The organism is Sporocytophaga sp. (genome assembly GCF_017745095.1).
GTDB lineage: Bacteria > Bacteroidota > Bacteroidia > Cytophagales > Cytophagaceae > Sporocytophaga.
Genome location: NZ_JAGHZZ010000031.1, coordinates 1 through 43,485, shown reverse-complemented (window position 1 = coordinate 43,485; position 43,485 = coordinate 1). Strand labels below are relative to the sequence as shown.

At 35.6% G+C, this 43,485-nt stretch carries 37 protein-coding genes; 22 read left to right on the top strand and 15 right to left on the bottom strand.

Annotated elements, in window-relative coordinates:
* Nucleotides 1–329: 329 nt before the first annotated feature.
* A complete protein-coding gene (locus J7604_RS24780) occupies nt 330–1,034 on the bottom strand; it encodes a hypothetical protein (RefSeq protein WP_293902494.1) in 705 nt (234 codons plus the stop codon).
* A gap of 159 nt (nt 1,035–1,193) precedes the next feature.
* Nucleotides 1,194–2,057 carry a HEPN domain-containing protein gene (locus J7604_RS24775; RefSeq protein ID WP_293902491.1) on the bottom strand — a complete coding sequence of 288 codons (864 nt, stop codon included), beginning with the start codon at nt 2,055–2,057 and terminating at the stop codon, nt 1,194–1,196.
* Between the two features lie 467 nt (nt 2,058–2,524).
* Between J7604_RS24775 and J7604_RS24770 the strand changes: the two genes are divergently transcribed.
* Entirely contained in the window at nt 2,525–2,659 is a 135-nt protein-coding gene (locus J7604_RS24770; RefSeq protein WP_293902488.1) for a hypothetical protein, read from the top strand.
* A gap of 90 nt (nt 2,660–2,749) precedes the next feature.
* Here J7604_RS24770 and arr read toward each other — a convergent pair whose 3' ends face one another.
* From arr to recQ, 7 genes are all read right to left on the bottom strand, one after another.
* Nucleotides 2,750–3,154 (bottom strand): NAD(+)--rifampin ADP-ribosyltransferase, encoded by a 405-nt coding sequence (gene arr / locus J7604_RS27125; RefSeq protein ID WP_367113609.1) that lies wholly within the window; start codon nt 3,152–3,154, stop codon nt 2,750–2,752.
* 525 nt (nt 3,155–3,679) lie between these two features.
* Nucleotides 3,680–4,039 (bottom strand): hypothetical protein, encoded by a 360-nt coding sequence (locus tag J7604_RS24760; protein ID WP_293902482.1) that lies wholly within the window; start codon nt 4,037–4,039, stop codon nt 3,680–3,682.
* Nucleotides 4,040–4,396: 357 nt separating this feature from the next.
* The gene (locus J7604_RS24755) at nt 4,397–5,095 is read right to left on the bottom strand and encodes a LytTR family DNA-binding domain-containing protein (protein ID WP_293902479.1); all 699 of its coding nucleotides are present in this window, start codon (nt 5,093–5,095) and stop codon (nt 4,397–4,399) included.
* Nucleotides 5,092–6,174: a sensor histidine kinase gene (locus J7604_RS24750; protein ID WP_293902475.1), complete on the bottom strand. Its 1,083-nt coding sequence runs from the start codon at nt 6,172–6,174 to the stop codon at nt 5,092–5,094. The genes J7604_RS24755 and J7604_RS24750 overlap by 4 nt, the downstream gene beginning before the upstream one ends.
* Nucleotides 6,175–6,265: 91 nt before the next feature.
* Nucleotides 6,266–6,478 (bottom strand): hypothetical protein, encoded by a 213-nt coding sequence (locus J7604_RS24745; RefSeq protein ID WP_028980564.1) that lies wholly within the window; start codon nt 6,476–6,478, stop codon nt 6,266–6,268.
* A 111-nt stretch (nt 6,479–6,589) separates the two neighbouring features.
* Nucleotides 6,590–7,099 carry a hypothetical protein gene (locus tag J7604_RS24740; RefSeq protein WP_293902470.1) on the bottom strand — a complete coding sequence of 170 codons (510 nt, stop codon included), beginning with the start codon at nt 7,097–7,099 and terminating at the stop codon, nt 6,590–6,592.
* Nucleotides 7,100–7,194: 95 nt separating this feature from the next.
* Complete coding sequence (gene recQ, locus J7604_RS24735; protein ID WP_293902467.1) at nt 7,195–9,327, bottom strand: DNA helicase RecQ; 2,133 nt, start codon at nt 9,325–9,327, stop codon at nt 7,195–7,197.
* Between the two features lie 70 nt (nt 9,328–9,397).
* Between recQ and J7604_RS24730 the strand changes: the two genes are divergently transcribed.
* Nucleotides 9,398–10,888: a deoxyguanosinetriphosphate triphosphohydrolase gene (locus tag J7604_RS24730; protein ID WP_293902464.1), complete on the top strand. Its 1,491-nt coding sequence runs from the start codon at nt 9,398–9,400 to the stop codon at nt 10,886–10,888.
* A gap of 147 nt (nt 10,889–11,035) precedes the next feature.
* Here J7604_RS24730 and J7604_RS24725 read toward each other — a convergent pair whose 3' ends face one another.
* Entirely contained in the window at nt 11,036–11,512 is a 477-nt protein-coding gene (locus tag J7604_RS24725) for a nucleoside deaminase (protein WP_293902461.1), read from the bottom strand.
* A 179-nt stretch (nt 11,513–11,691) separates the two neighbouring features.
* On the opposite strand from J7604_RS24725, the gene J7604_RS24720 reads away from it, so the two are divergent.
* Together J7604_RS24720 and J7604_RS24715 are read left to right on the top strand one after the other, a co-directional pair.
* Nucleotides 11,692–12,255 carry a Crp/Fnr family transcriptional regulator gene (locus J7604_RS24720; protein ID WP_293902458.1) on the top strand — a complete coding sequence of 188 codons (564 nt, stop codon included), beginning with the start codon at nt 11,692–11,694 and terminating at the stop codon, nt 12,253–12,255.
* A gap of 93 nt (nt 12,256–12,348) precedes the next feature.
* Nucleotides 12,349–13,152, top strand: coding sequence for a type 1 glutamine amidotransferase domain-containing protein (locus tag J7604_RS24715; protein ID WP_293902455.1), 804 nt, complete (start codon nt 12,349–12,351; stop codon nt 13,150–13,152).
* 55 nt (nt 13,153–13,207) lie between these two features.
* On the opposite strand, the gene J7604_RS24710 is transcribed toward J7604_RS24715, so the two are convergent.
* Nucleotides 13,208–13,537 (bottom strand): hypothetical protein, encoded by a 330-nt coding sequence (locus tag J7604_RS24710; protein WP_293902452.1) that lies wholly within the window; start codon nt 13,535–13,537, stop codon nt 13,208–13,210.
* A gap of 277 nt (nt 13,538–13,814) precedes the next feature.
* Between J7604_RS24710 and J7604_RS24705 the strand changes: the two genes are divergently transcribed.
* Complete coding sequence (locus tag J7604_RS24705; RefSeq protein ID WP_293902449.1) at nt 13,815–14,396, top strand: hypothetical protein; 582 nt, start codon at nt 13,815–13,817, stop codon at nt 14,394–14,396.
* 103 nt (nt 14,397–14,499) lie between these two features.
* Here the strand turns inward: J7604_RS24705 and J7604_RS24700 are convergent, their stop codons facing one another.
* From J7604_RS24700 to J7604_RS24685, 4 genes are all read right to left on the bottom strand, one after another.
* Entirely contained in the window at nt 14,500–18,438 is a 3,939-nt protein-coding gene (locus tag J7604_RS24700) for a choice-of-anchor I family protein (RefSeq protein ID WP_293902446.1), read from the bottom strand.
* 522 nt (nt 18,439–18,960) lie between these two features.
* Nucleotides 18,961–20,148, bottom strand: coding sequence for a PepSY domain-containing protein (locus J7604_RS24695; RefSeq protein ID WP_293902444.1), 1,188 nt, complete (start codon nt 20,146–20,148; stop codon nt 18,961–18,963).
* 85 nt (nt 20,149–20,233) lie between these two features.
* Nucleotides 20,234–21,427, bottom strand: coding sequence for a hypothetical protein (locus J7604_RS24690; RefSeq protein WP_293902442.1), 1,194 nt, complete (start codon nt 21,425–21,427; stop codon nt 20,234–20,236).
* A 26-nt stretch (nt 21,428–21,453) separates the two neighbouring features.
* The gene (locus J7604_RS24685) at nt 21,454–23,865 is read right to left on the bottom strand and encodes a TonB-dependent receptor (RefSeq protein WP_293902439.1); all 2,412 of its coding nucleotides are present in this window, start codon (nt 23,863–23,865) and stop codon (nt 21,454–21,456) included.
* Between the two features lie 123 nt (nt 23,866–23,988).
* Between J7604_RS24685 and J7604_RS24680 the strand changes: the two genes are divergently transcribed.
* The 17 genes from J7604_RS24680 (at nt 23,989) to J7604_RS24600 (ending at nt 43,388) form a co-directional block, all read left to right on the top strand.
* Nucleotides 23,989–24,981: an AraC family transcriptional regulator gene (locus J7604_RS24680; RefSeq protein WP_293902436.1), complete on the top strand. Its 993-nt coding sequence runs from the start codon at nt 23,989–23,991 to the stop codon at nt 24,979–24,981.
* A 171-nt stretch (nt 24,982–25,152) separates the two neighbouring features.
* On the top strand, nt 25,153–25,719 hold the full coding sequence (locus J7604_RS24675; RefSeq protein WP_293902433.1) for a cyclic nucleotide-binding domain-containing protein: 567 nt from the start codon (nt 25,153–25,155) through the stop codon (nt 25,717–25,719).
* A gap of 55 nt (nt 25,720–25,774) precedes the next feature.
* Complete coding sequence (locus tag J7604_RS24670; RefSeq protein WP_293902430.1) at nt 25,775–26,227, top strand: hypothetical protein; 453 nt, start codon at nt 25,775–25,777, stop codon at nt 26,225–26,227.
* A 126-nt stretch (nt 26,228–26,353) separates the two neighbouring features.
* The gene (locus J7604_RS24665) at nt 26,354–26,791 is read left to right on the top strand and encodes an SRPBCC domain-containing protein (RefSeq protein ID WP_293902427.1); all 438 of its coding nucleotides are present in this window, start codon (nt 26,354–26,356) and stop codon (nt 26,789–26,791) included.
* Entirely contained in the window at nt 26,788–27,120 is a 333-nt protein-coding gene (locus J7604_RS24660; RefSeq protein WP_293902424.1) for a helix-turn-helix transcriptional regulator, read from the top strand. Before J7604_RS24665 ends, J7604_RS24660 begins: the two co-directional genes overlap by 4 nt.
* Nucleotides 27,098–27,511, top strand: coding sequence for a VOC family protein (locus J7604_RS24655; RefSeq protein WP_293902421.1), 414 nt, complete (start codon nt 27,098–27,100; stop codon nt 27,509–27,511). Before J7604_RS24660 ends, J7604_RS24655 begins: the two co-directional genes overlap by 23 nt.
* Nucleotides 27,501–27,761, top strand: coding sequence for a hypothetical protein (locus tag J7604_RS24650; protein ID WP_293902418.1), 261 nt, complete (start codon nt 27,501–27,503; stop codon nt 27,759–27,761). The genes J7604_RS24655 and J7604_RS24650 overlap by 11 nt, the downstream gene beginning before the upstream one ends.
* Before the next feature lie 163 nt (nt 27,762–27,924).
* Nucleotides 27,925–30,135 carry an ATP-binding protein gene (locus J7604_RS24645; RefSeq protein ID WP_293902415.1) on the top strand — a complete coding sequence of 737 codons (2,211 nt, stop codon included), beginning with the start codon at nt 27,925–27,927 and terminating at the stop codon, nt 30,133–30,135.
* A 21-nt stretch (nt 30,136–30,156) separates the two neighbouring features.
* Nucleotides 30,157–30,675, top strand: a complete 519-nt coding sequence (locus tag J7604_RS24640; RefSeq protein WP_293902412.1) for a response regulator — start codon at nt 30,157–30,159, stop codon at nt 30,673–30,675.
* Between the two features lie 162 nt (nt 30,676–30,837).
* On the top strand, nt 30,838–31,776 hold the full coding sequence (locus tag J7604_RS24635) for an MBL fold metallo-hydrolase (RefSeq protein WP_293902409.1): 939 nt from the start codon (nt 30,838–30,840) through the stop codon (nt 31,774–31,776).
* Between the two features lie 160 nt (nt 31,777–31,936).
* Nucleotides 31,937–32,536 (top strand): DUF4494 domain-containing protein, encoded by a 600-nt coding sequence (locus J7604_RS24630; RefSeq protein ID WP_293902406.1) that lies wholly within the window; start codon nt 31,937–31,939, stop codon nt 32,534–32,536.
* Between the two features lie 369 nt (nt 32,537–32,905).
* Nucleotides 32,906–34,843: a PAS domain-containing sensor histidine kinase gene (locus tag J7604_RS24625; RefSeq protein WP_293902403.1), complete on the top strand. Its 1,938-nt coding sequence runs from the start codon at nt 32,906–32,908 to the stop codon at nt 34,841–34,843.
* Between the two features lie 225 nt (nt 34,844–35,068).
* A complete protein-coding gene (locus J7604_RS24620; protein WP_293902400.1) occupies nt 35,069–36,988 on the top strand; it encodes a PAS domain-containing sensor histidine kinase in 1,920 nt (639 codons plus the stop codon).
* Nucleotides 36,989–37,228: 240 nt separating this feature from the next.
* Nucleotides 37,229–38,770, top strand: coding sequence for an exosortase O (gene xrtO / locus J7604_RS24615; RefSeq protein ID WP_293902397.1), 1,542 nt, complete (start codon nt 37,229–37,231; stop codon nt 38,768–38,770).
* Nucleotides 38,748–41,507: a TIGR02921 family PEP-CTERM protein gene (locus J7604_RS24610; RefSeq protein WP_293902394.1), complete on the top strand. Its 2,760-nt coding sequence runs from the start codon at nt 38,748–38,750 to the stop codon at nt 41,505–41,507. Before xrtO ends, J7604_RS24610 begins: the two co-directional genes overlap by 23 nt.
* Before the next feature lie 135 nt (nt 41,508–41,642).
* On the top strand, nt 41,643–42,215 hold the full coding sequence (locus tag J7604_RS24605; protein ID WP_293902391.1) for a dihydrofolate reductase family protein: 573 nt from the start codon (nt 41,643–41,645) through the stop codon (nt 42,213–42,215).
* Nucleotides 42,216–42,665: 450 nt separating this feature from the next.
* A complete protein-coding gene (locus J7604_RS24600; protein WP_293902388.1) occupies nt 42,666–43,388 on the top strand; it encodes a hypothetical protein in 723 nt (240 codons plus the stop codon).
* The last annotated feature ends 97 nt before the right edge of the window (nt 43,389–43,485 follow it).

Genomic DNA, 43,485 nt, shown 5'->3' with positions numbered 1-43,485 from the left:
GCTAATTATAACCTTTATAGCAATTCAGATGAATATCGAAATAATGAAGATTTATCAATTAGCTTTTCAGGTAATTCCTACAGTGATAGATCTTAATACTCCATATTTATTAGGAATGAAATAAAGAAACTATTTGCTGTTCATTAAAATTTCTCAATACAACAAACAGGAAAAATGCAGTAAGCATAGCTCAAACTGTCTATTAAGAAAAGAGTCTTAGGCTTTCCTGTTAAATAATGTATAATGTCATTTTTCTTTTTAATCATTCATTATAGTGTGGCGTCTGGTCTTTTTATCAGAAGTAGTTTAAAGATTGTTCAAATGCATATTTACCTGTCATCTGTTTTAATAAATTTCCCATTATCATACTTATAAATCCCCTGCTTATTATCAGGCTGAATACACTCACAATATTGAGGATATTTGGTATCTCTATCGGGTGATTCTTTTAAATAGCTGCTCTCGGTAATTTTAAAGCTAGTTTTAAGGCCGCTTATTATTATTTCTGCTTTATCAGTGATTCTAAAATCATAATGATAGGAATAATCTGTTTCTGAATGGTCTGATGACATAAGTTCTATATCCTCAGGAGAAAAGTAGTGACTTAGATCAGCATAGTAATGATAATCATTCATTGCAATAAAAATTCTTTCTTTTAAGTCAATATTCCAGATTTCAGTTACAGTTTTGTTAATTACATAAGCGCCCGCTTCTCCATAATTATTATCTTCTCTAAATTTTAAAGTAAGAACTACAACACGATTTTTATTATTAAGATTAATGCTCCTTAGGTCAAATGAATCTAATCTGCAATTTTTATACTCGCAATTGTAAAGCTCAACGGTGTTTTTGGTTTTATTATTTACTAGTATAATCCTCTCAAACTTCTTAGATTCTCTATATTGGATTGAATTATCAATAGCTAAAGAAACAGATTTGTCCTCAAGTGTGGCTATAGTATAATTTTTTTTACGATCCTGTCCAGTTACAGATAAATTCAAAAGAATAAAAAATAAAGCTAAAAGATATTTCATAGTATAATGATAAGTAACAGTAAGGTTGCCGGATATTAGAGCGTTTCATTATCAGCCGAAATTTTGCCAGCACGCCCTTATAAAAATAAACAAAAAAGTACGGGAGTTAAAGTGCACATTCAAAAAAAAGCACATCTACCGTGCCCCATAAAGTTCAGGTTATCCATTCAACCTCCCTCCACAAATCTTCTCCACCAATTCTCTCAGCACAGCAACACGTTCATTCAGGTACTCCAGATCCTCATTGCCTATTGAGTAATTCTTCTTATATCTCGAATCAATATAAGCCTTCTTAAGAAGTTTAAAGCGTTCATCTTTTTCAGGTGTATCACGAGGGAATACTTTTTTGAATTCTTCATTAATTGTTTCAGCCTGGCTGCCCAGTTCTTCGATGTCATGAATCTTTGCTTTATAACCAGTAAAGACGAGTAGGAGAGCAGTGTAATATCTTTCTACAGCCTGATGTAGTTCAAAAGCAGCTTTATTGTATCTGCCTTTTTCGAAATTGCCTAAATAATCATCTACAAAGTATCCAGCACTCTCAAACCAACGATCATATTCCTCTTTCGCTCTTTGTTTCACCTTTTCAGGATCAATAGAAGTTGGAAGCACCAAAGGAGTAAGGCCGTTTCTGCCACTGTCAAAGAGAAGAATACCTTCCTTTACAACATCAGTAAAAAAATAGCTTCCGTAGGAGAGTTCGTTTTTCACATAACCGTAACTATGATGAATAAGGTTAACAGAAGCAGAAGTAGACATTTCCTTTACGAGCCTTTCTGTCTCTCGCCATTTATCGGATAGCTCTTGGTTCAGTTTGGTTTCGGTAAGAACAAGAATATCGTAGTCGCTTTTGTATTCGTATGTGATGCCGTCTTCTGCATAGCGATCCTCAACCCAATTACCACGGGCATAAGAGCCAAACAGAATGACAAAATCAGGAAGCATCTTTTTAACAATAAGATCACTAATGATTTTTAACTCTTCCTTTTTAAGTTCTGGCAAATGTTCCAGGCTGGTCTTCAATCTATTAATACATTTATATGAAAACTCAATTTACCTAAAAGGAAAAACAATTGCAATAAACCAGTATTATTGAGAACAACCGAGGAGTATTAAAATACTAATTAATTTAAGTTGGTTTTACTCTGCCGCAACACAATGCTGGAAGGAGAACTTTCAGCGTAATGGCTATGCTGGTGAATCTTTGCTATGAAAAGAGAGTTTTTGGGAAATGTGATTTTAGGAAGTTTTTTTAAAACGGTCATAAATTCATACATAGTAGTCTTTTATTTGAAGGTCGTAAAATATATTTTTACCATATAATGCATTATGAAAAATTTACTCCTGTTCACCTTTTTTTTGATTAACTTTCTTTTGTTCGGTAGGAATATATAGGACCTGATTTTTAGTGTGAAAGTAATTTGACAAGCTGGCTGATTGGTGCTCAATCAGGCGATTGGCGCAGGTTGCACATAAGAAACAAATTAATAATGAAGTTTTTGTCATTCCGTTTTACCTGTAATGGAGTCTGGCCTTTTGACCAGACTAAGTTTAACGGTTATCATATGCAGATTTATTGTGGCGTCGGGACTATTTTGTTTATTGTGGTGTCAAATCTTTCTTGAGGGCAGTTAAGCGTTACCAGAAGCATATCAATTTCTATTCTATTGAACTCAATGTCGGATCGAAAAATCCAACACCACAGGGCATAGAGACTAATTAATTATTTCTCCTTTATTGGTCGCCAATTTTTCACGAAATTTTTGAAGTTCGTCTGGTGATTGTCTAACCCATTCTGTTATTTCACCAATAATTTTCAATGGTGCTTGTGAACGATATGAACGAGTTGGATTGCCTGGGAATTTTTTATCTGTAAGATTCGGGTCATTCTCGTAACTCCCGGTAGGTTCCACGATATATACACGTTCACGGCCATCACCCTTTGCTAATGCAGCAGCAAGTCCGGCCCCATTAACTAGTGCTGTGAAATAAATATGATTCATTTTTATTTCAGATTGGTAATTTGAATTGCCTCCTGGTGTCAACAAATCGTTAACCTGCAAATCTGCTTTCGTCCCATGATAAAAGGGCCCTTTGTCAGAAGGATTTTCAGTAAACAAGGATCCTAAATCACTATTCTTTTTTGCGCTCTCAAGGTCGCCTAAGTCATGATAACATTTGGCAATTTTAAAATATAGGGAAGGAAATGCTGTTTTTACAGAGTCATTATTTGTTTTTAATGCAAACTGCAAAGCAATTTCGAGCCATTTTAAATTGTCTGAAACATTTTCTTGATTTCGGGCTATGTAAAAAGCTGAAAGGAATTTTTCAAAGTCATTTGTAGCCTCGTTCCAGCCTTGCAAAAACAATTTAAGAGCTTCTTGTGGTATGCCTTTTTGTTCCATGTCCATACCTTGAAGGCAAAGTTTAACGACATTGTTGAAAGGGGAGAATTCCATATTCCAATATTTTTGGCTATATACTATTTTAAATTAATTTTTTCTTAGATAGCTTATCGTGGTGTTAGGTCTTTCGACCTGACGCAGTTTAGAATTACCAGAAGCATATCAAATTTCTATTCTATTGAATTCAGTATCGGATCGAAAGATCCGATACCACAGGAACCTTGTATTGACTTCTGAAACTTATTCATACTTTTTAAATTTCAGAAATTCAGCACGCTTATTTAGTTTATTAGTCATTTCTATTTCTGTCGGATTGTTTTGTAGTAATATCCATGCCATATTTCCTATATCACTGCTTTGCATAACGATCGTATCTCCAGATTCAGTCCAACCAATTGCCCATTTATTAAAGTCTCCAGCTCCAGAATTGATTTCAGTCAATTCTACATTGGTTTTGTCGTATAAATGAATAATAACCTTAGCATAATTATCCGAATTTTCGTCAATTCGATTAACAGTTGCTTTAATTTCAAAATTCCCGGTTGGAGATTTGATTCTTTCACTTTCATAATTGCTAAAAAAACAACTAGTAAAAGTCATTGTAAATAATATAAAAGGCAGATTACGTTTTATTTTTTCAGCTTGCGGACAACTAAATACATGCTCACCATTGCATATATTTCTCACTTATTCCTACTAAAATATCCATTTCTGGAGTAATAATCAAAGAAGATCATATTCCGACTGAGGAAATTGACCCAAAAGCTCCGTCTTATAACTTCAAAATTATAATCTCCTCTTCCGTCCGAGCTTCATATCTAGGGGGATTGTGGCAAAAAGCTTCGAAGCTGCAGCTTTTTGCTCGGAAGCTGACTCTAAAACCTCCAAGGAGTACCAAAAGAAAAGGCTGCCTTTTTTACGAAGGCAGCCTTTCAGGTTTAGCTTCTTTTAGTTCTCTCAACTATTCTCATTAATAATCTTAAATAACTGTTCTTTATATATTTCTCCTACAGGCAGCTCTATTCCTGCAATTTTCACCATGTTCTTTTGAACAGCTTCAATCTTTTTTAACGATATTATATAGGATTTGTGTATCCTTAGAAAGTCATTTGTAAGCTTACTTTCTATCGACTTCATATTCTGATGGGCAAATATAGGTTTCACTCCCGCGAATATTTTAACATAATCCTTCAAGCCTTCTATGTATATGATATCGTCCAGATTGATTTTTACCATCTGATAATCTGACTTTACAAATATGAAGTCTTTTAATGGGTTCTGGTCAGCTGTGCTTTTTTGCAGTGATAGTAAATCTTTTACTTTGTTTACTGCCTTTAAAAATCTTTCAAAGGGAATTGGTTTTAAAAGATAATCTACGACATCTAACTCATAGCCTTCTAAAGCATACTTTTGGTAAGCTGTAGTAAATATTACGATAGGAGGGTTAGGTAAGGCTTTCAAAAGCTGAATTCCTGAAAGCTCAGACATTTGTATATCTAAAAATAGCAGATCAATAGTATTCTTATTCAACACTTCCAGTGCTTCCAGAGGATTGGTATAACGACCTTCCAGTTGGAGTTCGGGAAGCTTAGATATATAATTTTCAATGATGTCCAATGCCAGAGGCTCGTCATCTATTGCAATACAGCGAATCATGAGCGTAAGTTAATTTTTAATTCAACAACAAAGATATCATTCTGACCATTCAGCTTTAAGGTATATCTCAGTGGATATAGCAAATCAAGTCTTCTCTGGATATTAACAAGGCCAATACCGGAGGAACTATCTTTTTCTTTATTCTTGTCAAATGGATTCTCAACCTTTAAAAATAATTCCTGATCCTTTAGTTCAATCAGAATTTTGATTATAGATTTTTTTGAATAGCTGATGCCATGCTTGAATGCATTTTCAATAAAGGGAATCAGTAACATAGGAGCGATCTCTTTGGTATGAAAGTCGCCATTTGTATGGTACTCTATAGTGACTTCATTGCTGAATCGCATCTTTTGAAGCTCAATATAATCATTGATATAATCAATCTCCTTGTCAAGGTTAACAGAGGTTTCATTGGTTTCATAGAGCATATACCTGAGCAGGTGAGATAACTTTAATATAGCTTCAGATGCCTTTGGTGTATTGCTGAGCGATAAGGAATAAATATTGTTAAGTGTGTTAAACAAGAAATGCGGACTTACCTGTGACTTCAGGAAAGAAAGCTCCGAAACCAGGGTTTGATTTTCAAGTTCATTTCTTTTGCGTTCACTTGTAAAATAGTCATAGAGCAAACGATAACTGGTACTCAGTGCCAGTATAAATAATGCAGAGAAGAATGGTCTTGCAGCCTTTCTTATCGGGTTATCCGGAGTGCGATGATGATGTTGGAAGGAGGGTTTGCCAGATCGGGTAGATTTTAATTTTGACACTTCATGCACATTAAAATGCCTTGAGGTAAAAATATCTGCAGAGACAATAATGCTGATCATAAAAAACACAGAAGACAGATATAATACGATACGTCCTTTTGTTAGAATCTTCGGGATAAGAAAGTCGCTGTTCAGATAGAAGAATAAAATCAGAAGAGATGTATTAAAAAGGATTTTTAATACAATATTTTCCTGTACTGGTATTCCAATGAAAAAGGGATAAAGGATAAATATTGTCCACCAAACGATATGGAGAAAAATCTTAAAATAATTTCTCCTGAAAATAACCTCTTTTATGGATATAGAATTCATTATCCAAATTTATAAAGGTTTTCTGACAACCGGCGGATTAATATACAAGATTGAAATTTTCGTATACCAATTGATTTAGAAATCAGGATTTTTACACTTCAAATCTTCCCGGCTCAATTCCTGTAATGTCTCCAAAAGGCACGTCTACGTAGGTGGTATTAGGGAGTAAAATAAACAGATGAGAAAATTCCTGAGAATCCGGTTTGTTCTTAAAACCCACAAGCTGCCCCTGATAGTGATGATTGTCTTTCGTAATAACAATAACCTCTTTCCCTCGGTAATTATTTATTTCTCCAGAGTCCATAAGATTATTTTTTGATACAGATTCTAAACATTTTTTTGATAAAATTGTTCCACAATTAACCGGAATAATTTGATGGTATTAGGAATGTGTTGATAAACAGTAGATTTAAAGTTATTGAGGCGCATACATCAAATTCAGATTAATCTCTTCAATTCCTGAGCTTACAGTAAAAGGATTTAACCCACCTGTCCAATCAGAACCGGAAGCATACAATTTCCCTTTTTCTTCAATAAAAATAGAATATTGAGAAGGTTGAAGTTGAAATTGGAAAAATCCTTCATCATCCGTATAGCCAGTTGCAATCAGCTTTGTATTTACTTTTTTGTAAAATGGGTACGACCCTTCCGCATCTTTTTCTTGTGTATATTCATATATCCTAACCTTTCGTTTTACCGGATATGCTATGCAGCTAGTATTTTTGCCACCAATCGCAGGCATACAATTTCCTTCTGTTAGTGTTAATGTCCCATAAATACCTTTAGTAATAGTCACTTTGCCTTGATTATGAATTTTAAGTTCTTCTATTTTATTAGTCCACAAACTGTATATGGAAGGATCTTTTTTGCATGATACTATTGAAATAAGTACCAATGAAAATATAATGATGTTTAATGCTTTCATAAAAATAAATAATGTTAATACAATTTAATTAATGTCAGTGAAAAAGTAAAGGACTGGTGTTAACATACCTCATAGAGGTGCCATGCATAGCATCTCTACGAGGTATGTTCTTTTGTCATAATTGCAGCAGCAAGTCTTATTTTATGATATTCATATTTGCCGTTTAAATGCTCAAATATTGGTTTTACTTGGTTTTTATCTATCCCAACAACATTAATTGCTTTAATAATTTCAGCCAATTCAACATCTGTAATGTATTTTCTTAAATCAATATCATATCCTTTTTCATAAAGATAAGCAAGGTGAGAAAAAATGGTTACCTGATTTAAGTTGCGTCTGACTGAAATTTCTTCTATACTGAGATTTTGTTTCAACATTTCAAACGTTAGAACATACGTACTTCCTTTTATTTTAGGACCTTGTCCGGCCTCTTCCTGAACAAAGGAAATGATCTCATTTAAAAACTCATGACCATACCTTCTGAACTTCTCTTCTCCGATCCCCTGAATACCTTTGAGCTCAAGTGGACTTACCGGTTTTCTTGCAACCAGTTCTGATAGGGTGGCATCATTAAAGATGATATATGCCGGAACAGCCAAGGCATCAGCAAGACTCTTACGAAGCTTTTTAAGTCTTTCAAATAAGCGTTCGTCTCTTAGTTCCTTGTCAGATTTCTCATTAGTTTTCTCATTCATTTCAGCCATCTTTTCTGCCATAGGTCTGAATTTCACAAGTGACACTGGTTTTTCTCCTCTGAGCACAGACTTGCTTTTTTCATTAAGTTTAAATGAATGGCCATCATCATAAGCGATATCAATCACACCCATGTTCAGCATTTGCATAATGTATTCGCTCCACTCTTCATATCTAAGCTCTTTTCCGACTCCAAATGTCTTGAGCTGCTGATAGCCTTTCTCCAGAACGTTTTTATTCATTGAGCCTCTCAGAATGTCAATGAGCATTCCCAATGCAATTTTCTCATTTGATCTGGCAATGGCTGACAGGGCCTTTTGTGCAAATACAGTTCCTTCAAATCTTGATGGAGGATTTTTACAGACATCACAGTTGCCGCAGTCCTTTTCTGTGTTTTCGTTAAAGTAGCTTAGCAAAATTCTCCTTCTGCAAATATCAGCTTCTGCATACTGCTTCATTCTTTCAAGTTTGGCAGCCTGAAGTTCTTTTCTTTCTCCTGTTTTTTCCTGAAGCAAGTCCAGTTGCCAGGTATAATCTCTGAAGCTGTAAAATAAAATGGTATCTGAAGCCAATCCGTCTCTGCCAGCCCTTCCTATCTCCTGATAAAAGTTTTCCATATTCTTGGGCAGGCTATAATGAATCACCCAACGAACGTTTGGCTTGTCAATACCCATACCAAAGGCAATGGTGGCACAGATGATCTGAATTTCATCTTTTATGAAATCTTCCTGTACTTTGGATCTGGCATCGGCATCCATTCCAGCATGGTAGTATTCGGCATTAAATCCATTTTCACGAAGCTTGCCCGCAAGTTTTTCACATTCCTTTCTGCTCAGGCAATAGACAATACCAGCTTGTGTTCCTCTTTTTGAAATAAAATTGGAAATGTATTTATATCGATCTCTGCCCGGTAATACTTTCAGGCTCAGATTAGGTCTGTCAAAGCTGGAAATGAAGGTTTCAGCCTCTTCCATTCCGAGTTGGTTCAGGATATCTTTTCTTGTTACTTTATCTGCAGTAGCAGTAAGAGCAATGAAAGGAACATTGGGGAAAAATTCTTTCAATCTTTTTAGCTGTGCATATTCAGGTCTGAAGTCATGGCCCCAGAATGATACGCAATGAGCCTCATCTATTGCAATCAGATTGATTTTTAAACTTTCCAGAAAATGAATGAAGCCTGTGTTTACAACTTTTTCAGGAGATACATACAGTAACTTTACTTTTCCATCAAGACAGCTTCTTTCAATGGACATCAGGTATTCGGAGGGAAGGCTACTGTTATAATATTCTGCAGCAATACCATTGGCTTTAAGTGCTTCCACCTGATCCTTCATTAGTGAAATAAGAGGAGAGACCACAATTGCCATGCCTTCCTTCATGATAGCAGGTAACTGGTAGCAAAGAGATTTACCTCCGCCTGTTGGCATAATGACCATTACATCTTTTTTCTGCAGAACCAGGTCTACTATTGTTTCCTGGTGAGGGCGAAAGGTATCGTAGCCCCAGTATTGTTTAAGGTATTTTTTCTTGTCCATTTTTATTTAGCTGGTTGAATCGGTTCCAAATATAAATAAAAGGATGGAAATATCTTAGACGTAACAGAGATTGAAATCCAACTTTAAAGTATTACAAATTAGAACGTTGGGAGAATGTTGTGTAAAGCAATTATTTAATTATAAATTTACAGGACGAACTGCGGTAAATATGCTTGATTGGAAAACATTATACAGCCCCAAAAGACTAGGGCAGGAACATAAATATACAGAAGGTCAGGACTCTGTGAGAAATCCTTATCAAATAGATTATGACAGACTGATATTTTCTTCGCCTTTCAGAAGATTGCAGAATAAGACTCAAGTATTTCCTTTGCCGGGAAGTATTTTTGTTCATAACAGGTTAACCCACAGTCTTGAAGTGGCTTGTGTTGGCCGGTCGCTTGGGAGTATTATAGGACAGAGAATTGCTGAAAATCATGAACCCAATAATCAAAACTTTCAGAGGTTCTATAACTATGAGCTTGGTTCTGTTATCTCAGCTGCATGCTTGGCCCACGATATTGGAAATCCGCCATTTGGCCATTCAGGTGAAAAGGCTATTTCTGCATATTTTCTGAATCTGCCTGATAAGGAAAAATCTTATATCCGGGAAAACCTCACAGCCAATCAATATAAAGACCTCACCAATTTTGAAGGTAATGCGAATGGTCTTAGACTAATGACGCATCATTTCAATGAAAATACTCCTGGTGGTATGAGGTTGACTTATACTACTCTTGCATCTATGATCAAATATCCATGCGAATCTGGTGCGGGAATGAGCAAGCAGGTTTTAAGTCGTAAGAAGTATGGTTTCTTTGATTCTGAAAGAGAAACATTTTTAAAGATAGCTAAGGAGTTTGGGCTTATCTCAAACTCAAGCAGTAGTGAATTGATTTATGCACGCCATCCATTCGTATTTCTGGTAGAGGCAGCGGATGATATCTGCTATCAGCTGATTGATTGGGAAGATGCATACAGATTAAAGATCATTACCCTGAAAAAAGCAATTGAAGTGCTTCTGGAATTCTTTCAGGAAAATGCTGATAGGGACAGTAGGGGGAAGATCAAATCAATTGTTGATGCCATTGTAGATGATAAGCAAAAAATCGCATTCCTGAGAGCTAAAATTATTTCAATTTTAATTGAAAGGTGCTCTGATATATTCTGGGAAAACAGGGAAGCTATTCTTTCCGGAAAATATGAAAAGAGTCTTACAGACGATCTTGGAGGGCATATCAGCAAACCATTTCAGGAGCTGAAACAAATCTCTAATGAAGAAATTTACAACTACCGCTCAGCAATAGAGATCGAGCTTGCCGGATATAAGATATTAGGAGGGATACTGGAAGAATTTATACCAGCAATTACTCAGCCTGATAAAGCTACGTCACCAAAACTGATGCGTCTGCTTCCTGATCAGTTTAAGTACAAGGGGGAAGATGATAACCTTTATTCCAGGTTACAATCGGTCGTAGATTTTGTATCAGGTATGACAGATATTTATGCTGTGGATCTTTATCGTAAGATTAAAGGTATTTCATTGCCTGAGCTTAAGTAATCTCAGCAACAGTTGGAGCAACAGCAACAATATACACCCAAGTGTTCTTGCTGTTACTCAAACTGTTGCTATTTTCTTTAATTAAGAAGATAACGATTACTTTCACAGCCATGTCCTTCAGGTGAATCGTGAGGGATGGGGGGGCAACTAATATTCGGTTTTATCTCCTTTAGCTTTCCATTCATGAAATGCTATAATGGCATGTTCTTGTCCGATCTGCATAATAGGAATTTTTCTTTCAAGTATTAGCTTTTTCATTTCGTCATAAATCATTGAATCGTCAAAGCCGATTGCAGCCGCATCCTCACGTGAATTGCCAAAGTAAATTTTATCCGGTCTGGCCCAATATATAGCTCCAAGGCACATTGGGCAAGGTTCGCAACTGGTAAATATCTCGCACCCTGTAAGCTGAAAAGTGCTAAGATTCTTACAGGCATCTCTGATAGCAACAATTTCTGCGTGTGCTGTAGGGTCATTAGAAGATGTAACCTGATTATACCCTCTGCCAACTACTTCATCACCCTTAACTACTATAGCACCAAACGGACCGCCTTTGTTATTTCTATGTCCCAAATGTGAAAGCTCAATGGCCATCTTCATAAATTTTAATGCTCTCTCTTCCATTTCAGTAGTAAAAATTTTACTTTATTAAAGTACGTAAATTCATTGGAAAAAATATTTTTTTATTTAGAAGTAAAAATACTAGCATATTAAAATGACCTACCAATTTGGGGCTAGTAATTAATTGCCTAAATTCATAATTCAGAAATATCAGGATTTTATTAAGTCGTATTTGAAACCAGATGTATAAAGAATTAAGACAACATTTTGAGAAAATTATATCTCTGACAGATTCTGAATTTGAATTTTTACTTTCTCATTTTTCGGTTAAAAAACTTAAAAAGCATCAGTTCCTTGTTCAGGAGGGTGACCTCGTTAACTATGATTATTTTGTTATAAAAGGTCTTTTGAAAGCCTACCATACTGATAGTGAAGGCAGGGAATCTATCATGCAGTTTGCTATGGAAGACTGGTGGATTACTGATTATCAGGCTTATTTCAGTCAGTCCAAGGCTATATTTAATATTGATTGTATTGAAGATGTAGAAGTGCTTTCTCTTTCTTTACAAAACAGAGATAAAATATGTGCTGAGATGCACAAGGTAGAGCATTTTTTCAGAAAAAAGTCCAACATGGGATATATTGCCTTGCAAAGGAGAATTCTGTCTTTGCTCAATAGCAATGCTAAAGAGCGATATGATCAGTTTGTGGATTTATATCCTTCCCTTATTAAGCGACTTCCTAAAACTCTTATAGCCTCTTACCTGGGAGTTTCCAGGGAAACGTTGAGCCGTCTTTCTTCGTGATGTGACCTATGTCACATTTTTTCAGTGATTTTTGTCCTTTTGGATGGTAGGTAATTTGTTCAGTTTTGTCTGCATAGATTAAAACAGACGAAAATGAAAAACAAAGTACAAGGAATTATAGCAGGAGTTCTAATGATCATCCTGTTTTTTTCGAATCATCAAACAAAAGCTCAAGTTAACAATTCTGGAAAAATGAAGACAAAAATTTTATTTGTGGTAACTAGCCATGACAAAAAAGGAAATACTGGCAAACCTACTGGGTTCTATCTTAGCGAAGTCGCACACCCTTGGGAAATATTGCATGATGCCGGTTATGAAATTGATTTTGTAAGTCCCAAAGGAGGAAAGCCTCCTGTAGATGGCTTTGATCTTGAGGATCCGATTAATAAAAAATTCTGGGAAAACACAGAGTACAAGAATAAGCTAGAACATACAATGAAGCCCTCAGAGGTGGATCCCGAGAAATACCTCGCTATATTCTATGCCGGAGGTCATGGAGCAATGTGGGATTTCGCAGATAACACTGAGCTGGCTAAAATTGCTGCTAATATTTATGAGCACAATGGAGTGGTGAGTGCTGTATGCCATGGACCTGCTGGTCTTGTAAATATTAAACTTAGCAATGGTAAATATCTTGTAGATGGAAAGAAAATTAATGCATTTACTAATGAGGAGGAAAATGCCGTTGGATTAAGTGAAGTAGTTCCGTTTCTCCTTGAAAAAAAATTAATAGAAAGAGGAGCCAAGTTTGAAAAATCAGGACTTTGGCAAGTACATGTAGTCACAGATCAAAGGGTAGTGACAGGTCAGAACCCTGCCTCAGCAACAGAAGTAGGGAAGGCAATTTTAGGAGAAATACAAAAGCTAAAAGTATTGCAGGCAACTGAAAGTAAGTGAAAATAAAAATCATGTGGTAGACCCAATAGCGGGAGCTGCCACATGATTTCAATAATTATTTGGTAGAAAGATATTTTTCAAATTGTTCAGGAGTAACGATTGTCTTTAATTGTCCTTCCCATTCATCCATTACCAATTTGTTTGCAGCCTGAATTCTTACTTTATCAGACCCATACTTTTTATGGTTTGCGGTAATTTTATTCACTCTGTCTACTGTAATGGTTTTTACTTTTGTAGCTTGCTCGTCTGTCAGGGTGATTTCAGTTTTCAGTTTTGTTACGGTTTCGTCAGCTTTTTGCTCAGGTGTAAGCATCTGCATTTTTGCCTGTTGACCGTAAGAGTATCCTGAGAGAAGAAGAAATAGAGCCAAAATGATTTTTTTCATTGATGTATCGATTTTAGAGTTGAATTTTTAATTAATCTTCTCTACGAATCCGAACAAGTTTTAGTTGAATGGCTGGTTCTTTTGTATCAAATTGAATTTTTATTAGAATTTTTTCAGCATTTCAGTAAAATTCAAGCTAAGTTTGCATAATTCAGGAAATTTTACGTTTATTTTGTAATTTCCACATTTGGTATAACTATTATAAGAAATAATTGCATTGTTTCTTTCTTAAGTTGTTAAATTCTATTTATTTTCCGTCTTAAATTTCGTGAAAGGTATGAAAAAGTATGTGTTATATGCGTTGATGATTATTTTAACCCATTCTGTGTCAGGGCAAACTCTTGATCAAAGGTGGGAAAAAGTAATACAAGGAGCTGAAAATTATCAGAATTATAAAGTAATTAAAAAAACAGAGTTGAATGATTTATGGAAGATAATCTCTGACTCTCTTGCTAAATCCAAGTCAGACCTCGCGGGTGAAAAATCACTAGTTCTGAATCAGGGCAACGAAATTTCTCAACTTCAAAAGGAAACAGGAGAATTAAAGTCTAACCTGGATATTGCAATTGCTGCAAAAGATGGGATTTCATTTTTAGGTATGCCAATCAATAAATATACCTACGCGACTATCCTTTGGTGTCTGTTTGCCATAGCTTGCGGCGCTTGTGGGTTTTTATATTTCCAGTTTCACAATTCAAATAAGGTGACTGTTCAGAAGATAGGAGAATATGATGAGTTATTTAACAGTTTTGAAGAGTATAAAAAGAATGCTATCGAAAAGGAAAGGAAGCTGAAAAGAGATCTTCAAACGTATATGAATACTATAGAAGATATGAAGAAAACCCGTACTTCGAGATAATATAGAAGACTAAAGAAATACCATATATAAGAAGCGGTAATATCTGAAAAAGATATTACCGCTTTGTTTTTTTGAAGTCCTTTATTGACTAGGATTAGAATGATTATTCTACTACAATTTTTCTGATTTGTCCCTCAGAAGTTTTTAATATGTAGAAGCCTTTACCTAAACTGCTGATGTCAATTGAATTGACACTTTCTGCTTTCAGTAATGTCTGACCGTTCAAGGATTCTATTTCAAAAGATGAGATTTTATTCAGATTCAAAGTGTTACGGGCAGGGTTTGGATAAACAACCAGACTGCTCTCTTTGGGCATTGGAGCTTCAACTTCTGCAACTCCCGAAACTTCAAGTTTGAAGACAGTAATAGTTCCGCTTATTTCATTGGAAACTAAAATATAATGCTGACCATCAGGGCTGTTCTCCGGACTTACATACACAACATATTCCGGACCGTGATCTCCTGCGTATGAAGTGAAGCTACGGGTGTTTTGGTAATCTACAAAAACAGGATTTTCAGGATCAGAAATATTGTATGCCATTACACCACCAATTCTTTCCAGACCTACGAAGGCATATGTTTTAGTGCCTATGGTCGCTACAGCAAGAGCTTCAGGTTCGCAACCTTTTGTATGACTTCTTCCTTTTAGTTTATTGCTTTCATGATCTGAATTAAACAAGCTGCCATAAATTGCGTGTCTTGAAGTAATATAATCAAAATCATCCCCACTATCATAGACAAGCTCTTTTGTATCAGCGTTAAAAATTGAGAAAGAACGTGAGCCTCCGGCATATAGCTCATCATAATCTCCATCTTTATCAGTATCTCCGTTAAGGTTGGTAATTCTGAAATTCCCAAGGTTATAGCTCTTTTTTAATACCGCAGCATGAGGGAATTTCTCTGGGTCTAATACTACAGAGTTGTTACCAACTGTGGTACGCTCGTTAAGTCCTGCATATTCTCTTTCATCACCTTCGTTCGCAGTCACGACATAGTTAGTGCCATTTAATTCAAAGCTTCCAACAGCATCTGGCATATGCAATCCTTTAACCGGCCAGTTTGCAATTAATACTTCTCCATTGTTGTTGCTCATATCTGCGCCATTTCCATACTGAATATATTCTTTAGTGCCAAGTCCCCAGATAGAAGTGATTTGATTGTTTTCAAGATCAAGTTCAGCAATTGAATTGTTTTCTTGCAAAGTTACCCATGCCTTCTTCGAGTCTGAAGAAACTGTGATATATTCAGGCTCCAGGTCCTGAGACAGGGTGCTTTTAACAGATCCTTTACGAATACCTGCTGCAATAAGTGCTCCTTCATTTTCATTGAATTTGGTGAAATCCAAAGTAGTTACATTGGTTTGGCTGATGCTGTTCAGTCCTTTTGATACGTCGATCACACTCACTGAACCTTCAGGGTCGATTGAGTAACTGTTGTTTGGCTGTCCTTCGTTTGCTATAAGTACTTTATTTCCGTCCGGAGTGAAACAAACCATATCAGGAAGTGTACCTACCGTAACTTGTGTGGCAAAATCACCATCTGCGTTAAAGAAAACTATAGAACCATTATCTATATCTACATTAGCAGGAGCTCCTACAGCAACAATACCTTTATTAACTGCAATACCTGTTATTCCACTTCCATAAGCACTCATTGAAACCGAGCGAATAGTCTGGGGCGCAGCAGGATTTGAGAAGTCTATGATGTCAAATCTGTTTTGAATTGCGCTGGTCGCATATATTCTGTGAGTTGTAGCATCATATGCAATAGCTTCAGTCGTGCTCCCTTCTGTAGAAGGGTCAAAGCTTGCAATGTGATTTAAAATTATTTCACCGTTGGAAGACGGAACCGACTTATCATTGTCTTTAATGTAAACTGTTGCATAAGGAAAACCGCTAACACTGATGCCTGATGTATTTTCAATACCTAAAACAAAATATTCGTCATTTTCTGCATCGGTATCATTCACAACAGGAATATCTAGTTTAATGATATTTCCTTCTTCACCTGTTACATGTATTGTCTTACTTTCGAAGGTAATATCAGATGTAGCCGCAGTGCTCCATGGTTGTGGCTTTAATGTTAGGTCAAAGGAAGCGTTTGTAGGGTTTTCTATTTTTAAATTAATAGAAAGCGTTCCTGCATCTTCTTTTATAGTATAGAACTCTTTTTCAAAAGCAATACTGCTATTGTATGTGAAGCTGAACTCGTACGTTCCTTCCATACTGTTGCCTTCTGCATCAAGAATATTTGAAACAATAAGTTTATAAGTATTCCCTGAGGTAAAGGCAGTTTCAAAAGAAAGAACAATAGTATCGGACAAGCTTCCGTTGGAAGTGACAGTCGCTGAAGCTATTCCTTCGATACCTGCGAAGTTTCCTAAAGAAGTTGCTGAAGCAGTATTAAGATTTCTGTCAAATACAAGTCTTATGGTTGATGCATTCAACACCTCTGATTTTACAACTGAAGGAGTTACGGTTAAGAAGCTGAACTGAGGCCATGTCTGAGCCGGAGTACCTTTAGTGATTGATGTCCAGTTTGCAGGGTTTAAAATAGAAGCTTTAAGAGCTTCAGTTTCCATAATATTTTGTGGACCTGAGTAATAAGCGTTAACAGAAAGTCCATCGATATTACCAAGAGCAGAGCTTAGGTTAATAGAGCTTTGTCCGTCTGTCAGTGTGTTTGGTAGTTTTGATGTACTTCCACCTGAGCATGAAGGTTTATCATTTACCCATGCATTGGAGCTCAGAGCTGTGATGTATGATGGACTTTCAGTAGTACCAGTGTAAATCATGATCTGATCTCCGTCAGAACTTAATCCGAATGAAGAGCCAGTCACAGAGCCTTTGTCCGCTGAAGCAGGACTATCATTCCCAATAACAACTACTTCACCTTTCTTTATACCTGTTTCAGGTGCCATCCAGATGAGTCCTCCTGGGCATTGAACTCCTTCGTTGGTAAATTTTCCATCAGTGAAGTTAATTAGTGTACCCGGAAGTATATCTTTTAATGCAACGAAAGCGAATTCATCAGCTCTGTCTGAACTGTTCATTCTATATGCTATAATAAGCAAGTCGCCTGGGTTTAAAACAGATTGAGTTGCAATGGTTTTAAAAGTAATACCTAAAGCTTCAGTGAGCACATTACCTGATAAATCCTGAACCGCATCAGCTTTAATGGCCATATAATAATTTTGCCCGTTAATTAAATTTTCAGAAGGAGTAATGGAAACTTGTCTGCCATCAATGGTAGCAGAAAATTCTATACTTTCTCCGTCTTTATTGTTCAGTTTTAGTTCAATGGCTTGAGCAATATTTTCATTGGTAATAGTAACTCCTCCGGCTAATTTTATATCTTCATTGAATGTAGCAAGCAATGAGGCATTCATAGGGATGTTCACAGAACCGTTGGCTGGACTAAAAGAAACACCAGGTGCATTAACATCTCCGGAAACAGAAGTAGCATCAAGAGCAAAATTGTCAAATCTGTTATTTCCAGCGCCATTACCGGCAACCTGAACAAATTCTACTTTTATTTTAAAATCTTTGTTGTTATCTGTTTCTGCTATATCGCTGAAGTCAAGAGTAATAAGACTTGGAATTTCTATAATTTCCAGACTGTCAAATCTTATATAGTTTGTGCCATCTATTGTATAAGAGATTATCTGCGCTCTTGCGGACTGTGTTGATCTTCTTGTTACATATGTTATGATAGGATTAGCATAACCAGTGGTGGGAAGGGAAAATATAAGTTGACCACCAACAGGGTTGTTGAATCGAAGATGTGATAAAGCTTCTTCACCCTGGCGTGCATTAAGAGTGCTAAAATCCTGACCAGTATTAGAAGTGAATTCAACTGTACTTGAGGATATCCCGGGAACATGAAGGATAGATGCTCCCGATACTTTACTAATAGTAGGAGTGAGGAGTTCTGCTTGAGATGCCGTCTGGTTAAAATTCCAGTATTGGACAAGATCCTGAGCCATAGCCAAGTTCCCTGCCAGGAGGCATACCATTAATTTTAATACGTGTTTGTTTGTCATCAGTAGTTTACTGTTAGTTTGTTTGTGATGACAAATATCCCTTTGTAAGGTTAACTTGGTGTTAATTTAAGTGGTGCCAATTGTTAAGAGTGGAGTGTTTAAGATCATTAAATTGTTAAGGAGAAAGGTGGTGAATGGATGTTTACAATGCCTGACAACTAAGCATGGAGGGACTTGTAGGTGATCATTAAGATGGATTGTTTCTATTTATCCCAATTTATCAGGATAAACAAATTCTATCTTATTGAGTAGAGTACAGGATATCAAAAGTCAAAAATAAAAGAGAGTAGATTCAATAGTAAAAGAAACTGCTCTCTTAAATAGGATTACCTCAAAGAAATAAAACTTTAAATAGATTTTTTTCTGAATGCGATCCAAAGATAGTAAGCCATTGTGCTTAGAGGAATGAATAATGCAATCCACGATATAACTTCCCAAATCCCACTCCCTAATAGAGCTGACAATAAACCAAATATTGATAGTATAGCAAGAACTATCGGCAATCCCCAAACGTGTAAGAAATTATTTTTCATAGACTACTTCTCCTTTCTCCGTAATAGCTTCCAATGCAACAGACTCCATGTTTTCCAGTCTGGCAATCTGAGCTTTCATTGCTTTTCTTCTCGCAATCCAAAGGTATAGACCGCTTATCAATACCACAATTGTGGCAATGTCAAATATTGTCCAGATGATTTTGAGTGGTAAACCTCCATAATCCCCAAAGTGCAAAGGCTGAGAGATAAATAGGGTATTGACAAACCACGGCATTGGACGCAAATCGGTTAGCTTGCCTGTTTGAGCATCAATAAGAGCAGGCAAGATAAGTTTAGATGTCAGAGGCGTATTTCCCCTCATAAACACAGCATAATGATGTTTACTGGAGAAGAGTGTCCCAGGATAAGCAAGAACAGACGGTGTCATATGAGGAGCTGCTTTTTTCGCAGTTTGTACTGCATCTTCTAGAGAACTAAATTTACTCGTTATAGCAGGCTTGTCCTTATATGGAGCGACCATTTCTGCGAGTTGTCCGAATCTCCATGCTGCTATTACTGTTTCAGACATCGTATTGATAACACCAGTAAGTCCAACAACCGTTGCCCATGCTAGCGTTACAATTCCAAGGAGGTTATGCATATCCAGCCATTTCAAACGGGAAGATTTTTCAGTACGAACCATTCCGAAATCAAATTTACGCATAATAGGTCCGTACAACATGATACCTGATATAATTGCTGTAATAAACAATAGTCCCATAAGACCCAGAAACAATTTACCCGGAATTCCTGCAAACATATCTACGTGAAGTTTATACATGATGTACATAAAACCTTCCTGGTTCTCAGGCTCATCAAGGACTTTTGCTGTACGTTCATCCAAAACTACAAGATTGCTTACTTCCGGAGCTGCATTCATTGAATCGGCCATGCTAAGCATTACAAGGTTTGGATGCTCATCACTCCAGAAGACATAGCGAACCACTTCACCAGGTCTTTGAAGATAACCTTGTTCTATAATTTTATCAAGACTGGCTTTGGGTGTGTTCGCTGGCATTTCAGGAGCTGCAGGTTCCTTGCCCAATAAATGATCAATTTCTTCATGAAAGATCAAAGGCAGACCAGTGAGACATAACAGTAGAAGGAAGATCGTACAAATAAGACTAGTCCATTTGTGAACTTGAAACCATCCTTTGACACTTTTAACTGAAGTCATAGTTTATAGTTGTTTTAAAGTATTCAAACCTGCAAAGATTAAATTTCTTTACAGGTTTGAAATATTTGTAATAAGTGAAAGAGGATTATTCCTCTAGTTTTACAAAGCCCCAAATGAATCCACCATCAGTTACATTGAATGCTTTGATACCTTTATCACCGTCTAGAACATAGTAACCTTTTGAAGTTGGAGTTTGTGCCCAGAAGTAAATTTTTCCATCGATTTCAGTAATAGCCTGCTCATTAGCCCATGCATAGTGGCAAGTAGGAATTCCTTCAATTTTAGCACCTGCTTTTGTATTAATGTCGATAGCGTAGTAATCAAATGAGTAAGCACCAAGTTTTGAAAAGTCGCTGATTGGAGTAGCAGAAACCTGTGTATAAAGTTTACCACCTTTGACAAGTGCAGTTGCAAAAGTAGATTGAGTTGCATAGTCAGATGCCCTGATAATCCATGTTTTGTCAAAGTCTGTTTCACCAGCTTTAATTCTTATGATGGAAGAGTTTTGGATACCAGAACTGAAACCAGAGCTATAGAAATATAATGCTCCGTCATCACCTTTTGTAAGGAATCTGTTAGCTGATGATCCCCAACCAATTCCTTTTAATCCATCGTACTTAATTGTTTTATCCAATGTACCTGTAGCAATATCAATTACTGCAAATTCTATTTCACTATATAAATCATCTCCAAATCCTTGTGCTGCAGTTGTTCCGTATGTGATGCTAGCATAAAGTTTACCTTCTTTGGCTGCAAGTATATGTTTTCCCAATACCTGATATTCCACACCGGTTTTTGCAAGTGAAGAGAAATCCAGTTCTCCTGTTCTTTGCATGGTAGAGGGGTTAAACTTCTGAAGCTTAAGCAAGCCTCTGTCTTCATCAAGATAAAAGCCTGTATTTTCATCTACTATTGTATATTGGGTTGATTTTATGATGAATCCTGAATTGACGATAGAGCCGTCACTTGATACTGTATATTTCTGCAGACCTGCTTCACCGGCAGCATTTGTTCTGTCGAAGAACCAGTTTTTATATGATCTTACACCAAAGACACTTGTAATTTGTAACGACTTATTGGAAACATAAGAGATATCTCCGGATGGCATTCCATCGAAAGCAGTATAGAATCCGGCGTCCCACATACCCATTGCAGTCAAAAGAACATATGTACCGTTGCTTCCAAATTGTGGAGCAACTTCTTTTTCTTTCTTTTTACAAGAAAAGAACACTGTAACAAGAAGGAGTATAAAGGTAAATTTCAGAACAACTTTTTTCATTGTATTAAATGATTGATAATAAATTTTTATTTTAAGAGATAATTAACTTTTATGTGAAAGCTTCTGCCCGCATTTTGAATTTTGTAATTGTCGTATAAAACAGAATTCGTCATGTTTTTAATGAGAAAGCTAAATGACAATTTATAAGCAGGACTGTATGTAAATCCGCCAGTAAGTATGTGCTGATCAGGTATTATATTAGGTGTTGAATATTGCGCTCTTCCCCATAGGCCCAGGAAACTTTGAGGCTCTTGGTCTTTGGGGATATAATCAAGGTAATATTCCTTTACGAATGTATAATAACAGAGAATGGTAAGTTTATCATTATCATTAATGACCTTATTAAACTGGCCGCTCAGGCCCAGATTGGCAAAAAAGTAAGGTGTATTTTTTAAACGGTTTCCGTTGAACTCTTTTTGTGAACTATTGAAAAGTCTATAGTCCTGGTATGTGAAGTTTCCGTTTATTCTAAGCCATTTTAGAAGGTTATAGTTCACATCGGTCTCTAATCCTACACCTTTGACATTTTCTATGTTTTGATATTGAGCAAAGAGGAAGTTTACAGGTGCTACTCTTAATATTAGATCACGGGTAATCCTGTAAAAGGTATTGACTTCAAGAGTAAGGTTGTCTTTATTATGAGTGCGGAAGCCTAAATTAAAATTTACGCTTTTTTCAGGCTTCAGTTCAAAGTTAGAAAGATTGGTATTGCCATCTCCGAATATTTCATCCTGTCCGGGAAGCCTTGTAGCGACCTCGCCTGACAATCTAAAAAACGAATTCTGGTTTACCATCAATTTTATTGCTTCGGCAATTCCCCATCTGTTTTTCGAAGAAGATCCTTTTTTTTCTACTCCAGTATAATAGTCTCCGTCTACATATGATGTAGAATAGTGATAGTGCTTTATGATGAAGATATTACTAAGATTCTCTTTATAGATTTTTGAATGAAGTCCGACGGCAAAGATTGCTTTGTTATAATATGCCGGTATAGTCAGTATATCTGTTCCGCTATTTTTAAATTTTACTCCGTAAGGATCATTTCCGACCCGACTCAGTGCTGTATATACTGCGTTGAATTCAATCTTATGTTTTGGATTCAATACATAAGACAAATTAGTTCTTGAAGTAAAGTATGAAAAGTTTTGTTTGGCATAAATTCCTTGTACTCTTTGTTCTCCTATTTTATGGGGTGCTGAAGTGAAATTTCCATACCAGTCATAATAACCGTGAGCTGTATCTATCTGCTGAGAATGAATAGTATTTATTACTAAAAACTGATCAATGTGAAGTCGGTTTTTGAATAGGCTCTTTTGATATCTTAAGGTCGGTATAACAGAATATTGTCTGTTTACTGAGGCTCCAAAAGGCTGGCTCATGTTTGATCCGTATTGATTTTCCCGGTTAATCCAATAGCCTGTTAATCCAATTCGGAGCTCATCTGCCCATTTCGTATTTCTTACACCTCCATATACTTCACCATAGTAGTTGGTAAACTTATTGTGAAAAAGTCTGACTTCTTTAGGGCTTCTAGTTGATGAGATTTCATCGGTAACATCTGCAATTACTTTATAATCATTATCAGAATGATTGTAGAATACATCGGCTCCTATGAATATTTTTTTTGCTGTATCAGAGTAAAAAGCATTAGCAGAAACACGGTGAGTATTAAAGGAACCCAGCTCATAAGAAAACTCTGCATATCTCGGCAAGGATTTTCTGGATATCATATTTACAGCTCCTCCCAGAGCATCTGCTCCAAGGTTTACCGGAAGCACTCCTTTATATACTTCCAATCTTTCAAGGGCATTTACAGGAACAAAAGAGATATCATAACCTCCACCCAAATAATCCAGTGGAATTCCGTCTTTAAAATATTTAATAGCTTTACCCTGGTAGCCATTGATCATCAGGTTTGAAGTAGATCCCAGTCCTCCTGTTTGTCTGATCCTGATACCAGCAGAACGATTCATTAATTCATTCAATGATACTGGCTGTACTTTTACTGCTTTGGTGTCTATTACTTCAGCTTTGATCGCTTGTTCCTTTGCCTCTTGGGTTTTACTTTTTCCTTCAATGGTAATAACCTGGGTTTCTATAATTTCTTCTTCAAGTGGTATTGATAAAATTCCAGTTTCTTTATTAACAAGAATCAGCTTTTTATATGGTTTATAGCCGATGTTTTGAATGACAACTGTGTATTTCCCTTCTGGAATTCCGGCTATTTCAAACTTTCCATTGATGTCAGAAATAGACGCTTTGTTAAGCTCTTCCACAACCACCAAAATGCCTGGTAAAGAAATACCCTTTTGATCTTTGACGTCACCCGCAATGGTGAAAGTCGCTTCCTGAGCTTTTGCAGAAATTGAAATTAGTAATATTAAATAGCTTATTATTAATGTTTTAAATAGTGTGCTCTCTGCAGTTAATAAAGACATTTTCGGCAAAATTTGACTTTTATTTAGAATTAGTCTAAATTCATATTAGGATTGCAAATATAGGAAGGTGAGAGAGGGGAAAAATAACGCAAGAAGTAATATTAATGACGCAAAAGGAATAAAATGAGAACAACCCTTAGAAGTGAAGATCTTCAGGAAATTATCACAGTATTTGAACTTCCGAATGGTTATTCTACCTCAAATGGTATACAAGAATTTGAGGCCAGCGGTGTATATAGAGGAATTTCAGGCAAGTCAAATGTTCTTTTGATTGATGGATTTCTTATCAATATGTTTTCAATGCGTTGCCCCTCTGAATTGATTACTCATATTGAAAAAGACACGCCCCATCTTGAAATGCATTTTGAATTAAGAGGAGGCAATAGCTTTTCTAATAAGGCAACAGGGGGGATGGATATAGCCTATGAAGATGAGCATCATGCTTTATATTACTTTCCTGAAATGAAGGGTTACATTTTTAATCCGGTTCATGAAGACAGATTTTGCCTGGAAATACAATTGTCAGTAGAGTATCTGCGTAAGATTTTTAATAATGATTTAAGTATACTTAAGGAATTCGGAGTGAGTATCGATGAGAATAAGCCCGCTATATTAGGAAATCGATGCATGCCTATTACAACTCTTATGAAGCAGGTGCTTGCTGATATAATTCATTGTAAGTTTTCAGGTCAATTGAAAAAGGTATATCTGGAGGCCAAAGTCCTTGAGTTGTTATCATTGCAGATAGCACAATTAAATAGTCAGACCAATAGAGAATCTAAAATTGTTTTAAGAAAGGATGATATAGAAAAGCTTAATTATGTTCGGGAGTTGGTAAGAATGAATCTTTCAGAACCTTATTCATTGTTGGAGCTTTCAAAGATGACCGGACTCAACAACTTTAAATTGAAAGAAGGTTTTAAGGAACTTTTTGATAATACTATATTCGGATACCTTGCAGAAGAACGTCTGCAAATGGCCAAATCATTGCTTCAGCATGGAGAGCAGTCTATCGCTGAAGTCTCACATATAATAGGCTATAAGAATCCGCAGCATTTTACTGTGGCATTCAAGAAGAAGTTTGGATGTTTACCTAAGGAGTTTAAAAAAAAGTAATAAGCCCTGAAATACTTCATTAACTTAATCATATGATGTAACTTTGCCTTATGAGGTTATTTCTTTCAATATTACGCAAGCCTTATACAAGGATAGTATTAGCAGTTCTACTTACTTTGGGTTCAATCATAATATTGGATTTTTATCCTCAGAGTTTTTAATCTTTTGAAAATGGACCTTATCAGAAATCTGTTTGAAAAGATTGTAGCGCTTAGTGAAAATGAATGGGAGATTTTTTCTTCAAAACTTTCGAGACAGAAATTTCCTTCAAAAACTGTGCTGTTAGAGACTGGGCAAACAGAAAACTATTTGTCATTTGTAGAAAAAGGAATCATCAGATTTTATATTCCAAAAGAAGATAAAGATTTGACCTTTTCGTTTTCCTTTGATAATGGGTTTGTGAGTGCCTATGATTCATTCCTGTCTCGTATACCTTCTTTATATAGGGTAGAAACAATAACTGAAACAATCCTTTGGCGATTAACCTATCAGGATCTTCAGATCATATATTCGGAGACTGAAGTCGGAAATAAAATCGGTAGGTTCGCAAGTGAAGATTTGTTTCAGAAAAAGGCTAAAAGAGAACTTTCATTTTTAAATGATACTCCTGAAGAAAGGTATCTGAAGTTGTTTATAGAGCAACCTCATTTGATTCAACTGATTCCATTGAAATACATTGCTTCTTATATTGGCATAACTCCTCAGGCGCTCAGCAGGATCAGAAAACGCATTTCTTAACCCAGGTTCATTGTCCGGAAAATAAAATCTTTTGACCTTTACCAAAAAAGATTCTATGAAACCTCTGATTGTATTGCTTGCCGTCTTTATAATTTCCATTACCGCAATAAAATTGATTTACGGAGTTGTAAATATTTCACTTGCAGGAAGAATAGCTATGGCAGCAATGCTGCTTTTTACTGCTATTGGCCACTTTGTCTTTACCAAAGGGATGTCTATGATGCTGCCGGATTTGGTTCCCTTTAAAACTCAAACAATTTACCTTACAGGATTGATTGAGATCGCTGCGGCTATAGGATTACTTTTACCGGGTTTAAAGCATATTACCGCATGGTTGCTGATCGTATTTTTTCTTTTATTGCTTCCAGCAAATATATATGCAGCGATCAAACATGTAGATTATCAAAAAGGAACATTGGAAGGTCCGGGCATGGCTTATTTATGGTTCAGAGTGCCACTGCAGCTGCTATTCATTCTGTGGACTTATTTCAGTGGTATACGCTTCTGATTGTCGCCAAATTATTGTTTTTTCATTCTGATAATAGTAGTATTGAATTTCTTAAAAATTAATTGATAATTTATTTTGTGTAACCAATTAGTTACATATATTTGTGTAACTAATTGGTTACATATTATGCAAAGAGATATCAGACATCAATGGTTTTTTAATCATTCACCGGAAACAGTATGGAAATTTCTTACGGATCCAGATCTAATTGCTCAGTGGTTAATGGAGAACGACTTTAAACCAGTAGTTGGTCATAAGTTTCAATTTACCACCAAACCTAAAGTAAAAGTCAAATTTGACGGTATTGTATACTGTGAAGTATTGGAGGTAAAACCCTATACAAATCTTTCCTACTCCTGGAAGGGAGGTTCCAAAGGACAGATTACCTTGGATTCTGTTGTTACCTGGACTTTAACAGCAAAAGATGGTGGTACTGATTTGGTTCTTGAACATAAAGGTTTTAAAGGAATGAAAAATTATCTGGCTTATTTCTTCATGAATATTGGCTGGAAATCAAAAGTGATGAAAAGGTTTACATTGTTAATTGATACAAATAAGAAATGAAATCAAAGCCACTATCATTAGATCCTTTTTATGCATTGTCAGATCCAAGCAGAAGATATATACTTCAACTGCTATCAAAAGACAGCTTATCGATCAACGCACTTGCGGAAAATTTCGAAATGAGCAGACCTGCTGTTTCGAAACATATTAAAATATTGAATTCAGCGGGATTTATATCGATTGAAGATATTGGCAGAGAAAGGTATTGTGTACTGAATCAGGATGGGTTTTCTGAAGTACAGGAGTGGATTGGTTTCTTTGACACTTTCTGGAAAAAGAAATTAAGAAAGCTCGAAGCGCTTTTAAATGAAAAAGCAAAGAAGAAATGAGCGAAAAAGCATAGACGTTAAAAACACTTCAATGCAACCTGAAATATCTTTACTAGTTCTGAAAACCAGACAGCTTCAACTCTTAGTAGATTTTTATTCTACTCTTGGCTTGTCGTTTCAGGAAGAAAAACATGGAAGTGGTCCTACACATTTTTCATGTTCAATAGGAAAATTTGTGTTGGAAATTTATCCTTTGCCTAAGTCTGTAGCGGTCGCAGATAGTACTACCAGGCTTGGTTTTTCTGTAAATAATCTTGACGAAATCATAAAGAAATTAAAAGACAATAATTCTCAAATTGTATCTGAACCTGTAAATAATGAATGGGGATATTCTGCTATTGTAAAAGACCCGGATGGAAGATCAATAGAATTGAAAGACGATGCTTTTTGAAATACTATATATTGGAAATTCAGACCGAATATCAAAATTTGTTTTTGCAAGGTCAATAAATGAAAACATTGATTTTTCTTTAACAGATAAGTCAACGTTAGGTGGTGTTCCAATTAAGCCTATTATATCGCAACCCAAAACTTCAAATAAAAATGGCAATTCTACATTTGATGTCTTTGCATTTCATTTAAAAACTAAGTCAGATATGGATTTGCTGAAAGTAGGGCAATTGGTTGAACTTATTCCGTGATGTTCGAAAGATATAAATTAGAATTGCCAATTGTAATTGGTTAGTCATTAGATTGTTGTGTTGGTTTTTGTTATACCTTAAATATTCCTTTCTTCCCTTTTTGCTCCCCCGATTAAAATACTTATATTTAAAAGTTTAGCATAAAAATAATTGCCCATTCCGTATGAAATGGAATCTGAATAAGAATATAAGTTTAGGGTTCTGTATTGTCTTCATAGTACTCAACGCAACAGGAATTTTCTCCTATTACAGCCTTCATAGTTTTCGTGATGTAAGAAGAAATGAGGTGAAAGCCCGGAAAAGTCAGGTTTTACTGGAAAATATTCAATTTTACATAAGAGATATTGAAACGGGTCAGCAAGGTTATGTGATCAGTGGTGACAGCACTTATCTGGAATCTTATAATCATGCACGCTTACTTATTACAGAAGAAATTGCTTCATTTTCTAAAAACTATAAGAATCAGAAAAGGCTGAAAGAGCTGGATGATTTGGTGGACCGGAAGGTTAAGCTTGCTGAGCAAACCATTCGCCTGAAAAATGAAAAAGGACAGAAAGATGCAATAGCCGTCCTTAGATCAGGCACTAGTAGAGACTTATTGGCCCAGTTACAAAGTTTGATAGTTAAGATAAAAACTGAAGAAATAGACAGATATGATTTGCAATCTGATGAAGTAGATTCAAAATCTGGCTATGCATTGATATTTATTATTATCGGAAATGTAATAGCATTGTCTTTTCTGGCCTGGGTACTGATATTGCTTAACAGTGATATTGGAAAAAGGATCAGGACTGAGATCGTATTGAATAGATTTATTGTAAAAGCAGAACAAGCGAAGAAAAGAGAAGAGCAGTTTCTTGCCAATATGAGTCATGAAATAAGAACTCCAATGAATGCAATCATTGGTATGACCAATCTGATTCTTAATACTCCCCTGGCACCGAAACAAGAGAGCTATCTTAAAGCAATACGTCAGTCATCTGATAATCTGATGGTAATTATCAATGAGATTCTCGATTTCTCAAAAATCAATGCTGGAAAAATTGAATTCGAGAAAATCAACTTTAACCTTTCTGATATTTTTTACGGCCTTTATAATACTTTCAAAATAAAGACTGATGAAAAAGAAATTAAACTGACACCGATTATTGATGAAAGTCTTCCCGATACTATAATCGGAGACCCTGGTAAGTTGAATCAGGTATTGGTAAACCTGGTAGGTAATTCTGTCAAGTTTACTGAAAAAGGCAGTATTGATATGTACTGCAGGCTGATAGAACAAAAGGGGAATGATTTGTTGATTGAATTTTCTGTTCAGGATACCGGTATTGGTATACCGCAGAACAAGTTGGCTACTATATTCGAAGACTTTGCACAGGCAGCAAGAGATACATCCAGGAAGTTTGGGGGCACAGGTCTCGGGCTTAGCATATCAAAGAAAATTGTAGAACTTCAAGGGGGCACTATTACTGTGGAAAGTAAGCTTGGAGAAGGAACTACTTTTTCTTTCAGAATCTGGTATAAAGCTGGGACTGAAAAAGTGGAAAGAAACGAAAAACCAATTCAGACAAGGGTTCAGGAACTTCATGGCATAAAAATCCTACTTGTTGAAGACAATGAGTTTAACCAGGTCGTAGCAGTAGACACATTGAAATCCTTGATAAAGAATCTTACTATAGATGTGGCATCGAACGGAAAAGTTGCAATTGAATTACTGAAAAATAAAAGCAAACACTATGATATCATCCTCATGGATGTCCAAATGCCTGAAATGAATGGTTATGAAACAACTAAATATATTCGTAAGAATAGTTCTCTTGGATATTCGGATGTACCTGTCATAGCTATGACTGCAAGCGCTACCAAGCCGGAGATAGACAGTTGTTTTGATAGCGGAATGACAGACTTTATTTCGAAGCCTTTTGATGCAGATATTTTATTGATTAAAATTTCAACATTAATTAATAAAGAAAAAGTAATTGAGCTTACTAAAGACAACAAAGAAGTTTCGGGTAGTCTTATGAGTGAGGGTATGGCTGATCTAAGTTTTCTCAGAGGCATGACGTCCAACAATAGGGATCAGATGTTGAAATATATCAATATGTTTCTTGAATCAGTTCCTGGAGACTGGCAAAAACTCAAAGAGAAGGCTGCAGAAAACAACTGGAAAGAAGTAGGATTGATTGCTCATGCGTTGAAACCAAGAGTGAAATATATGGGTATAAAGGTAGGAAGTGATATTGTTCAACAGATTGAACATCAGTCTGTAGAGCAAGTTGATCTGGAAATAATGCAAGAACTAATTGCAAAATTCGATTCTATTTTGTATTTAACGTATCAACAACTGGAAACAGAAAAACAAACTTTATATTAAAAACTATTCAAATTTACTTTTATGAAAGATGTGAATATTTTTATCGTAGATGATGATAAAATGCAGTGTGAACTTCTGAAGGATTATCTATTAAAAAATCATAACTATAAAATAGACATTTTCAATACCGGAGAAGATTGTCTGAATAATCTGGATAAAGATCCGGAAATCATTTTCCTGGATTATACATTAAGTACAGAAAATAAGAATGCCAAAAATGGTATGGAGATTCTGAGAGCTATAAAAAACAGACTTCCTTCTGCAGAAGTAGTAATGTTTACAGCTCAGGACAAAATTGAAATAGCTATTGACACATTGACTCACGGAGCCTTTGATTATATCATTAAAAATGAAAGTGCATTTCACAGAGCTGATAACGTAGTTAAAAATATTCTTAAAAAACACAAGCTGGAGAAAGACAATAAGTTTTATAAAAGACTTTTGTTGGTATTCGGAATCATCATTGGAATCGTAACGGTAGTTGCCTTTACTCTTTACCAAACAGGACATATTACCGACAACGTAGGTCCACAGTTTTAATCATTATTTCAAAACCGGAAATCATTCAAGAATTTCCGGTTTTATTTTTAAGTTCCTCCTTATTTCATTGGTGAAAGTTCCCCATTCCTTTTAATATCCCTGAGTTTAGAATAAACTTTACCTCCGGTTTTTACTGTTTTCAATGTATAAATAAGGACGAGAATGGTTTGGGATCTGTTGAGAAGGAAAAACCGATACGAGCTGGCAGAAGACGTGATAGGTTTCAAAAGTCTTAATGTTAATTTTTATTTAATCGGAGAACCAGGGGATGGAAATCCATGGACTATTATAGATGCAGGAATAACAGGTTCCGGAAAAAAAATAATTAAAGAAGCCGCCAAGCTTTTTGGAAAAGATAACCCTCCTCAGGCTTTACTTCTTACACATGGGCATTTTGATCATGTTGGTGGAGTGCCTGAATTGCTGAAAAAATGGCCAGATATAAAGATCTATGCTCATCCATTAGAAATCCCGTATTTAACTGGTGATTTGAACTTTCCACCACCTGAAAATGTTTCTGGAAGCGCCGCCATGGCTTATCTGCTTCAATTGTATTCCGGTAAAACTCTGAATTTTAGTAATCATATTATGCCTTTGCCTGAAAGCTGGGTACCATCTTTGGAGGGATGGAGATATATTCATACCCCTGGAGTATCACCAGGTCACATATCTTTTTTCAGACCCAAAGATAAAGTTTTGATAGCGGGAGATATTATCACTTCAAAACAAAAGCTGAGCATACCACCGATAGCTCTATCTGAAGATCCGGAAATGCAAGGCCCTCCGGCTCATTATAATATAAATAAATCAAAAGTGTGCAGCTCTTTGAAGAGGCTTCAGTCTTTGAATCCTACCATAGCAGGAATGGGGCAGGGAAGACCAGTCTCGGAAGACTCATTGCGTAGCGGATTAGATACGCTCGTCAAAGTTTTTGAAAAAGAAGCAATGAAGGAAGATGACCTTTATAAAACAACTGAATTATCAGGAGCACATACTTCGAATAACGGACATACTTTCAGGACGGTAGGAAGAATTGCATCTGTATTTTCTTTGTTGGCTGTAGGCGCAGGGTTAGGTTATTATTTTGCAAAGAAGAGATAATCAGAAAAAGAGAAAACAAATTGTCGAGAACTCCAGCAACGGAGTTCTTTTTTATTTATCTACATGTTAGTCTGAGTGGATAAAAAATTATTAATGTCAGATGATTTTTAGTTGAAGAAAGATTAACTTTATTCTCTAAATCTAAAAATCATTAGTTATTATGGCAACCTGGTTTGAGTGTAAATTCAAATACAACAGAGAAGATCAGAACGGAGGTTTTACTACTGTTACTGAAGTATATTTAATTGATGCAGTAAGCTTCACCGATGCTGAAGCTAGAGTGTATGACGAAATAGGATCTAACTTCAGAGAATTTGTTCTGCTTACTGTAAGCAAATATCGTGTACATGAACTCGTGATCAATGAGGAAGGACTTACCTGGTATAAGTGCAAAGTGGCTATCACATCTCTTGATGAGAAAGCAGGCAAGGAGAAGAAGTTAAAACAAATGATTCTGGTTAACGGGAATAATGTAAGAGAAGCTTATGACCGTGTAGAAGATCTCTTTTCAGATTCTACTTCAGATTATCAGATACTTGAAATTATTACTACGAACATAGTGGAAATTCTTCCATACCATGAGCCTGAACCTAATTTAAAACCATTAGCACAAGCTTTGGCTGAAGCAGAAGCAAGAACAGAAACAGCAGCGAATGAAGAAACAGAAGCAAATTCTGATATCGAAGTAAGCGCTGAAGCAGAAGCAAATGAAGAAATAGAAGCAAGTGCTGAAATAGAAACAGAAGCATCTGCAGAGTAATCACATTACACTTTTAATCAGGAATGGAAATGAGCAACTAGCTTATCATTCCTGATTTTTTTTTGACTAGATTTTTTGTCTCCCCAAATTTGATTTTATATTCTTCAGAATTACTGTATTACAAGGTAGAGCCAGAGATAAAGTTTGTGGAGGCCTTGATTAATTTTTTAATTTAATAATACAACAAGGTATTTTTTAATGAATTGACTATTAGTTGATTGCTCAAGACTGGCCAATACAGGGCTTCCCAGGCTTACGTACTTGTAAAATTCTGGTTGACTTTTTAACTAATAATTCAGTTTTTAGTTGTTATCCTCAATAATGAGTATTATTTATTTATCTATCTATCAACTTTAAATTTTTATCTAAATGTATTTAGAGCTTCAGCCCAAATTGTCACTTGAACATATATTGGGTGTATTTGATCAGGACACTGCTATGATTTGTATTGTGAGGGGGAAGGATCACATATATGAGTATGTTAATGCTGCTTATCAGAATTTGGTTGTGGAAAGGGAATTACTAGACTGTCCGATTAGAGAAGTTTTTCCTGAGCTTGCAGAGCAAGGTTTCATAGAAATTATGGACTATGTTTATTTAACAGGCAACTCATTCACTACAAATGGAATGCCTTTTAATATAAATAATGAGGAGCATTATTTCGACCTTCTATATTATCCTATAAAGCTTTCGGATGGACAAATCTATGGAACATATGTTCGGGCAAAAGAAGTTACTAAAAAGGTTCTTTATAAGCGTAGATTAAGAGAAAGTGAGGAGAGCTGGCGCAAGCTCGCCAACTATGTTCCTTCCTTCAACTGGAAAGCAAATGCTCAAGGAGAGTTAACCTTTGTATCTGAAAAATGGAGAGCATATTGCGGCTTTGGTAACGGAGAACTAACTGAGGATGAATATCGTCAAAGCATACATCCAATGGACCACTTCCATTCAAAAATTAAATGGCAGGAAGCTATAAAAAATAAAAGTGTTTTAAAAATGGAAATGCGTTGTCGCAGATATGACGGGATATACAGATGGTTTCTTGTTCAGGCAGAGCCTATGTTGGATCAAACTGGAAAAATAACCTCCTGGTTTGGATCTCTCTTTGATATAAATGAAAGAAAGATTGCAGAAATTGAAAAGCAAGAATCGGTAGCTAAAGAAAAACAATTGTTTATTTCATCAGAGATTCAAAGGCAAATGCTTGAGAATTTGTTTAATAAGATTCCTGCAATGATATGTACTTTAAAAGGTAGTGATCATAAATTCGAATTTATTAATCCAGCTGTTGAAAAATTTTTCGGCTCTAGACAGCTCCTCGGCAAATTAGTCAAGGATGCTTTACCAGAAGTACTGGATCAAGGATTGATCAGGCATTTAGATAAAATATTTAAAACGGGAAAGCCCTTTGTCGGAAAAGAAATTCCTTATGCTTTTACTAAAGACTACGGTCTTGAACCTGAAAATTTTTATTTCAATTGTTCCTTTTATGCAATGTATGACGAAAGGAGGAATGTCAATGGCATACTCGTATTTGCCTCCGATGTGACAGAGCAAGTCAAAACAAGAGAGAAGCTAGCTCTTAAGAATGAACATCTTATAAGAATTAACAATGAGCTTGATAACTTTATATATACAGCTTCTCACGACCTGAGAGCACCTGTATTTAATATTGAAGGATTGATGAATACTCTGAAAATTTCATTAAGCGATGAAATAAAAAGAAATGATGAATTTAATTCCATAATGAAATATGTATCAACCTCTATAGATCGATTTAAAAATACACTTCAAGAGCTTACAGATATCAGCAAAGTTCAAAATGATATTGAAGAGGTGATTGATTTTACATATCTTGAGGAAGTGATGGAGGAAATCAGATTGCTCTACAGAGATGCTATCAAAGTCTCTGATGCCAGCATAGAAATTCATTGGGACGTTAAAGCTAGTTTCTCTTTTTCCAGAAAAAATTTCAGAAGTATAATAATCAATCTCGTTAGCAATGCATTAAAATATAGGAAACCTGATCAAAAAACGAAGATTGTTTTAACAGGTGAAAAAAATAAAAATTATCTTTTACTTTCTGTGAAGGATAATGGTTTGGGTATTCCCAAAATTCATCTGGGTAAGGTTTTTACTATGTTTAAAAGATTTCATGATCATGTAGAGGGGACAGGCGTGGGCCTTTATATTGTAAAAAGAATGATGGAAAACTCCAATGGTAGAATAGAGGTGGATAGTAATGAAGGAGAGGGAACTAATTTTAAGTTATATTTTAAACTCACTAATCAAATAGATTTGTTTTAAGATAGAATTTAAGAATGATTAAGAAAATGAAAATACAGTTATGTCCTATTCAATAACTAAAGAATTGGAAATTAATAGTTTGTTTTTAGTGTAAGCTGTTTACATTGGTATAATGAAGATTTAATTTACTGAAAGTGGAATATTTTTTAACCAATAATTCTATTTTTAGTTTTATTCATCTCAGTGATTCGTTTTTGTTTGTAATCCATTTTTAACTTAAACAGAATGTCCGTAACAAGTTTGTCTAAATTCTCAATAAAACATTTGTTAGGGGTATTTCATAAAGATCCCTCTATGATCTGTATTCTTAAAGGGAAAGATCATGTGTATGACTATGTAAATCCTGCATATCAGGCTTTGGTGGGAGACAAAGAGATAATAGGACTTGCAGTGCGTGAAGTATTTCCAGAGCTAGCAGAGATGGGACTTACCAAGGTGCTTGATTCTGTATATAATACAGGAAATCCATTTACAGGCTCTGAAATGCCTGCTAAGAAAGGAGGCAAGGAAGAGCGGATTTTTGATTTTACTTATCAGGCTATCATACTAGATGATGGCATCATTTATGGAATTTATGTTCAGATTTTTGATGTAACTGAAAAGGTTGAAGCAAGGAAGAAATTAAAAGAAAGTGAAGAAAATTGGCGCAAGCTGGCAAATTTTGTTCCTTCTTACATATGGACTGCAAATTCAGAAGGTGATATCACTTTTGTTTCTGATAAGTGGTTTGATTATACAGGCAACCTGGACAAAAGAGCTTCACTTGAGGGGGACTGGCAGTCTTTCCATCCGGAAGATGAAATAAAATATAAGGCCAAATGGAATGATGCTTTAACTAAAGAATCTTTTTTCGAGAATGAATTACGTTGTCGTCGATTTGACGGCACCTACAGGTGGTTCTTGCTGCAAGCTCAGCCAATAATGGATGCTTCAGGAAAAGTAATATCATGGTTCGGTTCTTTGAATGACATCAACGAGAGAAAACTGGAGGAGTTTGAACGACTGAAAATTGTTGAAAAGGAAAGACTGGTCTACAACTCTACCGAAATTCAAAGACAACTTTTAAAAAATCTTTTTGATCTGATTCCTGCAATAGTCTGTACACTAAAAGGGCCAGACCATGAGTTTGAGCTTATCAATCCTGCAGTGGAAAGATTGTTCGGGAACCGCAATGTTATTGGATTCCGTGCAATAGACGTGTTTCCGAACGCTTCCGGTCTGGATTTTATAGAAAAGTTAGATCAAGTTTATAAGACAGGGGAACCGTACATTGGTATAGAACTTCCTTACCCGATGCTTAATCCTCTTTCTGGCACCATAGAAACATTTTATTTTACGTTTGCTATTTATGCAATGCATGGAGAAAATGGATGTATCAATGGTATTTTTATTTTTGCTTATGATGTTACTGAGCAGGTAAAAAACAGGGAAGCACTGGCTTTGAAAAATGAACTTCTAATTAAGATAAATAACGACCTCGATAACTTCATTTATACAGCTTCTCATGATCTTAAAGCACCTGTTTCCAATATAGAAGGACTTATTAATGCTTTAAAGGTTTCCTTTGGTGAAGAGATGGTCAAAAACGAAGAGTTCAGAGATATTATGAAACTTGTTTCGTCGTCTATAGACCGGTTTAAAAATACAATCCAGGAGCTCACTGAAATTAGCAAGGTACAGAAAGATGTTGAAGAAGAAATTGAGTTCGTATATTTTGAAGAGGTTCTTGAAGAAATTCAACTGTTGTATCAGGAGCAGATTAAATCTACTGACGCAAAAATTATCGTCAATTTAAATGAAGGATTTGGATTTCGTTTTTCAAGAAAGAATTTTAGAAGCATCATTCACAACCTTGTGAGCAATGCTTTAAAATACAGGCAATCTGATATCAGACCCGAAATATTGATTAAGACTGAACTTATAAATAATTACCTGTTATTTTCAGTGCAGGACAATGGGCTTGGTATTCCAAAGAATCAGCTTGATAAGGTTTTTACCATGTTCAAAAGATTTCATTCTCACGTTGAAGGTACAGGGGTTGGGCTATATATAGTAAAAAGAATTATAGATAATGCAGGTGGCAAAATTGAAGTGGATAGTAGTGAGGGAAAGGGAACGACGTTCAGAGTGTTTTTTAAGTTGTAGAAAGTAATGTAAATCAGGTCATTTTTGCATTAGAATTTTTCAATAATCGGATACCATTCGTTATTATATTCCAGGTATCTTATTCTTACTCTTGCTCTTATTATTGGGTATTTGAACCTTCAACCGATTTTTATCTAACTTTTTTTTATAAAAAAATAATGACCAGGTTATTTTTTATTGAAAATTTTCTGCAACTTTGTATTGCAAAGTACTTTTTAATTTAGTGGATAATTAAATTGAATGAATATCAAAGAGAGTCTGTTTAGGTCTAAATTGCTAATGCCAGGTCTGTTCCGGAGGATAGGATATGTGCCATTATTCGCTGCATTGCTATTCTCCATGAGCATTATATTTTTATATCTGCCTTCTTTGATCTGGTTTACCAGAAGTATTTTTGAAAGCTATTCTCTTCTTAACTTGATTTTGTTCCTGATGGTCTTGTTCTTTCTGGTAAGACACCTGAATAATTTACCCAAAGGTGAACTGTTACAGATTCAGTTTAGATGGATGCCTTTTATATTACTATGTTCTGTTTCGGTAGCTTATGCATTGTCAGAGATCTATGCAAAGATTAATATGCTCTCTTGTGGGTTGTTTTTTCTGGCGCTGTTCAGCATGTCAGGATTTTTTATGACTTATGAAAACTGGAAGAAGGGAATACTTCCGACTTTTTTATTAATTCAGACATTACCTCTGGGACCTCATCTAGATGTATACCTGGGCTTTCCTCTAAGGCTTTTTGCAGCAGAGTCTGTTACTTCATTCCTTTCCTGGTTTCATATTAGTGAAGTTAGTAAAGAAACAATTATCATGATAGAGAACAGATCAGCAGAGGTAAGCTCTGCTTGCAGTGGCCTGAATGGTTTGTGGACAAGTTGGCTGTTCTTCTTTACAATAAGTTGGATAGAGAACAAGAAGATTAATTTCAGATGGCTGTTGTATTTCATGTTTCTAAATCTGTTGATTTATAGTTTTAATCTTGTAAGAATTATTACCATTGTCTTTATTGAGACTGTGCTGGATCGCTCAGTACTTGCGGGAATTATCCATATACCACTGGGAATAACAGGCTTTTTATTTTCCTGTATCATCACATGGTTCTTGCTGCATTATCATCTGCCAGCCAAAGAACATCCAATAGCAATAACAAGAAAATCTTTACCTAAGGATAGAACCATTGTTAATCTTCCAGCACTCTTTTCAGCCGCAGTTTTATTCACATTTTTATCTTGTACAATGTTTATCTCAAAGCCAGCTATAAATCTTCCTCAATTGGAACTGCAATGGCCTGCAGATATTATAGCTCAAGAGATCCCTATCACTAAGGCTGAGTATAAAGCATTTGAAAGAGATAATAGTTCAGGTAAGAAGTTTCAATTTTCATTAAGAAAGTTAACCGGAACTTGTCTGATTGTATATACAAACAATTGGCGAGGGCATCATCCTCCGGACCTATGTACTCAGGCTAATGGCTTTTCAATTGCAAAATCTGAAACAAGATTGATCACTCCGAATTTCCCGGTAACTCTGCTTTCCCTTGATAATACCAGTCAAAAGGCTTGTTATTGGTTTCAGTCTGCTGGCCAAGTAACACATGATCACGCTTCCAGAGTCTGGACTGATATAAAGAATGGCGAGCATGATTGGGTTATGATTTCAATATTACTGGATCAGTCTCCGGAGCATTATCCGGAAGAGTTCAAAGAATTATCCAAGAAAATGAATTTAATGATAAATCAATTTTTAACTGTTAATAACAATGAAAAAGTTAATTCAAAGTAATTTTTTTTCTTATGGCCTGTTTTGGTCATGGAATATGCTGTATCTCGTACTTTTCGCTTCCCTTGAAATTAGTACTGGGTTTGTAATCTTTATTATCAGAGATGCTTTTTTAGGATTTTCTCCTTTTGAGTTTATCATTACAGCAATATTGGCTTATTGTGTTCCATTAGTATCAATTACTTTGGCGCTCACTGTTTTCAGGAAACGCAAGGATAAACTCGTTGCCTTGTTTTATGGAGTGGAAGTACCTCTTACTTTGTTGTTACTTCTAAGGTTGTTTCTGGTAAGAGAAATGCATGCAGGTACTTTACACTTGTTTATCCTCTTTGTGACAGGGATGATTGTTTTTTTCTATGGATTAATTAATGAGAAATCTCCAGCAACAAAGTTATCAGCGAGTTTTTCTTTGATATTGAATTCAGTACTTCTGATAATAGGTTCCTATGTGGGACTTCTGCTCATATTTTATATCCCTCCATCATTAGCAGGATTGATTAAAGCTTTGGCAAAAATTAACCTCACTGATATTCCATATTTATTTAGTGAAGGATTTTTGGTTATCATCTTCTTAGTATTTTTATTTTATTCCATGACCTTATTGTTAGGTTTGCCTGTGGCATTTTTTTATTACTATTTTACTTCGTTTTATAAGAAAATAAAATGGTACTCTGAAACTTATTCATTAGGAGAAGCACTGGCAATAACTGGTTCCTTTGCCGCTCTGAATCTTTTGTTTTTTTATCTGTTGAACTGGAATCAACCACAGAAAGATTATCTGACCAGATTGAACAAAGCTTCATTCTCTGATTCTGATATAAAAGAACTCAGTTCAAATGCTGAAGAAATTAAGAGTGGATTGCTAAATGCATATTTAAGCAACTATAGGTATCTTGGAGAAGAAGAGAAGAATGATCATATAGAAGCCATTTATAAAAGCGCATTTGGTGGGGAAAAATCTAATTTTAAGCTCTTACAATCTGCTCATAACGTTTTCCTGAAACCATTTTTGTATGAAGGAAGGAGTATGTATGAAGACACAAGAGCTGCATCTGAACTGTATGAAAAATGTTTTGATGTCTCACTTCAAAAGACAGAAAGAGATGCCATTAAAAGTGCCTTGAAGTCAACCTGGGAAAGACAAGGGATTGAAGCTGGCTTGTTAAATATAGACGAAAAGAACGTGCATGTGAGCAAACAAGAAATAAAGACTAAAGAGCAGGAGGGGATAGTTGATGTTGAAATCCATGAAGTGTACAGGAACAATACATTTGATCAACAAGAGGTTCTGTATTACTTTAGTTTGCCTGAGCATGCAGTAATTACGGGCGTTTGGATCAGCGATACTAATGAGAAAAAGTTTTCATACAGAGTGTCTCCGAGAGGTGCAGCTCAGCAGGTTTATAAAGAACAGGTCAGAGAACGCATTGACCCATCATTGCTTGAACAAGTAGGTCCAAGACAATACCGTCTCAGAGCATTTCCTGTACTTCCTAAAAACAGGATTTATGATAAAAGAAGTGTAACAGTAGAGGAAGGTCCAGATTTCCATTTATGGTTTAGTTATCAGTTGCTGGCTGATTTGGATAATGACTATTCATTACCTTTTCAGCTTCAAAAAAGGAATGTATATTGTGATGGAGATACTGAATTTCTGGTTAATGGTAAAGAGTCGGGAAAAAATAACGATGAAGACTGGCTTCCTGTATCTTTGCCTTGCAGCAATAAACAAGAAAGAAAAAGTCATGTCTTTGCTTTCAATGATAGCACCATTATTTCTGCAACTCCTGAAATAACTAAAACAGAAGAAGCAAATGATAAAAAATATTCTTTTGCTTTCATTATTGATCAATCATATAGTACTGGTAAGTATAAAGAGCAGCTGGAAGATATTCTTGAGAGTCTTTCAGAGAAAGGCTATGAAGAGGCGGATGTTTACCTGACTGGTCAGTTTGCCAGAAAAGATCAGCTTAAAGCTGTAGATACGGATGAACTTGTATACTGGGGAAATTCAAGCCAGTTGAAAATGCTTCATCAGTTTGACTCTCTGCGAAAAGAAAAGAAGTATGACGGAGTTGTGTTTCTTACAGATCAGGGGGATTATGAAATCAGTGAAGATAGTTTGTCTTCATTAGAATTCACTTTTCCAGTATATCTTGTACACATGGATGGTAAGCTGCCATATGCTTATGATGATGAACTTATGGAGACAATTGTAAATTCCGGAGGGAAGTCATATTTATCTATCAATGATCTTTTTCAACAAAAGCAATTAGAGCACAAGTATAATCTTTCTAAGGAGTATTTATTGTCGGAGCAAGGGTATGTGTGGAAAATAAAACAAGGCAATGTAGAGTCTCAGCCACAATTTGAAAAGCTCGCAGCACGTCAATATATAAATATGAGTAAACCTGTTAAAGGTCAAAGCAATTTGAGTAATCTTGATTTTATTCATACCGTTGCCTTGAAAGCGGGTATTGTAACAAGGTTCTCTTCTATGATAGTTCTTGTGAATGAAGTTCAGCACAAACGATTGGATGAAATGGAAAGTAAAGATGATCGATTTAACAGAGAAGTTGAAGACGGAAAAGAAGTATTGTCTAAGCCAATGTTCAAACTCGGAGAAGTCTCAGGAACACCGGAACCAGAGGAATGGGTATTGATTATATTTGGATGTGGACTGATAATGTTCAGCTTATATTCCAGATATAAAAGTAAAATTTCTGAAATCCTCTCGTAGAGACGCCATGCTGGCGTCTCCTTTCAACAAGGGGGAATTTTCTCATTGAATTGATTTATAGAATATAAACAACAGAGATTAAACAAAACAGTTATAGCTTTGTAATCAGTACTAACCAATAAACATACAATACATATGAGGAAGATAATTTTAATAGTACATACCTCGATTGATGGATTTGTTGCAGGAAAGCGTGGCGAGTTCGATGATTTTAATCCCAGTCCTGAAAATCTGGATTTTATATGTAGTTTAACTGATGAGGCAGATGCTGCTTTAATGGGAAGAGTATCTTATCAGATGTTGGAAAGCTTTTGGCCTGATGCGCGAAATAAACCTGATGCATCCAAAAGCGAAATTAAATATTCGAACTGGTATAATGATGCTCAAAAGATCGTGATCTCAAACTCAATGATAGAGAAGGATCTCCATAATACTAAGATCATTAACGGAAATATAGCAGATAAAATTCTTCAATTAAAAAAGCAAGAAGGTAAAAGTATACTAATGTTTGGTGGCCCTACAACCTTTCAGTTGCTGAACGAATTAAATCTAATAGATGAATTCTGGGTGATTGTTTATCCTGTTATGTTTGGACAAGGTATTCCTTTTTCTCCAAGTGCAATGAGCTTAAAGAGATTAAAGGTCTTAACAACAAAGCAACTTTCAAATGGAGAAATTGCAATAAACTATAAAAGCTCTTCTCAGTGATACTGATGGGAAGAGCCATTTTTTATCTAGAACTACGGAATGAGAGAATTTTATTTTGCAAATTTCTCTCAGATTATTTACTTTTGCATCATAATTAATTCTCCTAATAATATTTACTTTTAAACAGGAGGTTACCAATGTTAGAATTCATCCAAATATCGCCCATTCGATTCTTTGCTTAGTGTAGCAAGGCTTGGATATTATTTTCTTTCACAATCATCATAAGATTTCGGGAGTAGGTTTTATACTTTATATCCTTGTTGTTTCCATTGTGGCATTTTGTCACGAACTACGCATTATTTTCTCAATTCAATTTTAAATTGACCATTGAGCAAGAGCTTTATTGTCTCTGAGGATAGCAATACGTTTTTGTGAATTGAATGAGCATCTCTTTCTGGCTGCAAGGCGGCTGGCAGGAATCCTATGTTCAATTTTTAGATGAATTTGTAAATGGATACAAGGGATATAACCCTTTATTTACGCATTCAATCTGCAAGAAAGAAAAAACGATTGCAGAAAGAGGCATTAGAGAAGAAGCTGATTGCTTTGCATAAAGAGCAGAATAGGTTAAGAGTTCAAATCAGAAATCTTGGATATGAGCCATTGATTCCTCCGGTCCAGAAAGGCTGGGAGAGGACATTTGTTTTGAGAGACGATGTAAGAAGAAGTCCAAGAGCATTATTTTATATAGACTTGCTGAAAAAGATAAACACAGTTCAATATAGTGATTCGAAAAAGTTTCTTGTAAAGCGGCGCAAGCGTGGTAAGAAAATCTATGTGAACCGCGAACAGAGGCTGAGAGAGTTTTATGAATATGAATGGAAAAACTCGAAGTTCTCAGAATCGGAAAGGTTTTATTTTACTGAATCTGTTTTAATAGACAGAAAAGGAGAGCCATATAAAGTGTATACTTTCAATGAGCCCTGGAGATATGTACTAAGAATTGTTCCGAACATGATCACTATGCTTCAGATAAAAGATGCTATACTGGAACAGAGATCCGATGAGATAAGGAATTATCTTATAAGTAATAATCTGGATTGTAAACTTGGAAGGTTGTTAGGGTACAGGCAGAACATCTGGGATTATTCTCCAAAAACAAAGTATGTCAATCCGCTTAAGAATAAACCTGTAAATAAAATTCTTGATGAGTATTATGAAGATAAAATATAAATTTTCATACCCTATCACAATGATAGGTTGAAATTAGAGTGTTATACATTCTCTTAATGAATTATTGCAAGTGTAACCTTCCCATTATTAGGACAGC

Excerpts from the sequence above, each read along its gene's own strand:
- J7604_RS24780 (WP_293902494.1), bottom strand. The coding sequence starts at position 1,034 with ATGAAATATCTTTTAGCTTTATTTTTTATTCTTTTGAATTTATCTGTA.
- J7604_RS24770 (WP_293902488.1), top strand. The coding sequence starts at position 2,525 with ATGAAGTTTTTGTCATTCCGTTTTACCTGTAATGGAGTCTGGCCTTTT.
- J7604_RS24760 (WP_293902482.1), bottom strand. The coding sequence starts at position 4,039 with ATGACTTTTACTAGTTGTTTTTTTAGCAATTATGAAAGTGAAAGAATC.
- J7604_RS24755 (WP_293902479.1), bottom strand. The coding sequence starts at position 5,095 with ATGATTCGCTGTATTGCAATAGATGACGAGCCTCTGGCATTGGACATC.
- J7604_RS24750 (WP_293902475.1), bottom strand. The coding sequence starts at position 6,174 with ATGAATTCTATATCCATAAAAGAGGTTATTTTCAGGAGAAATTATTTT.
- J7604_RS24745 (WP_028980564.1), bottom strand. The coding sequence starts at position 6,478 with ATGGACTCTGGAGAAATAAATAATTACCGAGGGAAAGAGGTTATTGTT.
- J7604_RS24740 (WP_293902470.1), bottom strand. The coding sequence starts at position 7,099 with ATGAAAGCATTAAACATCATTATATTTTCATTGGTACTTATTTCAATA.
- recQ (WP_293902467.1), bottom strand. The coding sequence starts at position 9,327 with ATGGACAAGAAAAAATACCTTAAACAATACTGGGGCTACGATACCTTT.
- J7604_RS24725 (WP_293902461.1), bottom strand. The coding sequence starts at position 11,512 with ATGGAAGAGAGAGCATTAAAATTTATGAAGATGGCCATTGAGCTTTCA.
- J7604_RS24720 (WP_293902458.1), top strand. The coding sequence starts at position 11,692 with ATGTATAAAGAATTAAGACAACATTTTGAGAAAATTATATCTCTGACA.
- J7604_RS24715 (WP_293902455.1), top strand. The coding sequence starts at position 12,349 with ATGAAAAACAAAGTACAAGGAATTATAGCAGGAGTTCTAATGATCATC.
- J7604_RS24710 (WP_293902452.1), bottom strand. The coding sequence starts at position 13,537 with ATGAAAAAAATCATTTTGGCTCTATTTCTTCTTCTCTCAGGATACTCT.
- J7604_RS24705 (WP_293902449.1), top strand. The coding sequence starts at position 13,815 with ATGAAAAAGTATGTGTTATATGCGTTGATGATTATTTTAACCCATTCT.
- J7604_RS24700 (WP_293902446.1), bottom strand. The coding sequence starts at position 18,438 with ATGACAAACAAACACGTATTAAAATTAATGGTATGCCTCCTGGCAGGG.
- J7604_RS24695 (WP_293902444.1), bottom strand. The coding sequence starts at position 20,148 with ATGACTTCAGTTAAAAGTGTCAAAGGATGGTTTCAAGTTCACAAATGG.
- J7604_RS24690 (WP_293902442.1), bottom strand. The coding sequence starts at position 21,427 with ATGAAAAAAGTTGTTCTGAAATTTACCTTTATACTCCTTCTTGTTACA.
- J7604_RS24685 (WP_293902439.1), bottom strand. The coding sequence starts at position 23,865 with ATGTCTTTATTAACTGCAGAGAGCACACTATTTAAAACATTAATAATA.
- J7604_RS24680 (WP_293902436.1), top strand. The coding sequence starts at position 23,989 with ATGAGAACAACCCTTAGAAGTGAAGATCTTCAGGAAATTATCACAGTA.
- J7604_RS24675 (WP_293902433.1), top strand. The coding sequence starts at position 25,153 with ATGGACCTTATCAGAAATCTGTTTGAAAAGATTGTAGCGCTTAGTGAA.
- J7604_RS24670 (WP_293902430.1), top strand. The coding sequence starts at position 25,775 with ATGAAACCTCTGATTGTATTGCTTGCCGTCTTTATAATTTCCATTACC.
- J7604_RS24665 (WP_293902427.1), top strand. The coding sequence starts at position 26,354 with ATGCAAAGAGATATCAGACATCAATGGTTTTTTAATCATTCACCGGAA.
- J7604_RS24660 (WP_293902424.1), top strand. The coding sequence starts at position 26,788 with ATGAAATCAAAGCCACTATCATTAGATCCTTTTTATGCATTGTCAGAT.
- J7604_RS24655 (WP_293902421.1), top strand. The coding sequence starts at position 27,098 with ATGAAAAAGCAAAGAAGAAATGAGCGAAAAAGCATAGACGTTAAAAAC.
- J7604_RS24650 (WP_293902418.1), top strand. The coding sequence starts at position 27,501 with ATGCTTTTTGAAATACTATATATTGGAAATTCAGACCGAATATCAAAA.
- J7604_RS24645 (WP_293902415.1), top strand. The coding sequence starts at position 27,925 with ATGAAATGGAATCTGAATAAGAATATAAGTTTAGGGTTCTGTATTGTC.
- J7604_RS24640 (WP_293902412.1), top strand. The coding sequence starts at position 30,157 with ATGAAAGATGTGAATATTTTTATCGTAGATGATGATAAAATGCAGTGT.
- J7604_RS24635 (WP_293902409.1), top strand. The coding sequence starts at position 30,838 with ATGGTTTGGGATCTGTTGAGAAGGAAAAACCGATACGAGCTGGCAGAA.
- J7604_RS24630 (WP_293902406.1), top strand. The coding sequence starts at position 31,937 with ATGGCAACCTGGTTTGAGTGTAAATTCAAATACAACAGAGAAGATCAG.
- J7604_RS24625 (WP_293902403.1), top strand. The coding sequence starts at position 32,906 with ATGTATTTAGAGCTTCAGCCCAAATTGTCACTTGAACATATATTGGGT.
- J7604_RS24620 (WP_293902400.1), top strand. The coding sequence starts at position 35,069 with ATGTCCGTAACAAGTTTGTCTAAATTCTCAATAAAACATTTGTTAGGG.
- xrtO (WP_293902397.1), top strand. The coding sequence starts at position 37,229 with ATGAATATCAAAGAGAGTCTGTTTAGGTCTAAATTGCTAATGCCAGGT.
- J7604_RS24610 (WP_293902394.1), top strand. The coding sequence starts at position 38,748 with ATGAAAAAGTTAATTCAAAGTAATTTTTTTTCTTATGGCCTGTTTTGG.
- J7604_RS24605 (WP_293902391.1), top strand. The coding sequence starts at position 41,643 with ATGAGGAAGATAATTTTAATAGTACATACCTCGATTGATGGATTTGTT.
- J7604_RS24600 (WP_293902388.1), top strand. The coding sequence starts at position 42,666 with ATGGATACAAGGGATATAACCCTTTATTTACGCATTCAATCTGCAAGA.